Below are 57,671 nucleotides of genomic sequence, written 5' to 3' on the forward strand. Positions count from 1 at the left end.
TTTCTAAAAATGCCAAGCTTCATTTCATCAAGCAAAGCAAAGGTAAAAATGGTAAATGGAACAGAGCGAGCATACAAATGTGGGCTGATAAGGCTGATTTTGCTAAAAGCGATAAAGAAATGCTTGCACGAGCAAGCTCGCTTTATACAGAAAATTGTGGCATTTGCCATACCGCACACAAGATAAATGAATTCACAGCTAATGCTTGGCCTGCTGTGTTTCGCTCAATGGCTGATCGCACCGGCATTGATAAAGCAGATCGCTGGCTTGTGATTGAATACTTGCAAAAAAATGCAAAAGATTTTAAAAAAGGAAAATAATATGTTAGATAGAAGAAGATTTTTAAAAGCAGCAACAACCTTAAGTGCGACTTTGCCTTTTTTGCCAAGTTTAGCAAATGCTAGCGTAGAAGCTTCTAAGTCAAATTTAGGACTTGTAAAAAATGGTTCAGTGATTACAGCAGCACACTGGGGTATTTTAAAGCTTACTATAAAAAATGGTGTAGTCGTAAAAAGTGAGCCTTGGAGAAAGCTTACAAATATGGATAATCCGCTTTGGTATCAAACCCCAGATATGATTTACAAATCCCGCGTTCGCTTTCCGTATGTAAGAAAATCATACCTTGAAAACCCTAACAGCCCTAAACCAGAGCTTCGCGGTAAAGATGAGTTTGTAAGGGTAAGTTATGAAAAGGCTATAGAGCTTATCGCCAAAGAGCTTGCTAAAACTCGTAAACAAAAAGGCTCACAAGGCGTTTTTGCAGGCAGTTACGGCTGGAAAAGCAGTGGCAATATGCAAAACTCACGCATACTCTTGCACCGCTTTATGAATGTAACAGGTGGCTTTGTGGGCGTTACTGGGGATTATTCAACCGGAGCTAGTCAAGTTATAATGCCTTATGTGGTGGGTTCTATTGAGGTGTATGAGCAACAAACTTCTTGGGAAAATATCTTGAATGAAAGCAAGATAGTCGTCATTTGGGGTGCTGATCCGCTTTCAACCTTGCGAATTTCTTGGACGGCTAATGAGCAAAAGGCTTTAGAATACTTTGAAAAGCTTAAAAAAAGCAAGATTAAAGTCATTGTCATCGATCCTATCCGCACCCAAACGGCTAAATTTTTAAAGGCTGATTGGATCGCTCCTCGCCCAAATACTGATGTAGCGATGATGATGGGTATGGCAAGTCATTTAATCGCTACAAAAAAGGTTAATTACGAGTTCTTAGAAAACTACACTACCGGTTTTGATAAATTTAAAGCTTATTTAGAAGGTAAAGAAGATGGTATCGTTAAAAGTGTGCAGTGGGCGAGTGAAATTTGTGGCATTGAGCCAAAAGTGATTGAAAAACTTGCTGAAAGCTTTTATGATAATCCTACGATGATAATGAGCGGTTGGGCTATGCAAAGAGCACATCATGGCGAGCAACCACACTGGATGCTTGTAACGCTTTGTTCTATGCTTGGACAAATCGGCACAAAAGGCGGTGGTTTTGGGCTTAGCTATCATTACAGCGGTGGAGGTGTGCCAACTTGCAAAGGTGGTGTTATAGGCGGTATAAGTGCTGGCGCGGTTGGAATTTGGAAAAATGGTAAATTTCAAGGTATGCCAAAAAGCACTCAAACTTTAAGCGGGGCTGAATGGTTGCAAAATGCTGCGAGTCATTCTTTTCCACTTGCTCGCATAGCTGATGCTTTGCTTCATCCGGGCAAGACTATAGATCATAATGGTGAAAAGATCACTTATCCAGATATTGATTTTATTTATTGGGTGGGTGGTAATCCTCTTGTGCATCATCAAGATACAAATACCAATGTCAAAGCATGGAGAAAACCTCGCACCGTTGTGGTGAATGAAATTTATTGGACGCCAACGGCAAAAATGGCTGATATTGTTATGCCTGCAACTTCAAGCTATGAAAGAGATGATATTACTATGGCTGGGGATTATTCAAATATGCATATTGTGCCGATGAAGCAAGCTGTAGCACCACTTGATGAGAGCAGAGATGATTATGAAATTTTTGCTGATATTTGTAAGGTTTATGGAAAAGCTGTATATAATGCTTTTAGTGATAATGGTAAAAAGGCTATGGATTTCATCAAAGAGTATTATGAAAGTGCTTTAAGACAAACAAGGGCTTTTGGTGAGGCTTTTGCAACGCCTATGCCAAGCTTTGAGGAATTTTGGGCGAAAAATGAGCCTATCACTTTTGAGCCAAGCATGGAAAGTATGGAATGGGTAAGATTTGCTGACTTTATAGAAGATCCTATCTTAAATGCTCTTGGCACAGAATCAGGGCTTATAGAAATTTATTCTGAAAGTATAGCAAAGTATAAATATAATGATTGCAAAGCCCATCCTACTTGGTTTGAGCCTATAGAATGGCTTGGCAATGCAAACGAAAATACACCTTTTCACTTGCTGACTAATCACCCAGCAAATCGCTTGCACTCTCAGCTTTGTCATACTTCTTTGCGTGAAAAATACGCCGTAAATGGCAGAGAGCCTATACTCATCAACAAAAAAGATGCTAAAAAACTTGGTATTAAAAATGGCGATGTAGTGCGCGTGTTTAATAAAAGAGGCGAGGTTTTAGCTGGAGCTGTTTTAAGCGATGATATTATGCAAGGTGTGGTAAGGCTTTGCGAGGGTGGCTGGTATGATCCAGATGAAAATGGACTTTGCAAATATGGCGGTGTCAATGTGCTTACGCTTGATCTGCCAACTTCAAAGCTCGCAAATGGCAATATCGCTCATACCGGGCTTGTAAATATAGAAAAATTTACACAAACACTACCAGAAGTTACGGCTTTTTCTGCTCCAAAAGGCGCGATTTAAACCGCCTTTTTTACTCCTTCCCTTTTTGGGAGGGAGATTAAAGTTAGTTTTTGTAATAAATTGTAAGTATTTTTTCAACACTCATTTCGCCTTTTTTAAAATCATGATTAAATTTTTTTTCAAGTTTTAATTTTGTTATATTTAAAAAACTATTTCGAGCAAATATATTTGGATTTAAAAAGTAAGTATATTTATTTTCTTTTTGTGAAGGGATTATGATGTTGTGTTCTTTTAGCAAATTTATGGCGTGAGTGATTGTTTTGCTATTTTCTTTTAAGTCTTGTCCCATTTTTCTTTTTGTTTGGGCATAGATCTTAAAGGCATTATTCATCTTAACAGCCTCTATCAATATCCAATACAAAACATTGTGAGCCACCTTTGAATCAATTCCTACAAATAAACAAATACTCTTTGTGAGAGATTTAAAAAAAATCTTCTATATTGTCTTTAAAATTGCGAATTTCACATTTTACATTTTCCACTACAATTCTCCTAAAATTTTCATTAAAGTAAGAGATTTTATTTTGAAATAAATTAATTTTTACTTAAATTTTTATATTATTAAAGAAGTAGGTTTTAAGATATAATTTTTATTTTATTATATTTTTTTTTCATTTTAGTATTTTTTAAGATAAAAAATAATCTCAATTTAAAGTTAATTTGCTATAATACCCATTTTATTATTTAAATTTTTGAAGGATAAGGCTATGAATACTGATGATATTTTAGAGAAAAACCAAAAGACAGGGCTTTATGATCCGCGTTTTGAGCATGATGCCTGTGGTATAGGAGCGGTTGCAAATATCAAGGGCATAGCCTCATATAAAGTCATTCAAAATGCTCTTGATATACTTATGCAGCTTGAGCATAGAGGTGGGGCTGGAGCTGAGGAAAACTCTGGCGATGGAGCTGGCATACTTATACAAGTGCCACATGATTTTTTTGCAAGTCAAGAACTTGGCTTTAAACTCCCTAAAGAAGGCGATTATGCTGTAGCACAAATGTTTTTATCCCCAAATACTGAAGCAAAAGAGCAAGCTAAGGCTTTGTTTTTGCAAGGCTTAAAAGATAAAAATCTTGAGTTTTTAGGCTTTAGAGTTGTGCCTGTTAATCCTAGCGATATAGGGCATACTGCTTTAAAGGCTATGCCGTATTTTTTGCAAGCCTTTGTAAAGCGTCCAAAAGAAGTTAAAGCTGGGCTTGAGTTTGAGCGCGTGCTGTATGAAACAAGAAGGATTATTGAAAAAAGGGCTTTAAATGTGCCTAAGTTTTATATCTGTTCTTTTAGCTCAAGAACCCTTGTGTATAAGGGTATGTTGCTTTCTACTCAGCTGAGTGATTTTTATCTTGATTTTAAAGATGTGAATTTAAAATCTGCTATTGCTTTGGTGCATTCGCGTTTTTCAACAAATACCTTTCCAAGCTGGGAAAGAGCACACCCAAACCGCTATATGGTGCATAATGGCGAGATTAACACCATACAAGGAAATATCGGTAGCATAAGGGCTAGAGAAGGTTTAATGCAAAGTGATTATTTTAAAAATTTAGATGAGGTATTTCCTATCATCGCAAAGCCAAGTAGCGATTCTGCTATGTTTGATAATACTTTAGAGTTTTTAAGCCTCAATGGACGCACGCTTGAAGAAGCTTTTATGATGATGGTACCAGAACCTTGGCATAAAAACAAAACTATAGACGCGAAAAAAAGGGCGTTTTATGAGTATCATTCTACCTTAATGGAGCCTTGGGACGGACCTGCTTCTATCATCTTTACTGATGGAGTTATTATGGGTGCAAGCCTTGATAGAAATGGCTTTCGTCCGAGTCGTTATTATTTAACCAATGATGATTTTTTGATTTTAGCAAGTGAGACAGGAGCTTTAAAGATAGATGAAAAAAATATCAAAGCCAAAAAACGTTTAGAACCGGGTAAGCTTTTGCTTGTCGATACTGAGCAAGGAAGGTTGATTGATGATAAGGAGCTAAAGGATCATTATGCAAATGCTAAGCCTTATGAGAAATGGCTTAAAAACCTTGTGCATATAGAAGAACTAAGTTCTAAGGGCTATAAACACGAGTTTTTAAACTCGGCTGAAATTTTGCGTTTGCAAAAGTTTTTTAACTGGAGTTTTGATGAGCTTATGGGGAGTGTTTTAGCTATGGCAAATACAGGCAAAGAAGCCCTTGCTTCAATGGGCGTTGATACGCCTTTGGCTGTGCTTGATGAAAAGCCTCAACCGCTTTTTAATTATTTTAAACAGCTTTTTGCTCAAGTTACAAATCCACCACTTGATGCCATACGCGAAGAAATCGTTACTTCAACGCGAATTTATCTTGGCACAGAGGGCAATTTACTCAAAACAAGTGCCTTAAACTGCAAAAGAGCAAAGCTTCAGCTTCCTTTGATAAGCAATGAAGAGCTTTTTAAGATTAAAAATTTAAAAGACTTTGAAGTGGCTGAGTTTTCTTTACTTTTTGATTTTCACAAAAAAAGCCTCAAACAAGCCTTAGATGAACTTTTTAAAAGCGTTGAGGAAAGTATAAAAAAAGGTGTTTGCATAGTGATTTTAAGTGATGAGGGCGTAAGTCAAACAAAGACTTATATCCCTTCTTTGCTTGCTGTTTCAGGGCTTCATCACTATCTAGTAAGCAAGTCTTTACGCACACACGCAAGTATTATTATTAAAAGTGCTGAGCCAAGAGAAATTCATCATTTTGCTTGTTTGCTAGGCTTTGGAGCAACAGCAATTTGTCCTTATTTGGTGTATGAGAGTATTTATGATCTTATCAAAAAAGGTGAATTAGAGCTTAGCTATGAAAAAGCCGTGCAAAACTTCATCAAAGCAAGTTCAGCTGGCATTGTAAAAATTGCTTCAAAAATGGGCGTTTCAACCCTGCAAAGTTACAATGGCTCAAAGATTTTTGAATGTTTAGGTTTAAATTCACAATTTTGCGAACAATACTTTGGTTCAGTCAGTTCAAGGATAGAAGGTATAGGACTTGATGAGCTTTTTGAAGAGCTAAAAAAAGTGCATACTGAGGGCTTTAAGAATGACGATTTGGCTCTTGATTCAAAAGGAAGCCACGCTTTTAGAAGCACAAAAACCGATCATATCATCGATCCTTTAGTCATCTTTCATTTACAAGAAGCGTGCAAAAACAAAGACTACGCAAGATTTAAAAAATACACCAGTCTTGTTGATAGCAAGCTTATCAAGATTAGGGATTTAATGGACTTTGACACCAGCGAAGCTATAAGCTTAGACAAGGTTGAAAGCGTAGAAAACATAGTCAAACGTTTTAAAACAGGGGCGATGAGTTATGGTTCTATCTCAAAAGAAGTGCATGAATGCCTTGCCATAGCGATGAACCGTTTGGGAGCAAAAAGTAATTCAGGCGAAGGTGGCGAAGATGAAACGCGTTATATCAAAGAGCTTAACGGCGATGATAAAAGCTCAGCTATCAAGCAAGTTGCCAGTGGGCGTTTTGGTGTAAATATTAATTATCTTGTCAATGCCAAAGAACTGCAAATCAAAGTCGCACAAGGTGCAAAGCCCGGAGAGGGCGGACAGCTCATGGGCTTTAAGGTTTATCCTTGGATTGCTAAAGCGCGCCATTCTACACCGGGCGTTTCTTTGATCTCTCCTCCTCCTCATCATGATATTTACTCGATTGAGGATTTAGCTCAGCTTATTTATGATCTTAAAAACGCAAATGATAAAGCCAGCATTTCAGTCAAGTTAGTTAGTGAAGCAGGCATAGGAACGGTTGCGGCAGGTGTAGCTAAGGCTGGGGCAAACTGCATTTTAGTTTCAGGCTATGATGGAGGCACAGGAGCTAGCCCTAGAACAAGTATAGCTAATGCTGGAATTCCTTGGGAAATAGGGCTTGCTGAGACTCATCAAACCTTGATTTTAAACAAGCTGCGAGATAGGGTTCGCCTTGAAACAGATGGCAAGCTTATGAGTGGGCGAGATTTAGCTGTGGCTGCACTTTTAGGGGCTGAGGAATTTGGCTTTGCGATCGCTCCTTTGATCGTGCTGGGTTGTACGATGATGAGAGTATGCCACTTAAACACTTGTCCTTTTGGTATAGCTACGCAGGATTTAGAGCTTAGAGGACGTTTTAAAGGTAAGCCTGAATGGGTAGAAAATTTCATGCGTTTTATCGCTGAAGAACTGCGTGAATATATGGCAAAACTTGGCTTTGAAAAGCTTGATGATATGATAGGCAGGGTTGATAAACTCTTTCAAAAGAAAAATTTACAAGGCAAGGCAAGCAAGGTTAATCTTGATAGCATTTTAAAATCTTTAGCAACCTACAACCAAACAGCCGTGCATTTTCAAGGCTTTAAAGATAACAAACTTGAAAAAACAATTGATTATAGAGTGCTTTTACCCCTTTGCAAAGAAGCTGTATCAAAGGGCAAAAAGATCAAGCTTGCTTTAGAGGTAAGCAACTCAAGTAGAACCTTTGCAACTATGCTTTCAAGCGAGATTACTAGAGTATATGGAGCCAAAGGCTTAAATGAAGGGCAAATCAGCATAGAAGCTATAGGCAATGCTGGAAACAGCTTTGGAGCGTTTTTATGCAAGGGCATTGAGCTTTGTATAGTAGGTGATGCAAATGATTATCTAGGCAAAGGCTTAAGCGGTGGCAAGATCAGTGCAAAAGTAAGCAAAGAAGCAAATTTCTTAGCAGAAGACAATATCATCGCTGGCAATGCTTGCTTATACGGCGCAACTGAGGGGCAAGTGTATCTTGATGGCATAGCAGGAGAAAGGTTTTGCGTGAGAAATTCAGGAGCAAGTGCAGTCGTGCTTGGCACAGGCGTGCATGGTTGTGAATACATGACAGGAGGACGCGTCGTCGTGCTTGGCGATATAGGTGCAAATTTTGCTGCTGGTATGAGTGGGGGCGTAGCCTATATATACGGACGTCACAATGAAGGTTTTGTCAATACCGAGCTAGTGGATATCTTAGAGCTAAGCAAAGATGATGAAAATGAGCTTTTAGGCTTGATAAATGAGCATTTAAAGCACACAAGCTCAGTCAAAGCTGCACGCATACTCAAACGTTTTAGCCCAAAAAATTTCTTTAAAATCATGCCAAGGGATTATGCAAAAATGCTTCAAACCCTAGAACTATGCAAAAAAGAAAAAAACCCAGAACTCGCAGCCTTTGAGCTAATAACCAAGGGCAAGTGAGCTTTGAAAAAGTTTAGGAATTTGGTAGAATTGAGAAAAATTTAAGGAAATAAAATGGAAAAGAAATTGACTTTTTATGAGGCGATTGTCGAGGCTTTGAGATTGGCTAAAGTTCCGCTTACGCGCCCACAAATTTGGGAAGAAATTCAACAAAGAAAGCTTTTTACAACAGCTGGAAAAACACCTGTTTCTTCAATTGCAACTTATCTTTATATGAATATCAAAAACAAAGGCGAAAAAGCTGATTTTATCATCGTTTCAAAACAACCTGCTACATTTTGGCTTAAAAGTAGAAGTGCGGAACTAGACAATAAAAAACCAGAACAATTTATCCAAGAAACCCCTATAAAAAAACCAGCAAAAGAAAAATTTAACGAAAGAGACTTGCACCCATTACTTGTGAAATTTTTGCATGAGAGTGAATTTAACGCTTATGCAAAGACGATTTACCATGAAAAAAGTGTAAAAAATACAAGTGGTAAGAACAAATGGGATCATCCTGATATCGTCGCTGTTTCTTTTCCTTTTGGAAGTTATAAAAACGAGACTTTAGAATTGCTTCAAAATATCGATAGACCAGATTATAAGCTTTACTCTTTTGAGTTAAAAATTGCTTTAAATTTTGGCAATCTTAAAGAATGTTATTTTCAAGCTGTATCAAATTCAAGCTGGGCAAATGAGGGCTATTTAGTCGTGTATGAAGAAGTTGATAGCGAGGTATTAGCCGTGCTTGTGAGGCTTAATGCGAGCTTTGGTATAGGACTTATAAAACTTGAAAGTGAAATTGCAAATTCTAAAATTGTGATTCAAGCTAGAGAAAATACAAGCTTAGATGTTGAGACTATCGATGTTTTAGTAACTAATAATAGCAATTTTAGGGATTTTATCAACGATATAAATCGCAAGATAAAAGCTCATTATGAAAATATAGGCGAGATTAACTCAAGCTTTGATAAGGTTTTAGAAGATGATGAGTTTGCAAAATACCTTAAAGACAAACATATAAACAAAGGAGACTAAGATGGCAAATCCTAGAGGATTTTTAGAATTTAATAGAGCAAAAATTGCAAAAATTGCGCCACTTGAACGTATTAAAAATTATAAAGAATTTACACTCGCTTTTGATGAAAAAGAGCAGATTGAGCAGGCAAGCCGCTGTATGAATTGTGGTGTGCCTTTTTGTCAAGCTGGGCTTGTTGAGGATAAAAAAGATATAGGCTGTCCTTTGCATAATTTAATCCCAGAATTTAACGATGCTGTGTATAAAGGCAATTACGCCCTAGCTTATGAGCGTTTAAGCCTTACTAATCCTTTTCCTGAATTTACAAGCCGTGTTTGTCCAGCTCCTTGTGAGGATAGCTGTGTGTGTGCGATTAACTCACAAAGCGTAACCATAAAAGCAAACGAATACGCCATTATAGAAAATGCCTTTAAGATGAAACTTGTTAAAGCAAGTAAGCCCCAGCATTATAATGGCTTAAAAATAGCCATAGTAGGAAGCGGTCCCTCAGCTTTAGCTGCAGCTTACAAGCTCAATTTACTTGGTTATAAGGTGAGCGTTTTTGAAAGAAGCGATCGTTTGGGCGGGCTTTTGATGTATGGCATACCTGATATGAAGCTTGAAAAAAGTGTGGTTGAAAGAAGGATAGAGCTTTTAAGACAAAGTGGCATAGAGTTTAAAACCAAGCAAGATATCAACAGCAAAGAAAAGGCTGATACGCTCATCAAGGATTATGACGCTGTGATCTTAGCTACTGGCGCAAGTAAGCCAAATGACTTAAACATCAAAGGTAGAGAGCTTGAGGGCATAATGTTTGCAGTGGATTTTCTTACCCTAAACACAAAAAGTTTACTAGATAATGGCAAGGCAGCAAGTTTGGCTAAGGGCAAAGATGTGCTTATCATAGGAAGTGGCGATACAAGTGTGGATTGTGTTGCTGTGGCGACTAGACAAGGAGCAAAGAGTATCACGCGTTTTGAGCGAAGTCCTAAACGCCCACTTACTAGGACAAAGGACAATCCTTGGCCCTTAAAAGCTGATATTTTCACGACTGATTATGGACTTGAGGAAGCTATTGCAGTATATAAAAAAGATCCAAGAGAGTATCAAAAAGCAACGCAAGAATTTATCGGCAAAAATGGCAAAGTTACAGCCGTGCTTGCAAGCGATCTTAAAAGGGTGCAAAAAGAAGGCAAATTCATCAACCAAATAGTGCCAAACTCACAAAAAAGTTATAAAGCTGATCTTGTGCTTTTGGCTATGGGTTTTAGTGGTTGTGAAAATGAGCTAGCAAAGAATTTCAAACTTGAACTTGATGAAAAAAACAATATCTTAAGCACAAATTATCAAAGCACAAGAAAAAAGGTTTTTGTCTGTGGAGACGCTCGAATGGGACAAAGTTTAGTAGTCAATGCCATAGAAGATGGCAAATGCTGCGCGAAGGCTATAAGCGAGTTTTTAAGCAAGGCTTAGGTTTGTTAATTTGTGCGATATAAAGGGGCTTAAGCAAGTGAAGTTTTTTTTGCAAAATCTATGATAAAACCACTTCAAACAAGCCAATTTTGTTTATAAAAGCTAAGTTATTTTAAGACATTTGTAAAAAAACAATGTCTTAAAAAACTAGCTCTTCAATTCTTATCAAAAATCAACGCAAAATAAAAAGCTTGTATTTATAATTCATCAAAGCCATTTTAAGCTTTAATCTTAGCTTCAAGCCTATCCTTGACGCTTAAAATGGCTGTTTTTATGCTGTGTTGCGTTTGTTTAAGCTTGGCTTTTTCAACTTCGCTAAATTCGCACTCTAGCACCTCTTCAACGCCATTTTTACCAATTATACAAGGTAAAGACAAAGCATAATCCTTAAACACACTAGAAACTGGAACTAAAAGTTTTTTATCTTTAAGCACAGCTTCAGCAAGCATAGCGCAAGAGCCTCCTATGCCGTATTCTGTGCGTCCTTTTTTGTTGTAGATGAAATAGCCCTCATTTGCCACTTCTTTTTCAAGCTCCTCTGTGTTGAGTTTTTTGCCTAATTTTTGCTCATAATACTCATTTAAGCTTTTTGAACCCACATAAGCATGGCTTAGGTAGGCAAATTGAGAGTCTCCATGCTCGCCTATCATAAAAGCTTTGATATTGCAAGGATTAAGTCCTAGTTTATCGCCTAAAATTCGCCTTAATCTTGAGCTATCTAAATTTGTGCCAGAACCAAAAATTCGCCCTTTTTCAAGCTTGCTAAGCGAGGCAGTAAGATAAACGATACTATCATTTGGATTTGTAGCGATGACATACACGCCTTTAAAACCGGCTTTTTCAAGTGGTAAGATGATATTGATAAGCTCAAAAGCATTATTTTCAAGCTCCTCAAGTCTTGTAGCTAGGGTGTTTAAATGTGTTTTTCTAAAAGAAAGCACGATTACTTGACACTTTGCGAGCTCTTGGATATCTTTGGCTAAATATATCTTCGTATGCGAATGAGTAAAAACCAAGCTATCTTTAAGATCATGAACATGAGCAGCAGCCAAATCAGTTTTAATATCATAAAGCATTAACTCATCACACATTGCCGCACTTACAAGATTTGAAGCTGTTGCTGCTCCTACAAATCCTACACCGACAATTCCTACTTTTGTTTGCATTTTTTATCCTTTTTTATATGATTTTTTAAACAAAATTTTAAAAATCTGTTATAATTTTACCTTATTTTAAACATTTTGTGCTAGAAATACAAAAGAATTTCTATGAAAGAAAATATGCATGCAAAAGCCAGATATTCAAGAACTGAGTAATTTTTTGATTAAATACATCTCCACTATGGTGGGCGTTGGCACTTATAGTTCGCGCGTAAATCGCTGTGCAGAACGCATAGCTGCAACCTTTGGCTATGAGATTCATTTGCATTTTTCTTTTAACCATACATTGATTAATCTTATCGATCCTGATGATATTTCGATCTCACGCACTTATCTTGTCAATAACAAATACTCTCCCATTGATTTTCGTTTGATCTTGGATTTGAGCGCCTTAAGTTGGGCGATTTATGATCATATCCATAATCTTAAAGTTGCAAAAAGGTGTTTTGAAAAGCTTATTCAAAAAAATCAACGCCCAGCTTATACTTATATACTTTTTGCAAGTATAGCCCAAATGGCTTTTTCAAGACTTTTTGGAGGGGATTTTGAAACCTCGATTTTGGTGTTTTTAGGCACTCTTGTTGGCTCAAGTTTAAGGGCAGTTTTTACTCATTTTAAACTTGATATGAGAATTCAATACATCATCTGTGCATTCATCTCCTCATATATCGTTTCTATAGGCGTTGATCTAGGTTTTACGAAGACAGGCGAGGTTGCGCTTGGTTCGAGCATTTTGTATTTGATCCCGGGAATTTTCTTTATCAACTCGGTTATTGACATACTTAAAAGCTATGTTTTAGTGGGTTTAAGCCGCATTATTAGCGTAGCGATTTTAATCAGCTGTATAGCAGTAGGCATTTACACCACGCTTGCACTTTCAAATTTAGGTTTTTGGCAATGAATGGGTTTTATTCTATACTTACTGATATGTCTTTTGCAGCAATTGCTGGCTTTGGTTTTGCATACTCTTGCAATCCTCCTATTCGCACCTTATTTTTATCGGCTCTTTTGGCGGCTATTGGGCATGGTTTTCGCTTTACTTTGCTTGAGTTTTTTTCTTTTCAAAATCTTGCTCTTGCGACTTTTTTTGCGTCTTTTTTAGTGGGTTGTTTTGGTATGCTTTTTGCTAAAATTTCAAAAACCCCAGCCGAGATTATCGCCTTTCCGGCTTTACTTGTGATGATACCTGGAATTTATGCGTATAGGGCGATTTTGTATCTGTTTTATTTTATCAACTCAAGCGATGCGACTGAAAAAACGCGGTATTTGGTGGATTTTTTTGATTGTTTTTTAACGACGATTTCAGTAACTTTAGCTTTAGCTGTAGGTATTTCAATGACTTTATTAATCTTTTTTGAGCAAAGCTTTATGATGACAAGAGGTGCAAAGTATTTTGAAAAATACAAGCGATTTAAACGTCTTACTACCCACCCAAGCGAAATTTTCAAACGTCATGAAAAACTAAGCAAAAACTAAACTTAAATTTGCTAGAATTAGCCTTTTTATTTCACACGCACCAATCCTTTTTAGCTTGATGAGTTCAAGGGGTGCGGAGGAAAAAGCTAAATTTTAAGGAGAAAAACATGGTTAGTATGAGAGATTTGCTTGAATGCGGTGTGCATTTTGGGCATCAAACACGCAGGTGGAATCCAAAGATGAAAAAATTCATTTTTGGCGAGAGAAAAGGCATTTATGTTATTGATTTGCAAAAAACCTTGCGTTATTTTCGCTACACTTACAACATCGTAAGAGACGCAGCTGCTGAGGGTAAAACTATACTTTTTGTAGGCACAAAAAAACAAGCTTCAGCTGCCATTAAAGAATATGCTGAAAAATGCGGTATGCCTTATGTTAATCATCGCTGGCTTGGCGGTATGATGACAAATTTTGGCACCATTCGTCAAAGCATACGCAAGCTTGAAATTATAGAAAAAATGGAAGAAGATGGCTCTATCAAGCTTTTAACCAAAAAAGAAGCCTTAATGCTTACTCGCAAAAAGGAAAAACTTTTAGCTTATCTTGGCGGTATAAGACATCTTAAAACTCAACCTGATATGATTTTTGTGATTGATACGGTTAAAGAAAAAATCGCTGTAAAAGAAGCTAATCGCTTAAGAATTCCTGTAGTTGCACCACTTGATACAAATTGTGATCCTGATCTTGTAACCTATCCTATCCCAGGAAATGATGATGCGATCCGCTCAGTGCAGCTTTTCTGCCAAGAAATGTCAGAAGCTATCATCGAGGGCAAGGCTTTAAGAGAGCAAGATGAGGATATAAGCGAAGAAAAACAAGAAGTCAGCGATGAAGAAAAAGAAGCTATCGTTGAAGAAGCAATGAGTGAAGAATTTAGCGAAGAAGACTTTGAAGAAGAGGAAAAATAATCATGGCTGAAATCACTGCACAAATGGTAAAAGAGCTTCGTGAAAGCACCGGAGCTGGAATGATGGATTGTAAAAATGCTCTTAAGGAAACTGAGGGCGATTTTGAAAAAGCGGTGCAATACTTACGCGAAAAAGGACTAGGAAAAGCAGCTAAAAAAGCTGATCGCTTAGCTGCTGAAGGGCTAGTAAGCGTTAAAGTGAGCGAGGATTTTAAGCAAGCGACTTTAAGTGAGATTAATTCAGAAACTGATTTTGTAGCTAAAAACGAGCAATTTATCGCCTTAACTAAAGATACCACAGCTCACATTCAAGCTCAAGCTATCAGCACTACTGAAGAGCTTAATAAAAGCGTGATTAATGGCACTCCTTTTGAAGAATACCTTAAATCTCAAATCGCAACCATAGGTGAAAACCTTGTTGTGCGTAGATTAGCCACCTTAAAAGCTGGTAATAACGGCATAGTCAATGGCTATATCCACACTAATGGACGCGTTGGCGTTATCATCGCTGCAAGTGCTGAGAGTGAAGAGGGTGCGAAAAAAATCACTGATTTTTTAAAGCAACTTTGTATGCATATAGCTGCTATGAAGCCTGTATATCTTAGCTATAAAGACTTAGATATCAATTTTGTAGAGCAAGAATACAAAGCCTTAGTTGCCGAGCTTGAAAAGGATAATGAAGAGCGAAGAAGACTCAAAGATCCAAACAAGCCAGAGCATAAAATTCCAAAATACGCCAGCAGAAAGCAACTTAGCGAGGCTATCTTAAAGCAAGCTGAAGAGGATATCAAAGCTGAGCTTAAAGCTCAAAACAAACCAGAAAAAATTTGGGCAAATATTATCCCAGGTAAGCTTAATAGCTTCATCAGTGATAATTCTCAGCTTGACAGCAAACTCACTTTAATGGGGCAATTTTTTGTAATGGATGATAAAAAAACCATAGAACAAGTCATAGAAGAAAAGATCAAAGAACTTGGCGTAAAATTTGAAATCATCGAGTTTATCCGCTTTGAAGTGGGCGAAGGACTTGAGAAAAAGTCTGAGGACTTTGCTGCTGAAGTAGCTGCACAAATGAGCTAAAATGGAACTTTTAAGAGCGGAAAATTTAAGCCACAGCTTTGATTATCCGCTTTTTAAGGATTTATGCTTTAGTCTTAATGAGGGACAAAGCATAGCCATACAAGGAAGTTCAGGTTGTGGAAAATCCACACTTTTACACATACTTTCTACACTTTTAAAACCAAATTCAGGAAAAGTTCTTTTTCAAAATCATGATCTGTATGCCTTAAGTGAAAGTGAAAGACTAAGGATAAGAAGGTATTTTTTTGGCATTATCTTTCAAGCTCATTATCTTTTTAAGGGTTTTTCTGCTTTTGAAAATATAGAACTTGCTAGCGTCTTATCAGGACAAGGTTTAGATAAAAGCTTACTTGAAAAGCTTGGCATAGCTCATCTTTTACATCAAAAAATCGCTAAACTCAGCGGAGGACAGCAACAAAGAGTAAGCATAGCAAGGGTGCTTTGCAAAAAACCTAAGATCATCTTTGCAGACGAGGCAACAGGAAATTTAGACAAAGAAAATGCCACTAAGGTCATAGAAATTTTAAACAGCTATGTAAAAGAAAATGCAGGTGTTTTGATCTTTGTAACGCATGATAATTCGCTTGCTTTGCTTTGCGATGAGCAGTATAAGCTAAGTCAAAATGGAATTTGTTAATTATCTTGGCGATAAAAATGTCGCGGCTTTTTTCTTGCTTTTTGCAAGAGTAAGTGGGATTTTTGTTTTTTTTCCTTTTTTTTCACACAATAATATCCCAAATATTATCAAAGCAACTCTAGCCTTGTTTTTAACTATGTTTTTATTTCCTTTAGCAAAGCTTGAAATGCCAAGTTATAATTCTTTTTTTATCTTGCAAATTTTAAGTGAAGCTTTACTTGGAATGATAGCTGGACTTTTACTGAGTATAGTTTTTGCTTTCGTGCAGTTTGCAGGCGAGCAAATGGCTTTTACCATGGGCTTTACTATGGCAAGTGTGCTTGATCCAAGTTCTGGAGCGAGTGTGCCTATTACTTCTCAAATTTTAAATTTGCTTGCCTTGCTTGTATTTTTAGCCTTTGATGGGCATCATTTGATCTTGCTTTTTTTGAGTAATTCTTTAACTTATATTGATTTGGGTGGTTTTTATCCGGGCGAAAATTTGCTTCGTTATGTTAATACAAGTATGCTTAATATCTTTATGATAGGCTTTGCGATGGCTTTTCCGATCTTGGCGATTAATCTTTTAGCGGATTTAATCTTTGGGCTTTTGATGAAAACTATGCCTCAATTTAACCTTTTGGTTGTGGGTTATCCTATAAAAATTGCGCTTGGTTTTGTAGTTTTGGTTTCGATTTTAGCGATAATGATGCAGTATTTTAAAGAACTTATTTTAAAAGTTTTTTCAAATATGCAAACTTTATTCTTTATCTAAGCATTTAATAATAAAAAATATCTTAAAATATAGTTTTTCATCTTAAGGAATGGTGCATGAAAATCGTATTGCTCAATAAAAACCCTATCGTTTCAAAACTTGTGCGTTTGAGTGCTGAAAAAATAGCTTATGAATTTGAAGAGTTTGAAAATGTTGAGGACTTTCAAGGAAGAAGTGATATTATCATCATTGATAATGAAGTTGAAGCTGATATAAAAGAGCTTACTCAAAAATGCGAAAAGCTCATTTATTTGAGTCCAAAAAGTGCTGAAAATGTTGAAGGTGTAGAAAATTTACACAAGCCATTTTTGCCAACTGATTTGATAAAACTCATAGAAAATAAAACCATAGAAGAAGCTCAAGTTGTTGAAGAACCAAGCGTCAAAGAAGAAGATAAAGAGCCTGTAAATAAAGAAGAAAATCCTTATGATGATATGGAGCTTGATCTTGATGCTTTGAATTTTGAAGATATTGATGATACAAATACAGATAAAAAAGAGCAAGAAAATCAAGATGAAACAGCTTTGAAAGATGAAGCTAAAGAAGAATTAAATTCTCAAGATGAGCCTAAAATCCAAGATGAACCTTCATCAAATCAAACTCAAGATGAAGAAGAAAACAAAACACAAAAAGAAGATGAAGTACAAGAGCCTCAAGTAGAAGATCTAAGCGAGCAAGAGAAAAAAATTACAAAGCTTGAAGGACAAGATGAGCATTTTGATGAGAAGGATTTAGATAGAGTTTTCAAGATGAGCGATGAAGAAAAATCAGTTAGCAAGCCTGAAGAATTCGATGATGAAGAGCTGAAAGACTTTGATTTAAATCTTGATCAAACACAGCCTCAAGCTTTACCTGAAGAACTCAGCCAAGAAGAATCAGCACAAACTCAAGATGAAAATGCAGCCCAAACTCCTTCTTGGGCTGATGAACCTATAAATTTAGATGAATTAAGCCAAGATTTAGCTCAAGATGAGACAAAAGTTCATGAAGAGCTTGATTTACATAAGCCTAAAGAAATTTCACAAGAACCAGCTTTAGAACAAAGTGAAGCTTTGCAAGAAGATATGCAAGAAAACCAAGATAAAGCAGCTCAATCTCAAGAGACTGAAGTTCAAGATGAGACGGATAAGCTTGTTTCTAACGAAGATGATAAGATAGGTGATTTGACTGATTTGCCTAAGCAAGAGCTTGCAGGAGAAAAGATAAGCGAAGCTTCAAGCCAAACAGAAACTCAAGTTGAAACAAACACCGAGCAAACCCAGCAAATTCAAGATGAAACAAAAACTCAACACTTAATGCAAGCAGAATTAAAAGATGAAACTCAAGATGAGCTTAAAACTCAAGATGAAAAAGAGTCCAAAACTTCACAAGAAACTCAAGATGAGCCAGTTCATGAGCCTTTCAGTGTTGAGGAAAAGCAAGAAAAGCAAATTGATTTTGATGATATACCAGAAGATGCGAAATTTTTAGGGCAGGTTGAGACAAAAGAAGAGCAAAACGAGCCTCAACCTCAACTTATCGATGAAGAAGATTTAAAAGCTGATGAAAACTTAAGCGCTCAAGATAAAATCAAAGCCGAACTTGCTGCACTAAATGATTTGGATAAACAGGATTTGCAAAACGAAGAGTCACCAAGCCCTAAACTAGAAAATGCTGAAATTCAAAAGGATATAGAACAGCTCAATGAAAGAGAAATTCAGCTTGCCTTAGGCGAAGAAGTGAGCGAGGAAGAGCCAACGCAAGAGCCTATAGAGTCAGCACATACTCAAACAACACAAGAAACCCCAAGCCAAAAAAGCGATGAGATCATCGATGAGCTTAGCAAAAGTATAGCCGCAGCTGTAAATGAAAGTATTAAAGATGATACTTTAAAAGCTGCTTTAAAGGGTATGAATATGAACATTAGCATTAACATCAAATTTGATGAGAAAGCTTAAACGTGCAAGGTGGTTATATACTTTTGATCTCTGGACCAAGCGGGGCAGGTAAATCCACGCTTTTAACTCATTTGATGAGCGAATTTAAAGATGAGCTTTATTTTTCTATCTCTTGCACCACAAGAAAACCTCGAGATGGCGAGATAGATGGGGTTCATTATCATTTTGTAAGTGAGGCAGATTTTCAAAAAGGTATAGATGAGGGAGCCTTTTTAGAATGGGCTAAGGTGCATAATAACTTTTATGGCACCTCTTTAAAGCACACTCAAAAAGCCCTTGCTGAGGGTAGAGTGGTGATTTTTGACATCGATGTGCAAGGTTTTTGCATAGTCAAAGAAAAACTTAAAGATGAATTAAGCTCAGTTTTTATCACAACAAAGACAAAAAATGAACTTGAAAAAAGACTTATTAATCGAAAAACTGATACAATAGACACGATCAAAAAACGTCTCATTGTAGCTGAAAATGAGATGAATTTCATCGCTCAATATGATTTTTTAATCATCAATGAGGACTTAGAACAAAGTTATAAAGAGCTTAAAGCTGTCTTTAAAGCGTGCAAAAAACGCGTGCAAAGTAAGGCTGTAGCTGAAATTCAAACTCAATGGTATAAAGGAGAATAAAATGGGTTTAAGTTCTATAGGACCGGGACAATGGCTGATTATCTTACTTATCATCGTGCTTTTATTTGGGGCAAAAAAAATTCCAGAGCTTGCAAAAGGCTTAGGTAAAGGCATAAAAACCTTTAAAAGCGAGATGAGTAATGATGAAGATGAGGCAAATAAAAATTCTGCAAAGCTTGAAGAAAAGCCAGATGCAAAGGTTTTTACAAGCGATGAGGGCATAAAAAGCGACGAGCAAAAGAAAGCTTAAGTTTTGAAAACAAGAGTGTATGAGTGCGTAAAGCAAGGCTTAGAGCAAGACTTTGTGCTTGAAAGCCCAAAGGATAAAAACCTTGCTCATTTTGCAACCCCACTTGCCTTTTCTTTGGCTAAGGAGTTAAGAAAAAATCCTAAGCTTATCGCTGAGGAATTAGCTCATAAATTTAAAGATGAAACACTTTTTGAAAAGGTTGAGGCTGTTAATGGCTATGTGAATTTTAAGCTTTCGCGTGAGTTCTTAAACGATGAAGCCACAAAGGCTTTAAGCAAGAGTGAGGATTTTGCAAAAGGAAGTGTTAAAAAGCAAAGTTTTTTGCTTGAATATGTGAGTGCAAATCCTACAGGACCGCTTCACATAGGACATGCTAGAGGGGCTGTTTTTGGCGATACTTTAGCTAGGGTAGCAAGGCATTTGGGTTTTAAATTTGACACTGAATATTATATCAATGATGCAGGTAATCAAATCGAGCTTCTAGGACTTTCAGTGCTTTTGGCTGTGCGTGAAAATGAGCTTAAACAAAACGTTGTTTATCCTGATCAGTATTATAAGGGCGAGTATATCAAAGAGCTTGCTAAGGAAGCTTTGGCTGAGTTTGGGGCGGATTTTTTTGAAGAAAAAAATATCTCTAAAATCGCTTCTTGGGCAAAGGATAAAATGCTTATTGAGATCAAAGCAACTTTAGCCACAGCGCGTATAAAAATCGATCATTTCATCAGTGAATTAAGCTTGTATAAAGAGCTTAACGCTACACTTGAGGCTTTAAAAGCAAATCATGCTAGCTATGAAAAAGAGGGCAAAATTTGGCTTAAGTCAAGTCAAAAAGGCGATGAAAAAGACCGCGTCATCGTGCGAGAAGATGGGCGAGGAACTTACCTTGCTGCTGATATAGTCTATCATAAAGATAAACTAAGCAGAGGCTATGATAAGTGTATCAATATCTGGGGAGCTGATCATCACGGCTACATAGCTAGGATGAAAGCAGCGATGAGTTTTCTTGGTTTTGATGAGAATAAACTTGAAGTGATTTTAGCGCAAATGGTTTCCTTACTTAAAGATGGCGAGCCTTATAAGATGAGTAAGAGGGCTGGAAATTTCATACTTATGCAAGAAGTGCTTGATGAGATAGGAGCTGATGCCTTGCGTTTTATCTTTTTAAGTAAAAAATGCGATACACATCTTGAGTTTGACATTAATGAACTTAAAAAGCAAGATAGCTCAAATCCGGTTTTTTATATCAACTACGCACACGCGCGCATTCATCAAGTATTTGCAAAGTCTGGCAAGAGTGTAGAGCAAGTTATCAACGCTGATCTAAGTAAGCTCAATGATGAGGCTTTAAATTTGCTTTTTGAAAGCTTAAATTTACATGCTATTTTATGCGATGCTTTTGAAAATAGAGCTTTGCAAAAGATAGCAGACTATCTAAAAAGCCTAGCAGCAAGCTTTCATAAATTCTACAATGAAAACAAAGTGCTAGGCACAGATAATGAAGACGCCCTACTAAAACTCTTTGCAGTAGTGGCTCTAAGCATAAAAACAGCCCTAAAGCTTATGGGTATAGAAGCAAAAGATAAGATGAATGCTGATGAGCTGAAGTAGGATTTGTCTTTTTTGCGTATTTTTTCTTAACACAAAAGTATTCAAGCCCATAAATTGGGCTTTTTCTTAAAAGTTAAGTTTTTGTAAAATCATCATTGCAAAACTATAGCCCCAAAAACTACATAAGGTGTGTAAATTTCTATATCATAGTCGCTATATCGATGATAAATTTCCTCAATGCCAGCCTTTGCAATGCTCTCGCGCAGATCAAGCACCCCACAAAGCGCACCCATATAGCTACGACCATCTTTATAATCAGCAAGCACTGATTCTATGTATTCAGGCACACTTTCTAGCTCATCATTTGTCATTATATGGTTTTTGTTTGCATACACTTGTATCGCAAAAGTTGCTACTTTTAAGCCCTCAAATTGCAATTTTTTGATATCTCTTATTTGCTCGCGTGCTTGCGAGATGATCTCAAGGCAAATCGTATTAAATTCAGCACTAGCTTTGGTGCTTACATTAAGCCAAAGGTATTTGTGTTCTATCCATATCTGCAAAGCTTCCTCGCCTTTGCCTAGCTGACACCACAAATCCACACTACGCGTGTTTTTATCCTTGCCTTGTGCATTTCTTATAGGTTTTTTTGAGCCTTTGCAATCAAGTCCTACTTCACTATAAACATAAGGCGTGATTAGGTGCAAAGCGTGTGCCATACTTGCATATCCAGTTCTTTCACCAAGTATAAAAGGAAATTCACCGATATCTTTTTGCATGGTTAGATTGATCTCAAATACTTTGTATGCAAAGTCGTTAAAGAATTTTTTAAATTTCCTACCATTGGTAAAACTATCACTTTTGTAATGTTTATCAAGTAGATAATACTTTGCGTATTTAAAATTTTCCATTCTTTTTTTCCTTGATTTGAATTGTTTATATAAGCTATTTTATCATAATTTTTCCTGCTTTGGCATATTCTTTGTCTTTAAGCTCATTTATCGTATCAATGATGATACCAACGACGATATTAAGGATTACAAAGCTTGCTACGAGTATAAAACTCACAAAAAGTATCCACGCATAAGGGTAGAGTTCTAAGATGGGACGCACTATATTTTCACTCCAACCTTCTAAAGTCATGATTTGAAAAAGGGTATAAAAACTTCTACCTAAATTTCCAAAATACTGCGGAAAATCAACCCCAAAAAACTCTACACAAAGCACCCCATACACATACAAAACAAAAAGTAAAACTACACCCGTGCAAGCAACACTTGGTAGAGATCTTAACATAACTGAAACGATAAAATTAACTTGTGGCAGTGTAGAAAACAAGCGAAATAAGATAAAAACTCGCAAAAAGCGAAGTATGGAAAGATCGCCAAGTATTGGTGAAGCAGAGATTGCGATAACAATAAGATCAAAGATATTTAGCTTTGATTTAAAAAAGCTTAAACGCAAAGCTACAATTTTTGCAAGCATTTCAATGCAGAAAAACCAAAGGCAAAGATTGTTTAAGTTATGCAATATAGTATTTTGCTTTAAGTTGGTTTCAGTCATCAAGCCTAAGATTATGGCATTAAAAAGCACAACAGATGAGATAAGATAATTTGTAAATTTTGAATTTATAAAATTTTCAAATTTATGTAAAAGTTTGAGCATTTTAATCCCTTTCACCCTAAAAATTTAAGCTTATCTTACTTAACTTAAAATGGTTTGTGCCAAATTTGTAAAGCTATAATCTACCTCTAAATTGATTTGAACTCTTCCATTTTGCTTTATAGTCTTTATCAACAAACATAACTTTAAGCTGCGCGCTTGACTCATTTTTTACCCAAGTTATGGTTGAACTTGCACTATTTTCGTTGTCTGTATAAAACCACAAAGCGTCGTTTTTGGCTTTATAATCCTTATCTACAACATATACGAGTATATCAGCTCTATGTTCTGAAGTAACTTCGCAGCATTTTATTTTGGCTGTGCCTGTATTTTTAACGAAAATTTTTGCCATTTTTACTCCTTGTTTGGAAAAATTGATTTGTAATCATAACAAATTATACTTAAACAATAATAAAATATATTTTATCAATAATTTAAAATTCTATAATAGTTTTTATGAAAGTATATGAAAGAATCAATGAAATTTTAAAAGCTAAAAAAATCACGAAAAAAGAGCTCGCCCAAAGACTTATAAACCTTGATATGAGAGCAAACAAAACCGGCGAAGTGCCGACTTTTTCAAGTATTTATGCGTATTTAAATGGCAACATAGACTTAAAAGCTGATATGCTTCCCTTTATTGCTGAGGCTTTAGGAGTGTGCGAGCAAGAGTTTTTTAGCACTGAAGATGAAAGTGATAAAATCATACAAAAAATTTATGCTAAAGATGAGAGTATGTATAAGTATAAAAAGATTATTGCTTTGCTAGAATACGCTTCGCCAAAAACGATCAAAGTCTTAGAACAAGCCCTTTTTCAGCATAAAATCAAAACCGATGAATTTAACAAAAATATACAAAAAATTTTTTAAACCCAGCAAATGAGAGGTTTTTATAAACTTGATTTTATATCTAAGTTATAAAAACCTAAATAACTTGAATTTAAAAATCAAAAAGCTCGCCAAGCCAGCTTTCTTTTTTCTTTTTATGATAGCTACCATGTTGATAGTTGTTATTGTAGTTTTGATTGTAATTTTGTGGATTGTGATTGTGTTGAGTTTGCGTGCCATTTCGCTCGATGATCTTATCAAGCTCCCCACGATCAAGCCAAACCCCACGACACTTAGGGCAGTAATCAATCTCCACACCATTTCTCTCGCTCATAATTAAATCAACGCCATTGCATACAGGACAAAGCATATCTACTCCTTGTTTTTTGATAAGTCTTAATCTTAAGATTTTTTGGTAAATGCTATTTAAATTTTTCTTACAAAATATACCTTTTTTATTAAAAATATTTGCTTAATTCAGTATAATTTTAACCAAAAATAAAAGTTCAAAATGCTATAATTGCCCTCAAAATTCAAGGAAAAACCATGCCAAAAAGAAGTGATTTTCATACTATTTTACTTATAGGTAGCGGTCCTATAGTTATAGGGCAGGCTTGTGAGTTTGATTATTCTGGTACTCAGGCAGCTAAAACGCTTAAGCAGTTAGGATATAAGGTTGTGCTGATTAATTCAAATCCGGCTACTATCATGACTGATCCAGAATTTGCTGATGCTACTTATATAGAGCCTATTAGCAAAGAAAGTATTTTAAGGATTATCAAAAAAGAAAAAATTGATGCGATTTTGCCTACTATGGGCGGACAGGTGGCTTTAAATGTGGCTATGGAACTTTTTGAAAGTGAGGATTTTAAGAAGGACTTTAGCCATGTGAAATTTCTTGGAGCAAAGCCAGAAGCCATTAAAAAGGGCGAGGATAGACAGGTTTTTAAAGAATGTATGAAAAAAATTGGCATGGATTTACCAAAGTCTATGTATGCTTATGATTATGATGAGGCTTTAAAGGCAGTTGATGATATAGGTTTTCCTTTGATGATACGCGCTTCTTATACGCTTGGTGGGGCAGGTTCAGGAGTGGTGTATAATTTAGATGAGTTTAAAGAACTTGCCACAGCAGCTTTAGCTCTTAGTCCAATCCATGAAATTCTCATAGAAGAAAGCTTGCTTGGCTGGAAAGAATATGAGATGGAAGTCATACGCGATAAAAATGATAATTGTATCATAGTGTGTAGTATAGAAAATTTTGATCCTATGGGCGTGCATACTGGAGATAGTATTACCATAGCTCCAGCCTTAACCTTAACCGATAAAGAATACCAAGTTATGCGAAATGCTAGCTTTGCCATTTTAAGAGAAATAGGCGTAGATACAGGCGGCTCAAATGTGCAATTTGCCGTCAATCCAAAAAATGGACGCATGATCGTTATAGAAATGAATCCAAGAGTATCTCGCTCTTCAGCTCTTGCAAGCAAGGCTACAGGCTATCCTATAGCAAAAGTAGCTACACTTTTAGCCGTAGGCTTTAGCTTAGATGAGATTAAAAATGACATCACAGGAACCCCAGCTAGCTTTGAGCCGGCGATTGATTATATAGTCACAAAAATTCCTCGTTTTGCCTTTGAGAAATTCCCAAATGCAGACTCAAAGCTTGGCACAGCGATGAAAAGTGTGGGCGAGGTGATGGCTATAGGAAGCACCTTTAAAGAAAGCATACAAAAAGCCCTTTGCTCACTTGAAAAAGGATATTTTGGTTTTAATTTTATAAAAGCTGATAAAAATGAGCTTGTTTTTAATATAAGAAATGCTAATGAAAAACGCTTGCTTTACCTAGCACAAGCTTTTAGAGAGGGCTTTAGTGTGGCTGAAGTTCATGAGCTTTGTAAGATCGATACTTGGTTTTTAGAGCAAATCAAAGAGATAGTGGAGTTTGAAAAATGCATAGACATGGATATATTAAATGATAAAGCCTTGCTTAGAAAAGCTAAGGCTATGGGCTTTTCTGATAAAATGCTTGCCTTGCTTGTGAATTTAAAAGATAATTTAGAGCTTTCTCAAAATGATATATATTATGCAAGATTAAGACAAAAGATCAATCTTAATTATAATGAAGTAGATACTTGTGCAGGCGAGTTTAAAGCCCTTACACCTTATCTTTACTCAAGCACAAGTATCAATGAATTTACTCAAAATAAAAGTGAAACTCTAGCCAAAAAAGACAAAAAAGAAAAAAAAGTCATGATCATAGGAGGAGGACCTAACCGCATAGGGCAGGGCATTGAGTTTGATTATGCTTGTGTGCATGCTTCTTTTGCCTTAAATGATCTAGGCATTAAAACCATTATGTATAATTGCAATCCAGAAACAGTAAGCACTGATTATGATACTAGCGATATTTTGTATTTTGAGCCTATTGATTTTGAGCATTTAAGAGCTGTGGTTGAAAGAGAAAAGCCAGATGGAGTGATAGTGCATTTTGGGGGACAAACCCCTTTAAAATTTGCTAAACGCCTTAGTGCTTTTGGAGCTAAGATTATAGGCACTTCAGCAAGAGTGATAGATTTGGCTGAAGATAGAAAGAAATTTGCTGAGTTTTGTGAAAAACTAGGTATAAAACAGCCTAAGAATGCCACTGCAACAAGTGTTGAAGAAGCTGTGCTTAAGGCAAGCGATATTGCTTATCCGGTTTTAGTTCGCCCAAGCTATGTTTTAGGCGGACGTGCGATGAGAGTGGTGCATAATGAAGCTGAGCTAAGACTTTACATGCAAGAAGCTGTTGATGTGAGCGATAAAAGCCCGGTTTTAATCGATCAGTTTTTAGATAATGCTACTGAGCTTGATGTTGATGCGCTTAGTGATGGTAAAGATGTGTATGTGGCTGGTATTATGGAACATATTGAAGAAGCTGGCATTCATAGTGGGGATTCTGCTTGTTCTTTGCCCCCGCTTAATATCAGTGAAAAAGTGCAAAATGAAATCAGAGAAAAAACCAAAGACATAGCCTTAAATTTAGGCGTTGTGGGCTTGCTTAATATACAATTTGCCCTTTTAAATGATGAGCTTTTTATGATAGAGGTTAATCCTAGAGCAAGCAGAACCGTGCCTTTTGTAAGCAAGGCTACAGGCGTGCCTTTAGCAAAGATAGCCACTAGAATAATGTGGCAAGGCAATTTAAAAGAAGCCTTGAAATTTTATGATAATTTTGCTGTGATTGAGGAAAAAAATGGCATTTTTGTGCCTAAGGATTTAGGCTTTGTGAGCGTAAAAGAAGCGGTATTTCCTTTTGCTAAACTTAATGGAAGCGATTTGGACTTAGGACCTGAAATGCGTTCAACTGGCGAGGTTATGGGTATAAGCAAGGACTTTGCAAATTCTTACGCAAAAAGTCAAATTTCAGCCTTTAACCACCTACCAAAAAAAGGAAATGTGTTTATCTCTTTAAAAGAAGGCGATAAAAAATACGCCAAAAACCTTGCAAAAGCTTATAGTGATCTAGGCTTTAAACTCATAGCCACAGCTGGCACTTGCAAAGAAATCCAAAATGCAGGCTTTGAATGCGAGCTAGTCTATAAAATTTCAGAAGGACGCCCAAATGTAGAGGATAAGCTCAAAAACAACGAGATAGCCCTAGTGATTAACACCAGCGACGAGCACAGCTTTAAAGATGATACCAAAAAAATAAGAGCAAATATCATTCGCTTTAAAATTCCATATTTTACAAACCTAAGAGGAGCCCTAGCTGGTGCAAAGTCGATTAAAGCAGTGCAAAATGAAAGCTATTTAGAAGTAAAAAGCTTGCAGGATTATTTAAAAAAATGAAAAATAACTTAGATTTTAAGCAATTTTTAGCCACCTTAAAGCCTAGTAATAAAAATTTAGCCTTTTATGTTGATTGGCAAAAGTGCTTAAAAATTAAGATAGAATTAATAAGCAATAATTTTTGTAAATTTATATTATAATGAGAAACGATGAAAACAAAGGCTTTATTTTTAGATCGTGATGGTGTGATTAATATTGATAAAAAATATGTGTATAAACAAGAAGATTTTGAGTTTTGCGAAGGGATTTTTCCTTTGTGTGAATTTTTTATACAAGAAGGCTTTAAAATCTTTGTGATCACGAATCAATCAGGCATCGCAAGGGGCTATTACACTGAAGCTGATTTTGCAAAGTTAAGCCAATTTATGTGTGAAAGTTTTAAAAAACAAGGCATACAAATCACTAAAATATATCATTGTCCGCACCTAGAAAATTGTGAGTGCAGAAAACCAAAGCCGGGTATGCTTTTAAAAGCCCAGCTTGAATTTGACATCAATATGCAAGATTCAGTTTTTATAGGCGATAATTTAAGCGATATGCAAGCAGGTTTAGCCGCAAAAATCGGCACCTTAGTGCTTTTAAGTGAAGATAAAAACATAAATAATGAACCAACAAAAGAGTATTTTGAAATTTGCAAAAACTTAAATTTGGCTTTGGTATTTTTAAAAAAGAAATTGAAAGGATAAAATGAAGATAGTTATCACAGGAGGAGCTGGATTTATAGGCTCGCAACTTGCTTTAGCCTTGCAAGATAAACATGAAATTTTAGTGATTGATAAGATGAGAAATGAGGAAAAATTTAGCAATGGAAACCTCAAAAGTCTAGGGCATTTTAAAAACCTACTTGGCTTTAAAGGTGAGCTTTTTGTGGGCGATATAAATGAGCCTTGCGTTTTTGAAAAGATTGAGGATTTTAAAGCCGAAGTGATCTTTCATCAAGCAGCCATTTCAGATACTACAGCAGACGATGAAAGTCTTATTTTACGCACAAACTTAAACAGCTTTAAAAACTTTATAGACTTAAGCATAAAGCTTAAAGCAAGACTTATTTACGCAAGTTCAGCTTCAGTGTATGGGGACGCAGTTAGTCCGCAAATCGTAGGAAAAGATGAGATGCCTAAAAATCCTTATGCTTTTTCAAAACTTATGATGGATCATTTGGCTTTTAAATACAGCCAAAAGCTTGATATAGTAGGGCTTAGATATTTTAATGTTTATGGTAAGGGTGAGTTTTTCAAGGGCAAAACAGCGTCGATGATCTTGCAATTTGGCTTGCAAATTTTAAGCGGACAAAATCCGCGTTTGTTTGAGGGAAGTGAAAAAATTTTTAGGGATTTTGTGTATATTAAAGATGTGATAAATGCGAATTTAAAGGCTTTAGAAGCAAAAAGCGGGGTGTATAATGTGGCAACTTCCATTCCAAGAAGCTTTCAAGATATCGTTGATATTTTACAAATTGAGCTTGGCACAACTTTGCCTTGCGAATATATCAAAAATCCTTACGCAAAGGCTTATCAGTTTCACACTCAGGCTGATTTGAGTAATTGGGGCGGGTTGTATGAGCCTAAGTTTAGCTTAGAAGAGGGCATTAAGGACTATATAAGCGAAATTAAACGCATTCATGAAAAGGAAGTAAATGCTTGATTTTCTAGCTGATAAAAGCCCTAAAATCCTTGTTGTTGGGGATTTGATGGTGGATAATTATATTTGGTGTGATTGTGAGCGTGTAAGTCCTGAAGCCCCTGTTTTAGTGATGAAATCAAAAAGCCAGGATAAAAGGCTTGGCGGAGCAGCAAATGTTTATGCGAATTTAAAGGCTTTAAATGCTAATGTCAAGGCTTTAAGCGTAGTGGGCGATGATGAGGCTGGGGAATTTCTAAAGACAAGGATTGATGGGGTTTTACTCACTCAAAAAGGACGCAAAACTTCGCTCAAAAACCGCATTATTTCTCACTCTCAACAGGTTTTACGCCTTGATGATGAAAGCACTGAGTATATCAGTTTAGAAGATGAGTTGATCGCTGAGTTTGAAGCATGTGTTAAAGAGTATCAAAGCGTGGTTTTAAGTGATTATGGAAAGGGTGTTTTAAGTCCTAAGGTAACAAGGGCGCTCATTAGAAAAGCAAACGAGTTAAACATACCCATACTCATCGATCCAAAGGGGAGTGATTACTCAAAATATACAGGGGCAACCTTACTTACTCCAAATAAAAAAGAAGCCTTAGAAGCCCTTAAAATGAGCGATTTAGATGGGGATAATCTTAAAAAAGGTATTAAAGAGCTTAAAGAAAAGTTTCAGCTTGAATACTCACTCATTACCCTTTCAGAAGCTGGTATAGCTGTGTTTGATGATGATTTGCATATCATTGAGGCTACGGCAAGAGAGGTTTTTGATGTAACAGGGGCTGGAGATAGCGTCATAGCCATGCTTGCTTTTTGTTTTGCTTTGAAAGTGCCTCTTATAAAAGCTTGCGAGTTGGCAAACGCTGCAGCTGCTGTTGTGGTAAGCAAGGTAGGAAGTGTGAGTGTGAGTTTTGAGGAGATTAAAAACTACGGCAAAACAAGCTTTGAAGCTAAGATTATCACAAAAAATGCCCTTGCTAAAAGACTTGCCCATCTTGGCAAAAAGGTGGTTTTTACCAATGGTTGTTTTGATATTTTGCATTTTGGACATATCAAATACCTTGAAAAAGCAAGAAATTTAGGCGATTTGCTCGTGGTGGGGTTAAACTCAGATGCTAGTGTAAAGCGTTTAAAAGGTAAAACGCGTCCTGTAAATAGCCAGTTTCAAAGAGCGGCTTTGCTTGCAGCACTTTATTTTGTGGATTTTGTCGTGATTTTTGATGAGGATACGCCTTATGAGTTGATTCAAGCTTTAAAGCCAGATATTTTGGTTAAAGGGGCTGATTATGAGGGCAAAGAAGTTGTCGGGGCTGATTTGGTTGAAAGAGTTGAGCTTATAGCCTTTGAAGAGGGCTTTAGCACGAGTTTGATTATAGATAAAATAAAGGAGAATAAATGCTAAGTATCATAGAAAAAGAGTTTGAAGAACATCAAAAAACCCTTGAGGCAAGTAAGCTTTTAAAGGAGCAAATCGCAAAAATTTCGAGTATGCTTATCACTTGCCTTAAAAATGGCGGAAAAGTGCTAATTTGTGGCAATGGAGGTTCAGCAGCAGACGCTCAACACTTCGCAGCTGAATTAAGCGGGCGTTATAAAAAAGAGCGCAAAGCTTTAACAGGCATAGCTTTGACAACTGATACATCAGCTCTTAGTGCTATAGGCAATGATTATGGTTTTGAGTTTGTGTTTTCAAGACAGGTTGAGGCTTTGGGGCGAGAAGAAGACATTTTAATAGGCATTTCAACTAGTGGAAAAAGCCCTAATGTGCTTGAAGCTTTTCAAAAAGCAAAAAGCTTAAATATGCACTGCATAGGACTTAGTGGCAAGGGTGGAGGAGCTATGAATGAGCTTTGCGAGCTTAATTTAGTCGTTCCAAGCGATGATACAGCAAGGATTCAAGAAATGCATATCTTAAGCATACATGCTATTTGTCAGCTTATCGATGAGGCGTTTTGAAAGAAGAGCTAAAAATTTAAAGAGTGTTTTAAAAAGGAGCAAAGATGAAAAAATACATTTTTTTGATAGTGTGTGTATTTTTGGGTGCGTGCGCGTTTAAAAATAGTCCAAAATACATTAGCGAGGATTATTTTAAGGCGGTGCAAGAAGATGATTTTCGCAGGATAAAGTCCTATGTATATGTGCCAGCAAGCGTTCAAAGCGAGTTAAGCACTAAAGAAATCGATGAAAAGCTTAATGAAAGATTAAGCAAGCTTAAAGAAAAGCTCGCTCAACACGGCGGCGTTAAAGAAGTTAAAATCATTGATAAAAAAGAGCTAAATAGCGAGCTTACAGAGCTTCAAATCGAGCTTATTTATAACGATAAAAGCATAGACGATGAACGTTTAAATGCCGTGAAAATCGATGGAGTTTGGAAGATTATCTTTACTCTTTAAGCAAGCTTTTTGCTTCTTTGATGACAAGTTCAGGCTTTAGCTCTTGCATGCAAGCGTGGTGCTTTAAGGGGCACACTCGTTTCATGCAAGGCATACAGGCTAGATTTAAATGCACAAGCCTTGCGTTTTCATTATGCCAAGGCGAAGTTTGAGTGAATTTTGTAGGTCCAAACACCGCTATAGTAGGCGTTTTATATACAGCTGCTACATGCATAGCACCGCTGTCGTTACTGATGAAAAGATCAAGGCTAGAAATAAGCTCGCAAAGCTCTTTTATACTTGTTTTAGCACATAAATTTAAAGCTTTTATGCCATTTTTTTGAAGCAAAAGCTCGATTTTGTCGCAAAGTTCTTGTTCGCTTGCTACGCCAAAGATAAGAATTTCATGACTTTTGCTAAACTCAAGAGCAACTTTTGCAAAATACTCTTCATTCCAGCGTTTGGCACTGCCGTATTTTGCCCCAGCATTTATACCTAAAAATTTCTTGTTCATATCAAGTTTAAAATGCTCGCAAAGCTTTTTTTGTTCGTTTTTGGTTAAGTCTTTATAGGCTTTTATGGGTAAAAAGAGTTCATCTTGCACTGCTTCTTTAAGCTTGAGTGAGTTTTTGACAAATTCAAGGTATTTTAGCACTTGATGAGCGTTTTTGTTGTGCTTTTTATCAAAGATAAATTTATGCCTTGAATGCAGTAAAAAAAGCATAATTTTAGCTGAAAATGCTCCTCTAAAAGAAAAGGCGTAATCAACCCTACCCAAAATTTTAGTAAGTTTATAAAAATTTAAATATCTTGATTTTTTATCTTCTATAAAAATTCGTGTATTTTCACATTCTTTAAAAAGCTCGCACGCCACAAAAGAGCCATGAAGTATAAACTCAGCTTTTTTATCAAGCTTTGTAAAATATTCAAACACAAGCTTTAAAGCCGCACTTGCCATAACAGCATCGCCAAGCCAAGTTGGAAGGTGGATAAAAATTTTCAAGCTTTGCCTTTTTGTTAAATTTGAAAAATTATAGCAGATATTGGCTGAAAAAGTTAGAGATATCGATGATTGTAATATCCCTTGAAGTATTTTTTAAACCATAAATGTTTTTGAGGCAGATAGAGTCTTAACTTTCTTGAAGTTTTCTTGAAAAATTTTTTGCAAAAAGGCATTTGTTTTATTTTTTGAGCAATTTGATTAAGGTTTTGATATTTTTGCGTATTAATAAGGCAGTATTTTAAAAGTAGTTCCTTGCAAGTATTTCCATTATCTATAGCTAAATAGCTAAAAAAATCTTCCTTTCGTGTTTGAAGTATTTGTCCAAGATATTCATCCGCTCTTTTGAATTCATTGTTACAGATAAGAGTATCAAGGATATAAATTCTATATTTGTCGTTTTCATAGTCATATTTTAGGGCTTGTTCGAGTAGAGAAATAAGTTTTTCAAACTCTTCTCCACTTGCCCTTGCAGCAAGGTAGGTATAAAAAAGAGTTTGAGCTTTATGAGCGTCATGAAGATCAAGCTTGCCAAAGTTTTCTTTATAAATTTGATAAATTTTGTTGGCTGGGTAGATTGTGTGAGGATTGATAAGTTCTACACCGCCTATAGTAGCAGCAAATTTTGCAACTGCTGAGTGTGTGCCATATATCTTTTTAGCATGTGACATTAAAACAGTATCAAAAAGGAAAAGCTCGGTATTTGAAAATTGATGATAATCCCTAAATTCTTCAGCTAAAAAGATATTTTTGCTATTTAATACTCGTTTGAGTTCTTCAACAGAGTTAATATCATCGCTAAAAATGATGACTTTAGTATCTTTAGCTAAATCTTTGATTATTTCATAAGCAAGTTCTATTGGTGTGGGGTGAAAATTCATAAGGGCTAGTTTTCTAAAATTTGCAAAAGGATATACAGTGTCTCCAGCTCTTATATGAAAGGCTATTAATGCCCCCCCCCCATTAGTATTTTTTAGTTCTGTAGCTTTTAGATGAGCTTGTTTGATGATACTTGCTACTTTTTCTGTAAAATTTATATTATTAAAAATTTCAGCTGCGCTTTGGGTATAATTGCATATATCCAAATCTTTCCATATATCTTTTATATAATCTTCCGTTCGAGTGATTTCATAATAGTCGTAGTTTGTGTTTAGAATGTAATTTTTAAATTTTTTAAGATATCGGAATTTTTCATCAGTAGCAAGAGAAAGCGAGCTTTTATCTTCATAAGTGAGGCAGTGTTCTTGGATAAAATTTTTACTAAAAATATTTTCTTTGGTATCAAGAGCAGTTGAAATGAAACGCTGTTTATTGAAGTTTTTGTAATCTTCTACGAGTAGATGAGCTTTGCTTACTGCGTCCCAAGTAAACATTGGCTTTTGATTGCATTGTTTGGCAATATAAAATGCATTGATAATACCTATAAATCTATTTCCATTAGAATCTTTTCTATCGCTAAGTATTTTTTTGCGCTTCACTAATTTCCTTTTTTTGTTTTTTAAAAAAATATGTTATCATAACACAGACAAGTAAAGGAGTGGTTTTATGAATATAAGAAGGTTTATAGAGTGGTGTTGTTCGGTTAAAAATGTTTTTGAAAAAGGAAGCAAACACAAAATTTTAACATTATTTGGTATGAAAATAAAGCTTGATTTTCTTTTACAAGACGAAAAATATACTCAAACCAGTAGTATATATGGAAAAATTTACCTTCCTACTTACAATGCAGGGGTTAAAATTTTTTATGAAAAACCACAAATTTTTAATCAAAATGGTAAGCAAATGGATATATTTTTCTTAAGAGATCACAATTCTAATTTTTGTCCTTATGGAACTTTGAGCCAGTATTTTTTATGGGATAGATATAATTTTGCTTTGAATACTCATTTTTATACAGGAAGGGCTATATTTGAAACTATAGCTAAGCCACTTCATAAATTTGGTATGCTTGTAGAGCCTAGAGCTATTGAGTTTGATGTTTATAAAGCTCTTAATGAATGCAAGGATAATGTGAAAGATTTTGAAAAAATTCTTACTCATGATGAAAAAATTCTCGATGATTTTGCTAATGCGGATTTTTTTATGTGTGTGCAAAATTGGTGTTATAATGAAAAAGGAGATAGTTTAAAGCCTAGTGCAGAAAATTATGAAAATAAAACAAAAAATATTTCCATGGTTTGTTCTGGCAAAGCTCTTACTCCAATTCACCTTATAAGAAATGATATAGCTTCTAAATTAAGCAAAATTTCAAAAGATTATGGGGGGGGGGCATTAGGACTTTTTGGAGCCTTTTTTAATAATCCCATCGCATTTAAGTCGCAAAGCCTGCACGAATATCGCTATCAAATCGTAGTTGAAAATCAAATCAGTAAATATTATTTTACTGAAAAAATTCTTGATTGTTTTATTTCTATGTGTGTGCCTATTTACTTAGGAGCAAGTGATATAGGAAAATTTTTTAATACTGATGGCATTATCATCATCAATGAAAAAGATGATATACATAAAATTTTAAAACAATGCACACCTCAAGATTATGAGCAAAGAAAAGAAGCTATTCTTGATAATTATCAAAGAAGTCTTAAATATCAAAATGTTGATGATAGGCTTTATGAAACTTTCTTTTTGAGATAAGAAATTTTTATGTTATAATAGTTGTTTTTTGATCCAATTTTTTAGGAAAAATATGAATATAGTAAAAATTCAAGGCGGTTTAGGTAATCAATTCTTTCAATATGCCTTTGCAAAGGCTTTAAAAGAAAAATTTAATGATGAAGTAGTGCTTGATATAAGGCTTTTTGAAAGGCTCGATCCCCAAAAACAAACCTCATTTTTTTTTACTCTTGATCATTTTAATACACAATTTTCTCGCATTGGCTCAAAAGAATTTGATAAATATACCCTAAAAGGCTCTTGGATACCAAAATTTGCAAGAAAGTATTTTAAAGAAGAGGTACTTGAAGAGTGTGAAAAGGCTGGGGTGTATTGCCCTGAGTTATTGAGAAAAACGAGAAAAAATACCTTCTATGAAGGTTTTTTTCAAAGTCAAAAATACTCAGCTCATATTTGGGATAGCATTGCTCAAGACTTAAACTTAAAAGAAAAGCTTAATGATGAAAATTTAAAGCTTTTAGAACAAATTCAAGCTTTAAACTCGGTAAGCTTGCATATACGAAGAGGAGATTATCTAAGCTTACCTGAGTTTAATGTCTGCACGCTTGAGTATTATCAAAAAGCTATAACTTATATCAACGAAAGAGTGGAAAATCCTCATTATTTTATCTTTTCAAATGATCTTGCTTGGGTAAAAGAGCATTTTAATGCTAAAAATATGAGTATCGTCTCGTGCAATCAAGACAAAAATTATTTTGATTTAGAGTTAATGAAACATTGCAAACACAACATTATCGCGAATTCAACCTTTTCTTGGTGGGGCGCAGCACTAAACGCAAATAAAGATAAAATCATCATCGCCCCAAAAATTTGGTATCGTGGAGATATACGCTTTGATGATATATTGCCTCAGCAATGGATAAAGCTTTGATAGCAAGGGAAAGATATGCAAAATATAAATCCTAAAATTTCCATAATAATGCCCATTTATAATGTCGAGGCTTTTATAGCACAAGCTCTAAATTCTTGCATAAATCAAACTTTTAAGGATATAGAGATAATCATCATTGATGATTGCGGACAAGATAGGAGTATAGAAATTGCTAAGGAATTTGCCCTAAAAGATGAGAGGATAAAAATTATCCATAATGAAGAAAATCAAGGGCTTTTACAAGCTAGACTTGAAGGCGTAAAAATCGCAAAAGGAGAATATATCCTAAACCTTGATAGTGATGATTTTTTAGACATAAAAACTTGCGAACTTGCTTACAAGGCAAGTAAAAACGGGTTGGCTGATATAGTAAGTTTTGGAGCTTTTAAAATTTGTGATAATCAAAGCAATATTTTATATCAGTTTAAAAACGCTTCTTTTTCAAAAATAGAGCTTCATCATCATTTTTTGCGCAATTTTTCTTTTAGGTGGAATGTTTGGGCAAAGCTCATCAAAACAGAAAAATACAAACAAGTTGTGCCGTATTTTGATAAGTTAAGCACCAAAATCACAATCGCTGAAGATGTCTTGCAATCTTTTGTTTTATATAGTATTTGTGAAAATTTTATAAACATAAATGAAGTTTTATATTTTTACCGAACCAACCTTCAATCAGCTATGAATAATCAAGAACTTGCAAATATCCGTGAAATAATAACAAATCACGAATTAGTTATCAAAGAAATAACCCGCTTAAAAGAAACTTATCCTGAAATTTTCAGTCCTGTTTTATATAAATTATTTCTCTATTTTTTAAAAAGAGAACATTTTCGTCATGGCAATAGACTAAAAAAACAAGAAGGGAAATTTAACTTTATGGATAGAATAAAAGAAAAAATCAATAAAAAAGCATTTAAAACAAGTCGTTTTCTTGCTTCCAAATTAGGTGTATTATGGGTAAAATAAAATTTTCAATCATACTTCCAACTTACAATGTTCAAGATTTTATCGCTCAAGCTTTAAATTCCTGCATAAATCAGACCTTTAAAGATATAGAAATCATTGTCGTCGATGATTGCGGGCAAGATAAAAGCATAGAAATTGCTAAGGAATTTGCTTTGAAAGATGAGAGGGTAAAAATCGTTTATAATAAGGAGAATTTAAAACTTTTTCATGCCCGGATTGAGGGTGCTAAAATAGCACAAGGCGAGTATTTGTTGCATTTAGACCCAGATGATTATCTTGATGAAAAAGCTTGCGAGAGATTATTTGAAATTTTAGAGCAAAATAAGGACTTTAAGCTTGATTTTATCATGTTTAATTTTTATCAACAAGATGAAAAATATCATTTTTCCAAACAAAATATTATTACCAAAAACAAACTCCTAACAAGACAAGAATTTCAAAAGATCTATTTTAACAAAGAAGGTTATTATAATATTTGGAGCAAGTGTATCAAAAAAGAAATATATCTAAAAGCGATCAATACCTTAGCTGTTTCTCATAAATTCACTGTCGCTGAAGATATACTTGCTTGTATGGGTATTTTGCTTATGAGCGATCGCATTTATCTGCTTAATGAACATTTGTATTATTATTGTTACAATCCAAAATCCAGCAGAGATTTAACAAAAATTCCTCAAGCAAATAAAGACTGCGAATTTGTGCAAAATGAGCTAGCAAAGCTGGCTTTAAAAGGTGATGATGACTATCATGCCTTTATACAAACACTTATTTTGATTTTAAAAACTCATAATGCAAAAAGAAGTTACGATTATAGCGTATGGCGGTATCCTTATTTTAAATTTGTACATAGGTTTATTTTGAGTTTAAAGAAAAGGTATTTAAACTTTTTTAGAAAAAAAATAGTAAGAAAATCAGGCTTTTAAATTTTTAAAAAGCTCTTCCCATTTTTTTAAGACAACTTCTTTGCTAAATTCTTTTTTTATCTTTTCCTTGGCATTTTTACCAAATTTTTCTCTTAAACTCTCATCTTTCATTAAAAGTTTGAGCTTTTGTGCAAAATCTTGTAAATCATCATCTTGCACCAAAAATCCTGTTTTTTCATTTTCTATGATATCGCTTGGTCCTGTTTTAACATCAAAAGCTATGCAAGGTAGAGCAAAAGAACTTGCTTCAGCTAAAACCATGCCAAAGCTTTCAAAATGTGAGCTGAGAGTATATATACTTGCATTCAAATACTCTTTTTCTACCTCTTTTGTGAAAGGCTTTAAGATGATGTTTTTTTCTAAATTCAAATCTCTTATTTGTTTTTCCAAATCTTCCTTCAATTTTCCATCACCTACAATAATAAGCTTCCACTGCCTAAATTCTTGTTTAAAATTCTCATCTTGAGCAAGTAAATTCCAAATTTCGATAAGGCGATTAAAACCTTTTTCTTTGGATAGTTTCCCCACGGCAATAACTTGTTTTTGTTTTAGGTTTGTATTTAAATTGGGGATATGAGGAATAAAATTTGGTATAACCACAACACACTTATAAAAATTTTGCCAAATTTTAAGTTCTTTTGATGAAAGGATAACCAAAGCATCATATAATTTATTTCTTTTGGAGCCTTGTGTTGCAAGCATGTGTTGTATGGCTATATAGCGCGTATTTTTATTTTTAAAATATGGAAAATAATTACTTGAATTGCTGATGATAAAATCAACTTCAGGATACATTGTTTTTATTTTATAGCTTAGAAATATTTTATAAAAATTTTTAATATAAAAACGATATAAAAAATTTTTATCTTTTTTTTGGTTTTCTTCTGAAAAAAGGTTTATATAACTTAATTTTACACTAGGAGAAATTTCAAAAGGAGAATTTAAATCTCCTTTAAAAAAGCTAAGGAGTTCAACTTTGTGTCCTTGTTCGCTAAAGGCATTGGCTAGATTAACAGCAACCCGTTCCGCTCCTCTTGCGATATTTAAATCCCCTATTGTTATAAGTATATTCATGATTTAACCTAAAATAAATATTTGTAAAGCGCATTATAGCATTTTTATCGCTATATCAAATACAAATATGTTATAATTTCAGTATTTAAAGCTTGAAGGTAAAAAATTTGCAAAATACTTTAGTTTCTATCATCGTTCCAATTTTCAATGTCAAAGCTTATCTTAAAGAATGTCTTCTTAGCCTTATCAATCAAAGTTATAAAAACTTAGATATTATCTTAGTTGATGATGGAAGTGATGATGAGAGTTTAGAAATCGCTTTAGAATTTGCTAGCAAAGATGAAAGAATTTTAGTGCTTTCAAAGCCAAATTCAGGGCAAGCTTCAGCTCGCAACTTAGGACTTGAGTTTATCAAAGGTTCTGCTTTAAGAGAGCTTTTAGAAAGCGAAAGTTTTATACAAAAAAATAATGATTTCAATTCAAATGAGAACTCAAGCATACAATCCTTTCTAAAAACCCATACTTTTGATAAAACCACAAAAGAACTTTCTTATGCAGAAATTCAAAAACATTTTACAAAAATTGCTCCAAATTTCATCAAAACAGACTTAGAGAATGTAAATGAACTTTTAGTGCAAAACTTACCCTCAAGGATTATTCATTTTGTAGATAGTGATGATTATATCAAGCCTGATTGTATAGAACTTTGTGTTAAAAATATGTTTGAAAAAGACTTAGAAATTTTAGTTCATAATCTTGTTGAATTTCATGAAAATACGAAAGAATTTAAAAATAAGCCCAAGCTTCCTACCCTTAAAAAACTTAATAAAGATGAATATGATAGTGGCTTAGAGCTTTTAAGTGAAAATAAAATTTATGATTTTTATTTTGCTTGGCAGGGAAGCTTTAAGAGTGAAATTTTAAACCGCTACAATTTGCGTTTTACACACGCAATTTTTCACGAAGATCATGACTTTGGCACGATTTTATTTGCTTTAGCAAAAAAGATCGCTTATATAAATGAAGCTCTTTATGTGTATAGAGTAAGAGTAGCTTCTACTATGAGCGGGCAAAAGGTAAAACAAATGCCTCAAAAAATGCCTAGCTTTTTGCTTGAGTTAAAGCCTTATTTTAAAGACTATCAAAGCTTAAGGGCGTATTTTAAAGCATATTGTTTTGTTAGGCTTGCTCTTGTAATCGAGGATTTTTACAACCAAATGTCTTTGCAAGATGAGAAATTTAAGCTTAAATTTAAATCCCTTTTTACCCTAAGCACACTCACTTATCTTAAAATCTTTAAAATTTCCTTACAAAATGATCCCCTTGACATCAAAGCCCTTTTAGCAAAATTCAAGCTTTCAAAGGCTACAATTCTTTCACATTTTTTTAAAGATTTACACAGACAGCCTAAAAAACTGAAGTTTATATCAAATTTAAAGTATTTGCTTAAAAAGGATAATCAATGATTTTCATCGACGCTTGTTTTAAAAAGCCTACCCCTTACACTCCGGTATGGATGATGCGTCAAGCTGGGCGTTATCTGCCTGAGTATATGGCAGTTCGCACTAAGGCTGGGGATTTTCTCTCGCTTTGTAAGGATTATAAGCTTGCTAGTGAAGTGAGCTTGCAGCCTGTGGATATTTTAGGCGTTGATGCGGCGATTATTTTTTCTGATATTTTAGTTGTGCCTTTAGAAATGGGTATGAAACTTCGCTTTGAAAAGGGCGAAGGACCTGTGTTTGATGAGCCTCTTTCTACCTTAGAGCAAATCAATGCCCTTGATACTCAAAAGGCTGTAAAAAATCTAAGTTATGTTTATGATGCCCTTTCTTTAACGCGTGAAAAACTGCCCCAAAACAAAGCTCTTATTGGCTTTTGTGGCTCGCCTTGGACTATAGCAACTTATATGCTTGAGGGCAGGGGCAGTAAAAATTATGCTAAATCTAAAAAAATTCTTTATGAAAATCCAGAGCTTTTACACAGCTTGCTTAAAAAGCTTACTCAAACCTTAAAGCTTTATCTTGAAGCACAGATTAAAGCTGGAGCAAATGCGGTGCAAATCTTTGATAGTTGGGCAAGTGCTTTAGAAAAAGAGGCTTTTTTTGAGTTTTCTTTTTCTTATATGCTTGAACTTTCAAATTTTATCAAGCAAAAATACCCTCATATCCCTGTGATCTTATTTCCTAAGGGTGTGAGTGGGTATTTAGCTCATATAAAAGGCGATTTTGATGTATTTGGAGTATCTTGGGATACGCCTTTAGAGCTTGCAAGAGATATTTTAAGCAAAGATTATACCTTACAAGGCAATCTTGAACCTTGTCGTTTATACTCAAAAGAAGCTATCACAAAAGGCGTAAAAGAAATTTTAAGCACAATGAAGGGCAAAAATCATATCTTTAACCTAGGACATGGCATTTTACCAGATATACCTGTAGAAAATGCAAAATACTTTATCCGCCTCGTGCAAGAAAGCTCAGCTCTTTGAATGATATAGTCTTTGGTCCTGTAAGCTCAAGACGTTTTGGACTTTCTTTGGGCGTGGATTTAAGTCCTTTTGGCAAGCAATGTAATTTTGATTGTGTGTATTGTGAGCTTGAGCCTAAAAAAGCTCAAAGCAAACAAACACAAAGTGCAAGCCTTGAACATATCATTAAAAGCGTGCAAGCTAAGATAGCTGAGGGCGTAAAATTTGATTTTATCACCCTTACTGCAAATGGCGAACCAAGCATGTATGAAAAGCTAGATGAGCTTATACAAGCCCTTCAAAGCATAAAAAAAGACAAAAAGCTTCTCATCTTAAGCAATGGCACAGCAGTTTTAGATGAGGTTAAATTTCAAGCTCTTTTAGCTCTTGATGTGGTGAAATTTAGCCTTGATAGTGCAGTGCAAAAGACTTTTTTGCGAGTAGATAAAGCCTTAAAAGGCATAGAAGTAAAAACACTTATAGAAAAGATGAGTGAGTTTAGCAAGGCTTTTAAAGGACAACTTGTGATGGAAGTGCTTGTGGTGCAGGGTTTAAATGATACAAAGGCTGAATTTGAAGCCTTAAATGAAGCCTTTTTACACATACAACCAGATCGCATTGATATAAGCACCATAGATCGCCCTCCAGCCTATGCTGTAAAGGGTGTAAGTGAAGATAAGCTTAGTGAGCTTAGTGAGTATATCAGGGCTTTTCCTTGCGTAATCGCTAAAAGACATTATATAAAAGAAGAGCTTGATTTAAGTGAAAATGAGCTTTTAAAAATGCTTCATCTTCGCCCACAAAGCAAGCAAGATATACAGATGAAATTAAGCCTAAAAAGCCAAAAGCTACTTCAAAACCTTGTCAAAGAAGGTAAGGTTTATACTCAAAAACTTGCTTCAATGCTCTTTTATAGAGCCTAAATTTGCTTTTAAGCCAAGCACTTTTTGATAAAATAAATGTGTTAAAAAAATCACAAAAAACACCTGCAAAAACAAGCCAGCTAAAGGCACAGAAGAAATAAGATAAAACATAAGGGTGCTTAGCTTAAACTCAAGCGCAGAACTTTTAGCATAAAAGGCTTTAAATTCATTATCATTAAGCATAGAGCTTGCTACATCAAGGATTAAAAGCTTATGAAAAAGATAATAAAATACAAGATAAAACACAAATAAATTCACAAAAGGTACAAGATAAAGCAAGCAAGCACAGCCAAATAAAAGCAAAAATTTCACAAAGATGATAAGCATTTTAAATAAGGCTTTAAAAAAGGAAACTTCATCTTTAAGCTCGTGTTGATAATACTTAGCATTAATTTCTTTGCAGATAAAAGGTGTTAAAAAGCTCACCACTAAAATCGCAAAAAATACTGAAGCAAACACCACTAAAAAAGAAGCTGACATGATGCCAAGCAAAGCAAGGATAAACTGAAAAATCGCAAAGCTATAAAGCCAGGCTAAAAACGAGCCTTCTTCTGCATTTGCAAATAAAGCATCAAAATACTCAAACAAAAAATTAAAAGCAAAATACGCTAAAATCACAAACAAAAAAAAGCTCAAAATCAAAGGCACAAGAGAAAATTTTAAAAATTTCTTTGTAAAAAAGTCCTTTAGGGCAAGTGAAAAAACTTCAGTCATGAACATAGCCTTGTTATTTTTTAAGTTGAGTATAAAGCTTTTCTAGCTCTTGATATATAGCGTCAAACTCAAGTTGAGCTTTTAAAATTTCATTTAAAATTTCATTATCTTCTTTGCCGTCCCATATTTTTTGATACTTTCCTTCTTTGTAGCCGTGATCTTGTCGGAATTTATTTAAGACATTTTTGCCTATATAGGCTTTATAAAGGCTGTGTAAATTTAAACCACATTTCATTGACAAGGTAAAAAATGCCGATAAAAGCTCGCCCATATCAAAGCCAAAACCACTACATTTGTGTATAATCAGCTCTATATCATTGATAATGCCATAAATATCATCTTCTTTTGGTTCGCCAGCTTCTTTGCAAAAGTCATTAAATGCACTTACCGAGCTAAGTTCTTCGGCTATAAATGCCTTATCATCAATGCCTTTATTTTTATACTCTTCAAGCGTTAAAGAAAGTATAAAATGCCAAATATCCACAAGCTCTATACGCACATTATCCCAATTCGTCGGTGCTGCAATACTTTTCCAATGCTTCCAAGCAAAAGAATCAATAAGCTCAGCACATTCCATATAAATGCACCTTCTAAAGCTGATGAGCTTACCTTCTTTAGTATAGCCTTGTTCCCAGCCCTTGCCGTTTGTTTCATCATTTAGCTTTTGTTGCAAAAGAAGCATTTTTTCGATGATTTTGTTTTGAGTCATTTTTTTTCCTTGAATAAAGTTTTATTATAGCAGATTTTTAGCTTAAATTGTATATACTTCATTCTTAAAGATTTATATTTTGAAAGGAAAGGTGTGTTTCATATCGTTTTTTGTGCCGATGAAAAATACATCAAATTCGCAGCTGCTATGATGCGAAATATTATCTTAAAAACAAATACCCAGCACACTTTTAAAGACTTTTTTAAAGAAAAAGAATTGCTCTTTTTACATCCTCAAAAAAGTTCATATCCCAAACTTTCTTATGAAAGCTTAAGCCAGATTGAGCAAAAAGAAGGCTATGTTTTTCACATTTTAACTAAAAATATCACTTTAAAAAGCAAAGAAAAGCTCACTAAGCTTTGTGATGAGCTTAGTCTTATTTATCCTTGTTTGTTTGAGGTGCATGAGATTGATGATACAAAATACAAAAATACCTATGCGTATAAGGGAAGTTTTGTAGCCAATTTTTTACTTGAGTTTGCCAATTTTGTGCCTTTAGATAGTAAAAAAGTGCTTGCTTTGGACCTTGATATGTATGTAAATACAGATTTAAGAGAGCTTTTTACGCTTGATTTGAAAGATTTTGTTCTTGCAGCGGCTTTTAACTACACTTTAAAATCTAAATGGTTTAATACAGGTTTTATACTCTTTAACGCAGTTTTATGGCGTGAGCTTGATATGCAGCAAAAATGTCTTGATTATATATGCGAGTTTAAGCCAGAGCTTCCTGATCAAGCTGCTTTAAATATCTGCTGCAAGGATAGGACTTTGCTTTTGCCTTTGCTTTATAATTTTTATCCGCACAATGAAAATCAAAGTAAGGATTTTTTCAAAGATGAGAGTAAATTTCACTCAAGTGAGCTTACTAGGGCTGAGTGGGAGCATTTAAAACAAAATGCAAAAATCATTCATTTTTTAGGCTGTTCTAAACCTTGGGAGGGTGTATTTTCAAAGAAAAAAGATATTTTTATCTCGCATTTTAGAAAAAAATGGTGGCAAAATGCCTTGCATACGCCTTTTTTTGCCGAAGAATTAAGAAATTTAGCTTTTTTGTTACAAGAAGAGGAGCTTTGGAATTTATTTTTGTATTTTGAAGAGAGTTTTAAAAAGCTTAATGAAAGCTCAAAGCTTTTATCTGCGGATAAAAAAGGAGCTGTAATTCGCTTTAAAAATGAGCTTGAATACAAGATAGGACAAGAAATGATGGGTGTGAAACTTCATTTTTTAAGTTATATAAGCTTTGTTTTTAAAGCTAGAAAACTCATCAAAAAACATAAAAAAATTCAAAAGGCTTATGAGGAACTAATAGGCTTTAACCCAGATTTAGCCCTGCCAAAGCTTGAAACTTACGCTGATTATACTCAGGCTATGGCTTTGAAACGTCACCTTACATATAGACTTGGAAAAGCCTTTATGAAAGCTTACCAAAGCCCTTTTAAACTTGGTATGTTTGGGCTTTTGGGTGAAATTGAAAAGCTTAAAAAAGAGTTTTAAGCAAGGAGATTAAGTCCATCTTCATCTTTATTTTGAAGTTCTTGTTGCTGTTCTTTAAGCTTTTCTTGAATTTTTTCTAAAATTTCTTCGATGAGTTTTTTGCTATCTTCAAGCATATTGGTATTTTCTTGTGGCAAGCTGCTTTGGTGTTCTTTGATGAGAGAATTAAATTTATCAACCAAAGAACTCATTGTTGCATTTGCAGTATTTTCATCACTTGGAGTTGGTAAGAGATTGGCGATTTTCATTGCATTTTGAATGAAATCTTTTGGTTTTAAGTCCCCAACCTTCGAGCTTTCTAAAAAGTCGCTGATGAGCGGTTCTATCTCTTTCATTGCATTTTGAATTTCATCTAAGTCTTGCTGGGTAAGCTGTGAGCCTTGATAGCTAAAGCTAAAGCCGTATTCTCGGCGTAAATTTAAACTTTGTTTATCACCTTCTTGAGTGTAGCTTACGCTTTGGTTGTCAAACATTGTCATAGAAAGGTTTTTACCACTGCTTGTGGTGTATGAAAAGGCTAAATTTTGGTTTTTGCTTGCATCAACTTGCATTTTTTATCCTTGATTTTAAGTTATGCTTTTATATCGGCAGTATTTTATTTTTTTTAACTTTTTTGGTTATAATTTTTTATGCACGAAACAATCAAGCGCTTTATCCATAAAATGAGGCTTTTAAGCCTTGCAAGTATCGATGATATGACTTTTAATATAAAAATTTCAAGTCAAACTCCTTTAAGCGTGTATGTAGCCAATGCTTTTTATGCCTTTGATGAAGAGAGTTTAAGCCTTATTATCGCTTCTGATTGTAATTCAAAGCATGTAAAATTAAGCTTAAAGTATCCAAATATAGCCGTAAATATCGCCAAAGACAGCAAAATCGCTCTTTTAAAAGGAGTGCAAATCAAAGCTATTTTTGAAAAAGCAAGTGAGGCGCAAAAAAAGATTTATCTCAAACGTTTTATTTTTGCAAGGTTTGCAAAGACTGATTTTTACGCTCTAAAGATAGTATGGGCGAAATTTACGGATAATCAGCTGAGCGAAAAAATTTATTTTCCATAAAGTCTTTGTTTTTTTTACCTTAATTTTTCTATATTTTTTGGAGCGGTTTTAATCATCTTTTTGCGTTTAAAGTTAGGTGTTAAAACATTTTAAAATATAAAATACTTTAGGAATTTGAGTTTGATTAAATCTTTTTGGTTACAATCTAAAAATTTAATTTTCAAAGTTAAGGACAGCATTTGGGGTATTTAAAAGGCGAAAAATACAATGTTTAATGTCATTTACGCACTTTTTTTTAGAGAGCTAAAAACACGCTTTGGTAAAAATAGACGCTTAGGCTATATCTGGGTAGTTGGCGAGCCTATGACTCAAATTTTTGTGATTTTAAGCGTAGTAACTTTGATCCGCGAGCAAACACATATGGTTGTTCCTGATGGTATATCGATCTTTATGTTTTTAGCAAGTGGAATTATCCCTTTTTTTATGTTTCGAAATATACTCACTCAAATGATGAGTGGCATTATGTCAAATTTGGGGCTTTTTGCGTATAAGCCGGTTAAGCCTATTCATGTATTTATCGCAAGGACTTTGGTTGAATCGTGCGTGTATTTTTTCATCTTTGTGATTTTAATGGTTCTTGTGGGCTGGTTTAGCTCGATCAATGTCCTGCCATATCACTTTTTAGAAGTGTATTTGTGCTTTTTGTTTTTAGTCTTTTCTGGTTTTTGTTTAGGGCTTTGCATGAGTATATTAAATCACCTTATTGATGTGTTAAAGTCTGTTTTGCCTTATGTTGGCATAGTTCTTTATATCGCTTCAGCTGTGATTTACCCAAGCTGGATCGTGCCTGAAGCTTTGTTTGAAGTTTTACTTTATAATCCATATTTGCATATTATGGAGACTTTAAGAATGAATTATTTTGAAAACTACCCTGCACGAGAAGGTATAACTTTGCTATATCCTTTGGTTGTTAATGTGGTGCTATTGCTTGCGGGGCTTTGGTTTTATTATCACAAAAGACAAGAACTTTCAGCGAGTAGAGTATGATAAAGCTTGATCGTATCACGAAATTTTACCCTTTAACAAATGGTGGCAAACACTATGTTTTTAGGGATTTTACCTTTGAATTTCCAGATGGCTGTTCTATTGGTTTGATGGGTAAAAATGGGGCTGGAAAATCAACTTTGATGAATATGCTTAGCGGGGCTGAAGTGCCAAATAAAGGCAAAATTCTCACTAATGTGCGAATTTCTTGGCCTCTTGGGCTTGGTGGGGGCTTTCAAAGTTCATTAACAGCAAGGGAAAATATAGCTTTTGTGGCACGAGTTTATGGCTGTAGAGGCAAAAAATTACGCGAGAAGATCGAGTTTGTGCAAGACTTTGCTGAGATTGGTAAATTCTTTGATGAGCCGATGAGTACTTATTCAAGTGGTATGCGTTCGCGCATAGGTTTTGGTTTGAGTATGGCTTTTGACTTTGATTATTATTTGATCGATGAGGCTGGTGCTGTGGGCGATCCAGCATTTGCGAAAAAAAGTCGCAAGTTATATGAAGAAAAGCTTTCAAGCTCAAAAGTGATTATGGTTTCTCATAATATCGCTGAGATTAAGCAGTGGTGTGATAAGATTATCTTGCTTCATGATGGTATTGTTGATGTGTATGATGATGTTGATGAGGGCATAGCTGTGTATCAAGGCGAGATTAAGGGTATAAACGCATGAAAAAAAATAATATCATCGCTCGTATCAAAAACAAAGAAGTGCTTGCTAAACTGAAGCAATTTAATTCAGCAAAAACCTTTAGAACCATTCAAGAAAATTCTTTCTCACAAAAGCTTAAAAGCTTTCTTTTGCTTGATACTTATAAAGTCGTGCTTGTTTTGATGGCTTTTGTTTTGGGGTATTATTATTTTATCGCAGCTAATCGTTATGTGAGCGAAAGTGTGATAAGCGTGCGTTCTACAAATTCTGATTCAAGCTCAGCTTCTTTAAGTGGCTTAACAACTTTACTTGGTGCAAGCGGGGCAACTTCAAATGAAGATATTACTTATCTTAAGACTTATATTTTGTCTTTGGATATGCTTCAAATTTTAGATCAAAAGATAGGTATTCGCAAATTTTATGAAGCTCAAAAGCTCGATCCTTTCTTTTCTCTTGGCTCCTCAGCCGATCAAGAAAGTTTTTTGAAATTTTATCAAGCTCGGGTAAAAATCACGGATAATAACGGCTTACTCGTCTTGCAAGTTGAGGGTTTTACTCCAGAACAAGCTCATCTTATCGCTCAAAGCATACTTGATGAAAGCGAGCGTTTTGTGAATGAGGTTTCACACAAAGGTGCAAGAGAGCAGCTTGCTTTTGCTGAAGAAGAGTTGATAAAATACAAGATTAAATACCAACAAAGTGCTGATGCGCTCACAGCTTTTCAAAACGAACATGGTGTGTTTGATCCTTTAAAAGAAGCTGAATCAAGAGCAAGCTTTATCGCCCAAATGGAAGGCAGTATCGCTGAAAAAGAAGCCAAACTTTTAGCTATGCAAAGCTATATCAATGAAAATGCTCCCCAGTTAAGCACCTTAAAAGCTGAGATTAGCGCACTAAAACAACAGCTTGAGATTGAAAAATCACGCATTGCTTCAAGTTCAAACGCATCAAAGCTCAATGACTTAGCTGCTGATTTTCAAAAACTTACTATTGAAGCTGGTTTTGCTGAAAGTGCCTATACGGCGGCTTTAAAAGCATTTGAAACAACAAGGATAGAAGCTATACGAAAGATCAAACAACTTGTCATCATTCAAAATCCCACCACTCCACAAAGTGCGATGTATCCTAAAAAGCTGTATAATATCATCACGATTTTTGTGATCTTAAGCCTTGTTTTTGGGGTAGCAAAGCTTATAAAAACGATTATAGAGGAGCATAAATACTAATGAAAAAGATTATAATAAGCCTCATTTTGCCATTGCTAGTTTTGGCTGTTGATGTATCACAAATTGCCGGAACGACAAGCACAAGCGTTTTAGCAAATGATTTAAACACTAGCTCAAATACCACTTTTGAAAACAATGTCTCAGCACAATCAAATTTCATTCAAGCTCCAGTCATTCAAGTCTTTGGCTCGCATTTATTTGGTGGAAATTTCAGCAAAAATACCCAGCATGTGTATAATCCAGACTATAAAATCGCTGTTGGCGATCAAATTAGCCTTAAAATTTGGGGCGCGGTTGAGTTTGAACGCAATTTAGTTGTGGATTCTCAAGGTAATATTTTCGTGCCTCAAGTTGGAGCGATTAAGGTTTTGGGCGTAAGAAATGCTGATTTGCTCAAAGTTATTCAAGCTAGCGTAAGTAAAATTTATAAAAATAATGTCTTTGTGTATGCAGATATGAATGCTTATCAAAGTGTGAGCGTTTTTGTAACAGGAAATGTCAATGCGCCCGGACTTTATCAAGGACTAAGTTCAGACTCGATAATCCAATACCTTGATAAAGCAAATGGCATAAATTTAGACTATGGAAGTTTTCGAAATATACGCATTTTAAGAGATGATAAACTTGTGGAAGAGCTTGATTTGTATGATTTTTTGCTTAAGGGCAAGATGAGCTTATTTGCTTTTAGGACGGGCGATGTCGTGTTTGTAGATAGCGTGCAAAAATACGCTTTTGCAAGCGGAGATGTGCAAAAACCCTTTCGCTTTGAGCTTAAAAATGATATTCTTACCCTGCAAGATTTAGCCATAGCTGCTGGAGCAAAGCCTATCGTTACAAATGCTATCGTTAAAAGCTACGCAGCCAATCATGCTTTAGAAGTAAAATCCTATACAAAAAAAGACTTTGCAAATGTAAAGTTAAATACCGCCGATGTGGTGGAATTTCGTCCTGATTATACCGCTCAAAGCGTGAGTGTGAGGATAGAAGGCGAACATAACGGACTTCATTCTGTGGTGGTAAGAAAAGGCACTACGCTTGAAGAAGTAGTTCGAAGTATCATCACAAACGCCCAATCAGATATTAACTCCGTGCAAGTGTTTCGAAAAAGCGTTGCGCTGACACAAAAAAAGCTCATAGAAGCCCAACTTAAAGAGCTTGAAACACTAGCCTTAACAGCTCCTGCGGTTAATGCTGATATAGCAGCTGTACGTGCAACCCAAGCAAAAACTATACTTGAGTTTATCCAAAGAGCAAAACAAGTAGAGCCAAAAGGACAAATCATCATCGATGATGCAAGAGCTTATAAAAGTATAGTCCTTGAAGAAGATGATCTCATCGTCGTTCCAAGCAAAAATAATCTTGTTTTAGTTCAAGGTGAAGTTGCTTTGCCCGGAGCTTTTGTGTATATGAATAATGAAAAAATGCGTTATTACATACAACTTGCCGGTGATTTTAGTCAAAGGGCTGATAAATCAAGAGTTCTTGTCATACGCTCAAGCGGTAAGGCTGAAAAATACACCGCAAGCTTTTTTGGCTCAGGCACGAGCATAAAGCCCGGAGATAGCATACTTGTCCTACCAAAAGTTGATAGTCAAAATCTTCAAGTTGTCAGTATGCTTACTCAAATTTTATATCAAATCGCCATTGCAACTAATGTTGTGCTGAATTTATGATGAGGAAAAATGATGAAAAATACTATCTTAAATATCGCTAAAGAAGTCTTTGAGATCGAAGCCAAAACCCTACAAGATTTGGCTTTAAGGCTTGATGAGAAATTTGTAAAAGCCATAGAATTAATCCTAACAATCAAAGGGCGTTGTGTTATCAGTGGTATGGGTAAATCAGGGCATATAGGAGCAAAAATCGCCGCAACCTTAGCAAGCACAGGCACACCAAGCTTTTTTATGCACCCAGCCGAAGCTTTGCATGGTGATCTTGGAATGCTTACAAGTGAAGATTTGCTTTTAGCGATCTCAAATTCAGGCGAAACAGAAGAGATTTTAAAGCTTATACCAGCAGTAAAAAGACGTCAAATTCCACTCATTGCAATGTGTGGCGTGGCTAAATCAACCTTAGCCAAGCAAGCTGATATTTTTTTAGATATTTATGTCAAAAAAGAAGCATGTCCTTTGCAACTTGCCCCTATGAGTAGCACTACAGCTACGCTTGCTATGGGCGATGCAATCGCTGCTGCTTTGATGAAAGAGAGAAAATTCAAACCAGATGATTTTGCCTTGTTTCATCCGGGCGGAAGTTTGGGGCGAAAATTACTCACAAAAGTAGGGGATTTGATGGTGAAAAAGCTCCCTATAGTCAGTCCAGAAACGAATTTTAATGAACTTGTTGATGTAATGACAAGTGGAAAATTAGGACTTTGCATAGTTTTAGAAGATGAAAAGCTCGTAGGTATCATCACAGATGGGGACTTAAGAAGGGCTTTAAAGGCAAATGATAAGCCAAGATTTGATTTTTTAGCTAAAGAAATTATGAGTAAAAACCCAAAAACAATAGATGCAAATGCTATGGCAACAGAAGCTGAAGAGCTCATGATAAAACACAAAATCAAAGAAATCCCAGTATCAAAAAAAGGCAAAATCGTAGGCATTATCCAGCTTTATGATATAGGCAGGGTGTGAGAACGGAAATAATAACAAACTAAAAATCAAGATCAAAACAATATTTTTGTAAGATAAATGAAAATACAGGCATTTTCTACAAATAAAAAAATAATAGTCTAATGATCGGAGTTTGATATCTGCTTTAAAATACTAAATTTTTACATTTTTTAAGTATAATACAATTCTTAACAAAAAATAAAGATTTTTAATGACAAATATACTTTTATGTGGTGGTAGTGGTACTAGGCTTTGGCCTCTTTCAAGAGAGCTTATGCCTAAGCAGTTTTTGAGGCTTTTTGATGAGAATTCTTTATTTGAGCTTTGCCTTCAAAGAAATGCCTCTTTTTGCTCTCAAAGCCTTATTGTTTCAAATGAACAGCAGTATTTTTTAGCTCTTGATCAATGTGAAAATTTGCAAAATCAAGGCAAGATTTTACAAGATAGCTTTTCTTTTTTGCTTGAGCCCTTAGCTAAAAATACAGCTGCAGCGATCACCTTAGCTACCTTAGCTTTAGATAAAGATGAGTTGTGTCTGGTTAGCCCAAGCGATCATTTGATAAAAGACTTAAAAGCCTATGAAAAAGTGCTTACTAGAGCTTGTGAATTAGCACAACACAATTTTTTAGTTACCTTTGGTATCAAGCCAAATTATGCTGAAGCAGGTTATGGTTATATAGAAGCAAAGGGCGAAGAAGTGCTTGCCTTTCATGAAAAGCCTGATTTAAATACTGCTCAAGCTTATCTTACAAAGGGAAATTTTTTCTGGAATAGTGGTATGTTTGTCTTTAAGGCTGGTTTCTTCTTAGAACAGATGAGTGAATTTGCCCCTGATATACTTAAGGCTTGTAAAAAAGCTTATGAAAACGCTTATGAAGAAAAAGCCTTGCTTAGGATTAAAAGAGAGTATATGTTAAACATACCTGAGCTAAGTATTGATTATGCTTTGATGGAAAAATCAAATAAAGTCAAAATGGTTCAAAGCGATATACAATGGAGCGATGTAGGCAGTTTTGACGCGCTTTATGATGAGTTTGACAAAGATGAATATAACAATGCCATAAAGGCTCAAACTCTTATGCTTGAAAGTAAAAATAATCTCATATTTTGCTCAAATTCAAAAAAGCTCATTGCCACTACAAATTTAGAAAATCTCATCATCATAGACACAGAAGATGCCTTAATGATTTGCCCTAAAAGCAAGTCCCAAAATGTTAAAAATTTAGTTTCTAAGCTCAAAGATCAAGGAGAGATTTGTAAAATTCATCTTACAGCACATCGCCCTTGGGGAACTTATACTGTGCTTGAAGATGAAAAGGGCTATAAACTTAAACGTATAGAGGTAAAACCGGGTAAAAGGCTTTCTTTGCAAAAGCATTTTCACCGCAATGAGCATTGGATAGTCGTAAGTGGCACAGCAAGCGTTGAGATAGAAGGCACGCATTGCCTTGTGCGTCCAAATGAAAGCATATATATCAAAATGGGACAAAAGCACAGGCTAAGCAATGAAGGTAAAATTCCAGTCATCTTGATCGAAGCTCAAGTAGGAGAATACACAGGAGAAGATGATATAGTGCGAATTGATGATGATTTTAAACGCCAATGAGTGTAGTATTAAATAAAGGAGAATATAAATGAAAAAAGCCTTAATCACAGGTGTTACAGGACAAGATGGGGCGTATTTGAGTGAGTTTTTACTCTCAAAAGGCTATGAAGTGCACGGCATAAAACGTCGTAGCTCACTTTTTAACACCGATAGGATAGATCATCTTTTTGAAGATCAGCACAATAAAAGCAATAATTTTTACCTACATTATGGGGATATGACTGATAGTATGAATCTTACTCGCATTATAGCTGAGATAAAACCAGATGAAATTTATAATCTTGCTGCTATGAGCCATGTGCATGTGAGCTTTGATACCCCAGAATACACAGCAAATGCTGATGGCATAGGCACCTTACGCATACTTGATGCGGTGCGATTTTTAGGACTTGTTGATAAAACACGCATTTATCAAGCTTCAACTTCTGAGCTTTATGGACTAGTTCAAGGTGTGCCTCAAAGTGAGAAAACACCTTTTTATCCTCGCTCTCCTTATGCTTGTGCTAAACTTTATGCGTATTGGATTAGCGTAAATTATAGAGAAGCGTATGGGGTGTTTGCAAGCAATGGAATTTTGTTTAACCATGAAAGTCCTATAAGAGGAGAAACCTTTGTTACAAGAAAGATTACAAGAGCTGCAGCAAAAATAGCCTTAAATTTACAAGATAAACTCTATCTTGGCAATCTTTCAGCCAAAAGAGACTGGGGGCATGCAAAAGACTATGTAAAGGCTATGTGGCTTATCTTGCAGCATGAAAAGGCTGATGATTTTGTTATCGCTACAGGAGAAACTACTGAGGTAAGGGATTTTGTACGTTTAGCCTTTGCTTATCTTGGTTTAAAACTTGAGTTTAAGGGCAAGGGCGTTGATGAAGTGGGCTTTATCGCTAGTATAGATGAAGATAGGGCTAAGGCTTTGGGGCTTGATTATACGCATTTGAGCTTAAATCAAGAATTAGTTTGTGTGGATAAGAGGTATTTTCGCCCAAGTGAGGTGGATTTGCTTTTAGGTGATCCACGCAAGGCTCAAACCGAGCTTGGCTGGAGCAGGGAGTATGATTTACAAGATTTGGTAAATGATATGATGAGTAGTGATTTAAAGCTTATGAGTAAAGATATGTATCTTAAAGAAGGTGGATACAAGATTATGCGGTATTTTGAGTAAGAAGCGATGAAAAATAAAAAAACCTTGCTCATCACCGGTGCAAGTGGTATGGTGGGACAAAATATCATCACTCATACAAAAGCAAAGCTTTATAATATACTTGCTCCAAGCAGTAAAGAACTTGATCTTTTATCTCAAGAAAGTATTAATGCTTTCTTGCAAGAACATAGCATTGATTGTGTTATTCATTGTGCAGGACTTGTTGGGGGCATCATGGCAAATATCAAAAATCCAAGCTCTTTTTTAAGTCAAAATGCTTATATGGGCTTGAATTTAATCAACGGCGCTCACAAAGAAGGTATTAAAAATTTACTCAATTTAGCAAGTTCTTGTATGTATCCAAGAAATGCTGGCAATCCTCTTAAAGAAGAGTTAATCTTAAGTGGCGAGCTAGAACCTACAAATGAGGGCTATGCTCTAGCAAAAATTCTTTGTGTAAGGCTTTGTGAGTATATCAGCCAAGATACAAATTTTTTATATAAAAGCCTTATCCCTTGTAATTTATATGGTAAATTTGATAAATTTGACAGCCTTAATGCTCATCTTATCCCAGCCATTATCGCTAAAGTGCATTTAGCTAAAATTAAAGGCTTAAAAGAGCTTGAAATTTGGGGTGATGGTAGTGCTAGACGTGAGTTTATGTATGCTGAGGATTTAGCAGATTTTGTTTTTGAGGCTCTTGAACGTTTTGAGGAGTTACCACAGAATTTAAATGTGGGCATAGGAAAAGACTATACTATAAATGAGTATTATGAAGCAGTAGCAAAGGTGCTTGGTTTTAAGGGTAAATTTAAACACGATCTCACTAAGCCAAGCGGAATGAAACAAAAACTCATCGATAATACCCGCTTAAAAGCCTTTGATTTTGAACCTAAAACCTCACTTGAAGAAGGCATAGCAAAAACTTATGAGTATTATTTAAAAGGAGAAAAACAAATGCAAGCATATACTCTTGCTAGCTCAACTTGGGATAAAAAAGAGCTTGAGGCTATACAAGAAGTCATTGATAGTGATATTTTTACTATGGGTAAAAAAGTGGCTGAATTTGAAAAAGATTTTGCTAAATTCGTTGGCTCAAAATATGCTGTGATGACAAGCTCAGGCTCAACAGCAAACTTAATCGCCACTGCGGCTTTATTTTACACCAAAACACCTAAACTTAAAAGAGGCGATGAGGTTATAGTGCCAGCTGTTTCTTGGAGCACGACTTATTATCCGCTTTATCAATACGGACTTAAACTTAAATTTGTAGATATTGATCTATATACGCTAAATTATGATCTTTTGGCTTTAAAAGAGGCGATTAATGATAAAACAAAGATGATAATGTGTGTGAATTTGCTAGGTAATGCAAATGATTTTGATGCGATTAAGGCTATGATTGAGGGCAAAGATATTATCTTACTTGAGGATAATTGCGAATCTATGGGTGCTGAGTATAAGGGTAAGCAGGCTGGAACTTTTGGCATTATGGGGACTTTTTCTACTTTTTATTCTCATCATATGGCGACTATGGAGGGTGGTTTTGTAGTGAGTGATGATGAGGAGCTTTACCATATCTTGCTTTCTTTAAGAGCGCATGGCTGGACAAGGAATTTGCCAAAGCATAATTTAGTAAGCGGAACAAAAAGTGATGATTATTTTGAAGAAGCCTTTAAATTTGTTTTGCCCGGATATAATGTGCGTCCGGTTGAAATGAGTGGAGCCATAGGCATACAACAGCTTAAAAAACTGCCTTTGTTTTTAAAAAATCGCCGTGAAAACGCAAGTTATTTTGTAGAGCTTTTTAAAGATGATAAGGATTTTATCATCCAGCAAGAAATAGGCTTAAGTTCTTGGTTTGGCTTTTCTTTCATCATCAAGCCTCAAAGTAAGATCACAAGAGAAGAAGTGATTAAAGCCTTTAAAGAGGCAAATATAGAAGTGCGTCCTATAGTAACAGGGGATTTTACCCAAAATGAGGTGATAAAATACTTTGATTATGAGCTTTTTGGTGAGCTTAAAAATGCCAAGCTTTTACATACAAATGGCTTTTTTGTAGGCAATCATCAAGTCAATATCAAAGCTCAAATCGATTTGCTTTATAAAACTTTAAACAAGCTTACTCATAGAGGGGGGGGGCATTAAGATATAAACTTCTAAGTCCTTTAAAAGACAGCCCTATAAACAACCTTTCTTTCAAGAAAGGATTGTTCTATGCGTAAAGAAAGTAAAATTTTTATCGCTGGACATAAAGGGCTTGTGGGTTCAGCCTTGCTTAGAGCTTTACAGGCTCAAGGCTTTGTTAATTTAATCACTAAAACACATGATGAGCTTGATTTGTGCGATCAAAAAGCAGTGGCTGAGTTTTTTGAAAAAACAAAGCCTGAGTATGTCTTTTTAGCTGCAGCAAAAGTTGGTGGTATAGAAGCTAATAACACTTTTAGAGCTGATTTTATCTATGAAAATTTACAAATTCAAAACAATGTCATTCATCAAGCATATAAAAATAAAGTCAAAAAACTACTCTTTTTAGGTTCAACTTGCATTTATCCTAAAAATGCCCCTCAGCCAATCAGCGAAGAAAGCCTTCTTAGCTCTAAGCTTGAATACACAAACGAACCTTATGCTATAGCTAAAATAGCCGGACTTAAAATGTGTGAAAGCTATAATTTCCAATACGGCACAAATTTCTTAAGCGTTATGCCTACGAATTTATATGGCATAAATGATAATTTTGATTTAAAAAGCTCTCATGTTTTACCGGCTTTATTAAGAAAAATCTATCTTGCAAAATTGCTTGATGAGGGCAAAAATGAGCTTGTATTAAACAACCTTAAAGCAAAGAGCATTGATGAAGCTAGAGCGTATCTGGCTAACTTTGGAGTGAGTGAAAAAAGTGTTGAAATTTGGGGTAGTGGCAAGCCAAGAAGGGAATTTTTATATGTTGATGATATGGCTGAGGCTTGTATTTTTATCATGCAAAATATTGATTTCAAAGACTTATCAAGCAAAAACTCAAAGGAAATCAAAAATACACACCTAAACATAGGCACAGGAAAAGACATCAGTATAAAAGAACTCGCAGAACTTATACAAAACATAATCGGCTTTAAAGGCACACTCATTTTTAATACTTTAAAGCCAGATGGCACGATGAGAAAGCTTAGTGATGTATCAAAGCTAAAGAATTTAGGCTGGAGTGCCACAACAAAGTTAGAGCAAGGCATTAAAAATATATATGAATGGTATAAACTAGCTCATGGGGGGGGGCGTTTGATTTAAAAGCTTCTCAGTCTTTACAGCCTTCCTTTGTGGAGGCTGCTTAATGGCTATAGAATTTAATATTAAACAAAGCACCAAGCTTCAAGGTGTATATATCATCACACCAAACATTTCTAGTGATCTTCGTGGCAATATCT

Annotated in this window: 53 protein-coding genes and 1 pseudogene (2 of these 54 cut by a window edge); 42 read left to right on the top strand and 12 right to left on the bottom strand. The window is 35.1% G+C overall.

Going from position 1 to position 57,671, the window contains the following annotated elements; genetic code table 11:
• Positions 1–320: the 3' portion of a cytochrome c3 family protein gene (locus DMB95_RS01755; protein WP_142930657.1), read on the top strand. Its footprint begins 259 nt before the window's first position; only the last 320 of its 579 coding nucleotides appear in the window; its start codon lies beyond the left edge, outside the window; it ends in the stop codon at positions 318–320.
• 1 nt (position 321) lies between these two features.
• On the top strand, positions 322–2,838 hold the full coding sequence (locus tag DMB95_RS01760; protein ID WP_142930658.1) for a molybdopterin guanine dinucleotide-containing S/N-oxide reductase: 2,517 nt from the start codon (positions 322–324) through the stop codon (positions 2,836–2,838).
• Positions 2,839–2,881: 43 nt separating this feature from the next.
• Here DMB95_RS01760 and DMB95_RS01765 read toward each other — a convergent pair whose 3' ends face one another.
• Positions 2,882–3,214 carry a hypothetical protein gene (locus DMB95_RS01765; RefSeq protein ID WP_221886035.1) on the bottom strand — a complete coding sequence of 111 codons (333 nt, stop codon included), beginning with the start codon at positions 3,212–3,214 and terminating at the stop codon, positions 2,882–2,884.
• 331 nt (positions 3,215–3,545) lie between these two features.
• On the opposite strand from DMB95_RS01765, the gene gltB reads away from it, so the two are divergent.
• Genes gltB through DMB95_RS01780 form a run of 3 tightly spaced genes read left to right on the top strand, consistent with a single transcriptional unit; the run spans position 3,546 to position 10,518 of the window.
• Entirely contained in the window at positions 3,546–8,045 is a 4,500-nt protein-coding gene (gene gltB, locus DMB95_RS01770; protein WP_142930660.1) for a glutamate synthase large subunit, read from the top strand.
• A 54-nt stretch (positions 8,046–8,099) separates the two neighbouring features.
• A complete protein-coding gene (locus DMB95_RS01775) occupies positions 8,100–9,065 on the top strand; it encodes an HTH domain-containing protein (RefSeq protein WP_142930661.1) in 966 nt (321 codons plus the stop codon).
• Position 9,066: 1 nt separating this feature from the next.
• Positions 9,067–10,518 carry a glutamate synthase subunit beta gene (locus tag DMB95_RS01780; protein WP_142930662.1) on the top strand — a complete coding sequence of 484 codons (1,452 nt, stop codon included), beginning with the start codon at positions 9,067–9,069 and terminating at the stop codon, positions 10,516–10,518.
• A 218-nt stretch (positions 10,519–10,736) separates the two neighbouring features.
• Here DMB95_RS01780 and DMB95_RS01785 read toward each other — a convergent pair whose 3' ends face one another.
• Entirely contained in the window at positions 10,737–11,684 is a 948-nt protein-coding gene (locus DMB95_RS01785) for a lactate/malate family dehydrogenase (RefSeq protein ID WP_142930663.1), read from the bottom strand.
• A gap of 118 nt (positions 11,685–11,802) precedes the next feature.
• Between DMB95_RS01785 and DMB95_RS01790 the strand changes: the two genes are divergently transcribed.
• The 10 genes from DMB95_RS01790 to argS all read left to right on the top strand — a co-directional run bounded on the left by DMB95_RS01790 (position 11,803) and on the right by argS (position 20,950).
• Positions 11,803–12,579 (top strand): threonine/serine ThrE exporter family protein, encoded by a 777-nt coding sequence (locus DMB95_RS01790; RefSeq protein WP_142930664.1) that lies wholly within the window; start codon positions 11,803–11,805, stop codon positions 12,577–12,579.
• The gene (locus tag DMB95_RS01795; RefSeq protein ID WP_137632018.1) at positions 12,576–13,154 is read left to right on the top strand and encodes a threonine/serine exporter family protein; all 579 of its coding nucleotides are present in this window, start codon (positions 12,576–12,578) and stop codon (positions 13,152–13,154) included. Before DMB95_RS01790 ends, DMB95_RS01795 begins: the two co-directional genes overlap by 4 nt.
• 107 nt (positions 13,155–13,261) lie before the next feature.
• Entirely contained in the window at positions 13,262–14,062 is an 801-nt protein-coding gene (gene rpsB / locus DMB95_RS01800) for a 30S ribosomal protein S2 (protein ID WP_137632019.1), read from the top strand.
• A 2-nt stretch (positions 14,063–14,064) separates the two neighbouring features.
• Complete coding sequence (gene tsf, locus DMB95_RS01805; protein ID WP_142930665.1) at positions 14,065–15,141, top strand: translation elongation factor Ts; 1,077 nt, start codon at positions 14,065–14,067, stop codon at positions 15,139–15,141.
• Position 15,142: 1 nt separating this feature from the next.
• Complete coding sequence (locus tag DMB95_RS01810) at positions 15,143–15,778, top strand: ABC transporter ATP-binding protein (protein ID WP_142930666.1); 636 nt, start codon at positions 15,143–15,145, stop codon at positions 15,776–15,778.
• Positions 15,765–16,532: a flagellar biosynthetic protein FliR gene (fliR, locus tag DMB95_RS01815; protein WP_142930667.1), complete on the top strand. Its 768-nt coding sequence runs from the start codon at positions 15,765–15,767 to the stop codon at positions 16,530–16,532. The genes DMB95_RS01810 and fliR overlap by 14 nt, the downstream gene beginning before the upstream one ends.
• Positions 16,533–16,588: 56 nt before the next feature.
• Positions 16,589–18,469: a hypothetical protein gene (locus DMB95_RS01820; RefSeq protein WP_142930668.1), complete on the top strand. Its 1,881-nt coding sequence runs from the start codon at positions 16,589–16,591 to the stop codon at positions 18,467–18,469.
• Between the two features lie 2 nt (positions 18,470–18,471).
• A complete protein-coding gene (gene gmk, locus DMB95_RS01825; RefSeq protein WP_142930669.1) occupies positions 18,472–19,092 on the top strand; it encodes a guanylate kinase in 621 nt (206 codons plus the stop codon).
• A gap of 1 nt (position 19,093) precedes the next feature.
• Positions 19,094–19,342 carry a twin-arginine translocase TatA/TatE family subunit gene (locus DMB95_RS01830; protein ID WP_137632025.1) on the top strand — a complete coding sequence of 83 codons (249 nt, stop codon included), beginning with the start codon at positions 19,094–19,096 and terminating at the stop codon, positions 19,340–19,342.
• Positions 19,343–19,345: 3 nt separating this feature from the next.
• The gene (gene argS, locus DMB95_RS01835) at positions 19,346–20,950 is read left to right on the top strand and encodes an arginine--tRNA ligase (RefSeq protein WP_142930670.1); all 1,605 of its coding nucleotides are present in this window, start codon (positions 19,346–19,348) and stop codon (positions 20,948–20,950) included.
• 92 nt (positions 20,951–21,042) lie between these two features.
• On the opposite strand, the gene DMB95_RS01840 is transcribed toward argS, so the two are convergent.
• The 3 genes from DMB95_RS01840 to DMB95_RS01850 all read right to left on the bottom strand — a co-directional run bounded on the left by DMB95_RS01840 (position 21,043) and on the right by DMB95_RS01850 (position 22,904).
• On the bottom strand, positions 21,043–21,801 hold the full coding sequence (locus DMB95_RS01840; RefSeq protein ID WP_142930671.1) for a hypothetical protein: 759 nt from the start codon (positions 21,799–21,801) through the stop codon (positions 21,043–21,045).
• A gap of 34 nt (positions 21,802–21,835) precedes the next feature.
• On the bottom strand, positions 21,836–22,555 hold the full coding sequence (locus DMB95_RS01845) for an ion transporter (protein ID WP_142930672.1): 720 nt from the start codon (positions 22,553–22,555) through the stop codon (positions 21,836–21,838).
• Positions 22,556–22,628: 73 nt separating this feature from the next.
• Positions 22,629–22,904, bottom strand: coding sequence for a DUF6150 family protein (locus DMB95_RS01850; RefSeq protein ID WP_142930673.1), 276 nt, complete (start codon positions 22,902–22,904; stop codon positions 22,629–22,631).
• 104 nt (positions 22,905–23,008) lie between these two features.
• On the opposite strand from DMB95_RS01850, the gene DMB95_RS01855 reads away from it, so the two are divergent.
• Complete coding sequence (locus tag DMB95_RS01855; protein WP_137632031.1) at positions 23,009–23,422, top strand: helix-turn-helix domain-containing protein; 414 nt, start codon at positions 23,009–23,011, stop codon at positions 23,420–23,422.
• Between the two features lie 70 nt (positions 23,423–23,492).
• On the opposite strand, the gene DMB95_RS01860 is transcribed toward DMB95_RS01855, so the two are convergent.
• Entirely contained in the window at positions 23,493–23,750 is a 258-nt protein-coding gene (locus DMB95_RS01860) for a TFIIB-type zinc ribbon-containing protein (RefSeq protein ID WP_142930674.1), read from the bottom strand.
• A 176-nt stretch (positions 23,751–23,926) separates the two neighbouring features.
• Between DMB95_RS01860 and carB the strand changes: the two genes are divergently transcribed.
• From carB to DMB95_RS01895, 6 genes are all read left to right on the top strand, one after another.
• Positions 23,927–27,214, top strand: a complete 3,288-nt coding sequence (gene carB, locus DMB95_RS01865; RefSeq protein ID WP_142930675.1) for a carbamoyl-phosphate synthase large subunit — start codon at positions 23,927–23,929, stop codon at positions 27,212–27,214.
• A 149-nt stretch (positions 27,215–27,363) separates the two neighbouring features.
• A complete protein-coding gene (locus tag DMB95_RS01875) occupies positions 27,364–27,900 on the top strand; it encodes a D-glycero-alpha-D-manno-heptose-1,7-bisphosphate 7-phosphatase (protein WP_142930677.1) in 537 nt (178 codons plus the stop codon).
• Between the two features lies 1 nt (position 27,901).
• The gene (gene rfaD / locus DMB95_RS01880) at positions 27,902–28,858 is read left to right on the top strand and encodes an ADP-glyceromanno-heptose 6-epimerase (protein WP_137632037.1); all 957 of its coding nucleotides are present in this window, start codon (positions 27,902–27,904) and stop codon (positions 28,856–28,858) included.
• Positions 28,851–30,239, top strand: a complete 1,389-nt coding sequence (gene rfaE1 / locus DMB95_RS01885) for a D-glycero-beta-D-manno-heptose-7-phosphate kinase (protein WP_142930678.1) — start codon at positions 28,851–28,853, stop codon at positions 30,237–30,239. The genes rfaD and rfaE1 overlap by 8 nt, the downstream gene beginning before the upstream one ends.
• Positions 30,233–30,793 carry a D-sedoheptulose 7-phosphate isomerase gene (gene gmhA / locus DMB95_RS01890; RefSeq protein ID WP_142930679.1) on the top strand — a complete coding sequence of 187 codons (561 nt, stop codon included), beginning with the start codon at positions 30,233–30,235 and terminating at the stop codon, positions 30,791–30,793. Before rfaE1 ends, gmhA begins: the two co-directional genes overlap by 7 nt.
• A 44-nt stretch (positions 30,794–30,837) precedes the next feature.
• Positions 30,838–31,230 (top strand): DUF4878 domain-containing protein, encoded by a 393-nt coding sequence (locus DMB95_RS01895; protein WP_142930680.1) that lies wholly within the window; start codon positions 30,838–30,840, stop codon positions 31,228–31,230.
• Here DMB95_RS01895 and waaF read toward each other — a convergent pair.
• Together waaF and DMB95_RS01905 are read right to left on the bottom strand one after the other, a co-directional pair.
• A complete protein-coding gene (gene waaF, locus DMB95_RS01900) occupies positions 31,220–32,212 on the bottom strand; it encodes a lipopolysaccharide heptosyltransferase II (protein ID WP_142930681.1) in 993 nt (330 codons plus the stop codon). The genes DMB95_RS01895 and waaF overlap by 11 nt on opposite strands.
• A 53-nt stretch (positions 32,213–32,265) precedes the next feature.
• Complete coding sequence (locus tag DMB95_RS01905; RefSeq protein ID WP_142930682.1) at positions 32,266–33,687, bottom strand: hypothetical protein; 1,422 nt, start codon at positions 33,685–33,687, stop codon at positions 32,266–32,268.
• Positions 33,688–33,754: 67 nt separating this feature from the next.
• Here DMB95_RS01905 and DMB95_RS01910 point away from each other — a divergent pair, with 67 nt between their 5' ends.
• Genes DMB95_RS01910 through DMB95_RS01925 form a run of 4 tightly spaced genes read left to right on the top strand, consistent with a single transcriptional unit; the run spans position 33,755 to position 37,642 of the window.
• Positions 33,755–34,843 (top strand): hypothetical protein, encoded by a 1,089-nt coding sequence (locus DMB95_RS01910; RefSeq protein WP_142930683.1) that lies wholly within the window; start codon positions 33,755–33,757, stop codon positions 34,841–34,843.
• Positions 34,844–34,895: 52 nt separating this feature from the next.
• Positions 34,896–35,753: an alpha-1,2-fucosyltransferase gene (locus DMB95_RS01915; RefSeq protein ID WP_142930684.1), complete on the top strand. Its 858-nt coding sequence runs from the start codon at positions 34,896–34,898 to the stop codon at positions 35,751–35,753.
• Between the two features lie 15 nt (positions 35,754–35,768).
• Positions 35,769–36,719, top strand: coding sequence for a glycosyltransferase family 2 protein (locus tag DMB95_RS01920; protein WP_142930685.1), 951 nt, complete (start codon positions 35,769–35,771; stop codon positions 36,717–36,719).
• Positions 36,707–37,642 (top strand): glycosyltransferase family 2 protein, encoded by a 936-nt coding sequence (locus DMB95_RS01925; RefSeq protein WP_142930686.1) that lies wholly within the window; start codon positions 36,707–36,709, stop codon positions 37,640–37,642. The genes DMB95_RS01920 and DMB95_RS01925 overlap by 13 nt, the downstream gene beginning before the upstream one ends.
• Here the strand turns inward: DMB95_RS01925 and DMB95_RS01930 are convergent.
• Positions 37,631–38,716, bottom strand: a complete 1,086-nt coding sequence (locus DMB95_RS01930; protein ID WP_202922010.1) for a glycosyltransferase family 4 protein — start codon at positions 38,714–38,716, stop codon at positions 37,631–37,633. The two genes, DMB95_RS01925 and DMB95_RS01930, sit on opposite strands and share 12 nt — an antisense overlap.
• Before the next feature lie 107 nt (positions 38,717–38,823).
• Here DMB95_RS01930 and DMB95_RS01935 point away from each other — a divergent pair, with 107 nt between their 5' ends.
• The 3 genes from DMB95_RS01935 to DMB95_RS01945 are packed head-to-tail and all read left to right on the top strand — an operon-like array spanning position 38,824 to position 42,043.
• Entirely contained in the window at positions 38,824–40,122 is a 1,299-nt protein-coding gene (locus DMB95_RS01935) for a glycosyltransferase (RefSeq protein ID WP_162056692.1), read from the top strand.
• Complete coding sequence (gene hemE / locus DMB95_RS01940; RefSeq protein ID WP_142930689.1) at positions 40,119–41,141, top strand: uroporphyrinogen decarboxylase; 1,023 nt, start codon at positions 40,119–40,121, stop codon at positions 41,139–41,141. Before DMB95_RS01935 ends, hemE begins: the two co-directional genes overlap by 4 nt.
• A 5-nt stretch (positions 41,142–41,146) precedes the next feature.
• Positions 41,147–42,043 carry a radical SAM protein gene (locus DMB95_RS01945; RefSeq protein ID WP_185906676.1) on the top strand — a complete coding sequence of 299 codons (897 nt, stop codon included), beginning with the start codon at positions 41,147–41,149 and terminating at the stop codon, positions 42,041–42,043.
• Here DMB95_RS01945 and DMB95_RS01950 read toward each other — a convergent pair.
• Both DMB95_RS01950 and dut read right to left on the bottom strand, forming a co-directional pair.
• Positions 42,020–42,757: an EI24 domain-containing protein gene (locus DMB95_RS01950; RefSeq protein ID WP_142930691.1), complete on the bottom strand. Its 738-nt coding sequence runs from the start codon at positions 42,755–42,757 to the stop codon at positions 42,020–42,022. The two genes, DMB95_RS01945 and DMB95_RS01950, sit on opposite strands and share 24 nt — an antisense overlap.
• Before the next feature lie 13 nt (positions 42,758–42,770).
• Positions 42,771–43,466, bottom strand: a complete 696-nt coding sequence (gene dut / locus DMB95_RS01955) for a dUTPase (RefSeq protein WP_142930692.1) — start codon at positions 43,464–43,466, stop codon at positions 42,771–42,773.
• 93 nt (positions 43,467–43,559) lie between these two features.
• Between dut and DMB95_RS01960 the strand changes: the two genes are divergently transcribed.
• Positions 43,560–44,960, top strand: a complete 1,401-nt coding sequence (locus DMB95_RS01960; RefSeq protein ID WP_162056691.1) for a glycosyltransferase family 8 protein — start codon at positions 43,560–43,562, stop codon at positions 44,958–44,960.
• Here the strand turns inward: DMB95_RS01960 and DMB95_RS01965 are convergent.
• Positions 44,957–45,511, bottom strand: coding sequence for an ATP-binding protein (locus DMB95_RS01965; protein ID WP_142930694.1), 555 nt, complete (start codon positions 45,509–45,511; stop codon positions 44,957–44,959). The genes DMB95_RS01960 and DMB95_RS01965 overlap by 4 nt on opposite strands.
• Positions 45,512–45,589: 78 nt before the next feature.
• Between DMB95_RS01965 and DMB95_RS01970 the strand changes: the two genes are divergently transcribed.
• The 12 genes and pseudogenes from DMB95_RS01970 to rfbC all read left to right on the top strand — a co-directional run.
• Positions 45,590–46,018: a hypothetical protein gene (locus tag DMB95_RS01970; protein ID WP_142930695.1), complete on the top strand. Its 429-nt coding sequence runs from the start codon at positions 45,590–45,592 to the stop codon at positions 46,016–46,018.
• Positions 46,019–46,225: 207 nt separating this feature from the next.
• Complete coding sequence (kpsM, locus tag DMB95_RS01975) at positions 46,226–47,005, top strand: capsule polysaccharide transporter KpsM (protein WP_142930696.1); 780 nt, start codon at positions 46,226–46,228, stop codon at positions 47,003–47,005.
• Positions 47,002–47,679, top strand: a complete 678-nt coding sequence (locus DMB95_RS01980) for an ABC transporter ATP-binding protein (protein ID WP_142930697.1) — start codon at positions 47,002–47,004, stop codon at positions 47,677–47,679. Before kpsM ends, DMB95_RS01980 begins: the two co-directional genes overlap by 4 nt.
• A gap of 86 nt (positions 47,680–47,765) precedes the next feature.
• Positions 47,766–48,884 carry a capsule biosynthesis protein gene (locus DMB95_RS01985; protein ID WP_142930809.1) on the top strand — a complete coding sequence of 373 codons (1,119 nt, stop codon included), beginning with the start codon at positions 47,766–47,768 and terminating at the stop codon, positions 48,882–48,884.
• Entirely contained in the window at positions 48,884–50,557 is a 1,674-nt protein-coding gene (locus DMB95_RS01990) for a polysaccharide biosynthesis/export family protein (RefSeq protein WP_142930698.1), read from the top strand. Before DMB95_RS01985 ends, DMB95_RS01990 begins: the two co-directional genes overlap by 1 nt.
• A gap of 12 nt (positions 50,558–50,569) precedes the next feature.
• The gene (locus DMB95_RS01995; RefSeq protein WP_142930699.1) at positions 50,570–51,520 is read left to right on the top strand and encodes a KpsF/GutQ family sugar-phosphate isomerase; all 951 of its coding nucleotides are present in this window, start codon (positions 50,570–50,572) and stop codon (positions 51,518–51,520) included.
• Between the two features lie 190 nt (positions 51,521–51,710).
• Positions 51,711–53,105, top strand: a complete 1,395-nt coding sequence (locus DMB95_RS02000) for a mannose-1-phosphate guanylyltransferase/mannose-6-phosphate isomerase (RefSeq protein ID WP_142930700.1) — start codon at positions 51,711–51,713, stop codon at positions 53,103–53,105.
• A gap of 28 nt (positions 53,106–53,133) precedes the next feature.
• A complete protein-coding gene (gmd, locus tag DMB95_RS02005; RefSeq protein ID WP_137632062.1) occupies positions 53,134–54,270 on the top strand; it encodes a GDP-mannose 4,6-dehydratase in 1,137 nt (378 codons plus the stop codon).
• A gap of 6 nt (positions 54,271–54,276) precedes the next feature.
• Positions 54,277–55,194, top strand: a pseudogene (locus DMB95_RS09660) (GDP-L-fucose synthase family protein); the annotation flags it as partial.
• A gap of 12 nt (positions 55,195–55,206) precedes the next feature.
• Complete coding sequence (locus DMB95_RS09665; protein WP_221886036.1) at positions 55,207–56,397, top strand: DegT/DnrJ/EryC1/StrS family aminotransferase; 1,191 nt, start codon at positions 55,207–55,209, stop codon at positions 56,395–56,397.
• 69 nt (positions 56,398–56,466) lie between these two features.
• The gene (locus DMB95_RS02015) at positions 56,467–57,534 is read left to right on the top strand and encodes a GDP-L-fucose synthase family protein (protein ID WP_142930702.1); all 1,068 of its coding nucleotides are present in this window, start codon (positions 56,467–56,469) and stop codon (positions 57,532–57,534) included.
• Between the two features lie 43 nt (positions 57,535–57,577).
• On the top strand, positions 57,578–57,671 hold the start of the coding sequence (gene rfbC, locus DMB95_RS02020; RefSeq protein WP_137632065.1) for a dTDP-4-dehydrorhamnose 3,5-epimerase. It continues 470 nt past the right edge of the window; the window shows 94 of its 564 coding nt (coding positions 1–94); the start codon lies at positions 57,578–57,580; its stop codon lies beyond the right edge, outside the window.

The sequence above is a fragment of the Campylobacter sp. MIT 12-8780 genome, assembly GCF_006864535.1.
GTDB lineage: Bacteria > Campylobacterota > Campylobacteria > Campylobacterales > Campylobacteraceae > Campylobacter_D.

Excerpts from the sequence above, each read along its gene's own strand:
- DMB95_RS02000 (WP_142930700.1), top strand. The coding sequence starts at position 51,711 with ATGACAAATATACTTTTATGTGGTGGTAGTGGTACTAGGCTTTGGCCT.
- DMB95_RS01810 (WP_142930666.1), top strand. The coding sequence starts at position 15,143 with ATGGAACTTTTAAGAGCGGAAAATTTAAGCCACAGCTTTGATTATCCG.
- DMB95_RS01855 (WP_137632031.1), top strand. The coding sequence starts at position 23,009 with ATGAAAGTATATGAAAGAATCAATGAAATTTTAAAAGCTAAAAAAATC.
- DMB95_RS01795 (WP_137632018.1), top strand. The coding sequence starts at position 12,576 with ATGAATGGGTTTTATTCTATACTTACTGATATGTCTTTTGCAGCAATT.
- DMB95_RS01910 (WP_142930683.1), top strand. The coding sequence starts at position 33,755 with ATGAATATAAGAAGGTTTATAGAGTGGTGTTGTTCGGTTAAAAATGTT.
- dut (WP_142930692.1), bottom strand. The coding sequence starts at position 43,466 with ATGACTCAAAACAAAATCATCGAAAAAATGCTTCTTTTGCAACAAAAG.
- DMB95_RS01875 (WP_142930677.1), top strand. The coding sequence starts at position 27,364 with ATGAAAACAAAGGCTTTATTTTTAGATCGTGATGGTGTGATTAATATT.
- DMB95_RS01860 (WP_142930674.1), bottom strand. The coding sequence starts at position 23,750 with ATGCTTTGTCCTGTATGCAATGGCGTTGATTTAATTATGAGCGAGAGA.
- DMB95_RS01775 (WP_142930661.1), top strand. The coding sequence starts at position 8,100 with ATGGAAAAGAAATTGACTTTTTATGAGGCGATTGTCGAGGCTTTGAGA.
- DMB95_RS01820 (WP_142930668.1), top strand. The coding sequence starts at position 16,589 with ATGAAAATCGTATTGCTCAATAAAAACCCTATCGTTTCAAAACTTGTG.
- rpsB (WP_137632019.1), top strand. The coding sequence starts at position 13,262 with ATGGTTAGTATGAGAGATTTGCTTGAATGCGGTGTGCATTTTGGGCAT.
- DMB95_RS01920 (WP_142930685.1), top strand. The coding sequence starts at position 35,769 with ATGCAAAATATAAATCCTAAAATTTCCATAATAATGCCCATTTATAAT.
- DMB95_RS01915 (WP_142930684.1), top strand. The coding sequence starts at position 34,896 with ATGAATATAGTAAAAATTCAAGGCGGTTTAGGTAATCAATTCTTTCAA.
- DMB95_RS01970 (WP_142930695.1), top strand. The coding sequence starts at position 45,590 with ATGCACGAAACAATCAAGCGCTTTATCCATAAAATGAGGCTTTTAAGC.
- DMB95_RS01760 (WP_142930658.1), top strand. The coding sequence starts at position 322 with ATGTTAGATAGAAGAAGATTTTTAAAAGCAGCAACAACCTTAAGTGCG.
- kpsM (WP_142930696.1), top strand. The coding sequence starts at position 46,226 with ATGTTTAATGTCATTTACGCACTTTTTTTTAGAGAGCTAAAAACACGC.
- DMB95_RS01895 (WP_142930680.1), top strand. The coding sequence starts at position 30,838 with ATGAAAAAATACATTTTTTTGATAGTGTGTGTATTTTTGGGTGCGTGC.
- carB (WP_142930675.1), top strand. The coding sequence starts at position 23,927 with ATGCCAAAAAGAAGTGATTTTCATACTATTTTACTTATAGGTAGCGGT.
- DMB95_RS01930 (WP_202922010.1), bottom strand. The coding sequence starts at position 38,716 with ATGAATATACTTATAACAATAGGGGATTTAAATATCGCAAGAGGAGCG.
- DMB95_RS01780 (WP_142930662.1), top strand. The coding sequence starts at position 9,067 with ATGGCAAATCCTAGAGGATTTTTAGAATTTAATAGAGCAAAAATTGCA.
- rfaE1 (WP_142930678.1), top strand. The coding sequence starts at position 28,851 with ATGCTTGATTTTCTAGCTGATAAAAGCCCTAAAATCCTTGTTGTTGGG.
- DMB95_RS01965 (WP_142930694.1), bottom strand. The coding sequence starts at position 45,511 with ATGCAAGTTGATGCAAGCAAAAACCAAAATTTAGCCTTTTCATACACC.
- gltB (WP_142930660.1), top strand. The coding sequence starts at position 3,546 with ATGAATACTGATGATATTTTAGAGAAAAACCAAAAGACAGGGCTTTAT.
- DMB95_RS02015 (WP_142930702.1), top strand. The coding sequence starts at position 56,467 with ATGCGTAAAGAAAGTAAAATTTTTATCGCTGGACATAAAGGGCTTGTG.
- DMB95_RS01950 (WP_142930691.1), bottom strand. The coding sequence starts at position 42,757 with ATGACTGAAGTTTTTTCACTTGCCCTAAAGGACTTTTTTACAAAGAAA.
- DMB95_RS01840 (WP_142930671.1), bottom strand. The coding sequence starts at position 21,801 with ATGGAAAATTTTAAATACGCAAAGTATTATCTACTTGATAAACATTAC.
- DMB95_RS01925 (WP_142930686.1), top strand. The coding sequence starts at position 36,707 with ATGGGTAAAATAAAATTTTCAATCATACTTCCAACTTACAATGTTCAA.
- DMB95_RS09665 (WP_221886036.1), top strand. The coding sequence starts at position 55,207 with ATGCAAGCATATACTCTTGCTAGCTCAACTTGGGATAAAAAAGAGCTT.
- DMB95_RS01995 (WP_142930699.1), top strand. The coding sequence starts at position 50,570 with ATGAAAAATACTATCTTAAATATCGCTAAAGAAGTCTTTGAGATCGAA.
- DMB95_RS01830 (WP_137632025.1), top strand. The coding sequence starts at position 19,094 with ATGGGTTTAAGTTCTATAGGACCGGGACAATGGCTGATTATCTTACTT.
- DMB95_RS01980 (WP_142930697.1), top strand. The coding sequence starts at position 47,002 with ATGATAAAGCTTGATCGTATCACGAAATTTTACCCTTTAACAAATGGT.
- DMB95_RS01845 (WP_142930672.1), bottom strand. The coding sequence starts at position 22,555 with ATGCTCAAACTTTTACATAAATTTGAAAATTTTATAAATTCAAAATTT.
- rfaD (WP_137632037.1), top strand. The coding sequence starts at position 27,902 with ATGAAGATAGTTATCACAGGAGGAGCTGGATTTATAGGCTCGCAACTT.
- gmd (WP_137632062.1), top strand. The coding sequence starts at position 53,134 with ATGAAAAAAGCCTTAATCACAGGTGTTACAGGACAAGATGGGGCGTAT.
- DMB95_RS01785 (WP_142930663.1), bottom strand. The coding sequence starts at position 11,684 with ATGCAAACAAAAGTAGGAATTGTCGGTGTAGGATTTGTAGGAGCAGCA.
- fliR (WP_142930667.1), top strand. The coding sequence starts at position 15,765 with ATGGAATTTGTTAATTATCTTGGCGATAAAAATGTCGCGGCTTTTTTC.
- DMB95_RS01850 (WP_142930673.1), bottom strand. The coding sequence starts at position 22,904 with ATGGCAAAAATTTTCGTTAAAAATACAGGCACAGCCAAAATAAAATGC.
- gmhA (WP_142930679.1), top strand. The coding sequence starts at position 30,233 with ATGCTAAGTATCATAGAAAAAGAGTTTGAAGAACATCAAAAAACCCTT.
- DMB95_RS01790 (WP_142930664.1), top strand. The coding sequence starts at position 11,803 with ATGCAAAAGCCAGATATTCAAGAACTGAGTAATTTTTTGATTAAATAC.
- DMB95_RS01990 (WP_142930698.1), top strand. The coding sequence starts at position 48,884 with ATGAAAAAGATTATAATAAGCCTCATTTTGCCATTGCTAGTTTTGGCT.
- hemE (WP_142930689.1), top strand. The coding sequence starts at position 40,119 with ATGATTTTCATCGACGCTTGTTTTAAAAAGCCTACCCCTTACACTCCG.
- tsf (WP_142930665.1), top strand. The coding sequence starts at position 14,065 with ATGGCTGAAATCACTGCACAAATGGTAAAAGAGCTTCGTGAAAGCACC.